This is a genomic window from Myxococcus sp. CA040A, from assembly GCF_013336725.1.
Taxonomy (GTDB): domain Bacteria; phylum Myxococcota; class Myxococcia; order Myxococcales; family Myxococcaceae; genus Myxococcus; species Myxococcus llanfairpwllgwyngyllgogerychwyrndrobwllllantysiliogogogochensis.
Window position 1 is genome coordinate 513538 of the sequence record NZ_JABUMR010000006.1, and the last position, 56623, is coordinate 570160.

Below are 56623 nucleotides of genomic sequence, written 5' to 3' on the forward strand. Positions count from 1 at the left end.
GCGGACACGCCGGAGATGTTCAGCTCGTCGAGCACCGAGTTTTCCGGGTCGTCGCTCTCGTACTTGCCGCCGTTGTACATGACGAAGCCAGAGGCCCCGAGCCGGCCGTTGCGGAAGTCGATGTTGTGATTGAAGTGCGCACCCGCCCAGAAGACGCTGCCGGTGGGCCGGTTGATGTTGAAGCGCGCGGTGCCGGTGAAGCCGGGCAGGCCCGAGGACGACGGGCCACTCTTCACCAGGCCCTCGAAGGCGTACGCATCACCCTTGGTGTCGTCGTTCAGGTACCAGAACGACGCGCCCACGTTGGTGTTGGGGCGCACCGGGTAGACGTAGTCCGCCATCGCCAGCCAGATGTACTTCAGGCGCGGGTCGTTCTTCGTGGCGCGGTCCGACTGCGCGGTGCCCAGCGGCATCAGGCTGACGCGCGCGTTGCCCTTGATTCCGCTGAAGATGGAGAGGCCCGTCGCGTCGCTGCCGAGGAAGGCCAGCTTGTAACCCGTGCGCGTGAGGTCCGACAGCGGCGTGCGCGTCGGGTCATGGGCGTTGTCGTAGACGGGCTGCGTGCCGACGAGCAGCGTGAGCTGGCTGGGATTGCGCGTCGGGTAGATGGCGACGTTGACGTTCTTCGTCTGGATGTTCACCTGGTCGGCGTTGAAGCCGCCGCCCTCGTTCTGGCCAATGGTGTTGGCCGAGCGACCCCAGAGGAAGTCCACCTCGAACTGCGCGCGGAAGGACGCCAGCCCGTCGACGAAGAAGGGGCTGTACTCGATGACGGGAATCCAGCGCTGCTCGATGAAGTACGCGGAGCGGCCCGACTCGGTGCTCACCGCGCTGCCCACCGGCGAGCCGATGGGCCCCAGCGACACGCCGCGCAGGCCCGCCGGGTCACCGACCTGGTTCGTCATGGAGACGCGGGTGAAGAAGTAGTTGATGAGCGTGAGCTCGCGAGGCTCGGCGTCCTCCTCGCGGTCCTTCGCCTCCAGCCACTCGGCATACAACCCTGGCACGGGGGTGCTCTGCGCGGCGGCCGGCGTCGCCAGTCCCACGAGCCCCAGCGCCGCGAGCACCCTCGCGCCTCGGCGCAGCGTCTCGCGTGCTTCAAACCCACTTCCCGTCATATCCACCTCGGCCCCGCGCGCGGGGCACTCCCGGTGCACCGGGCTCGGATGTCACCACTGTCGCTGGCGCTGCGTACCGCCGTGCTCCTCGGACGGGGCAACGGTGCCCGCGTCCAGTCCTTCGTCCAGGGAGAGGGCGGGAGCGCGCCCTCCCTCCGGCGCGAGGTGAGGCGGGCTACCGGACGGCGTACGTCTGCACGGCGTTGCCCGTGAAGGCAGTGCCGTTGAGCGTCACGGAGCTCGACGTGCCCACCGCGCCATTGGCGCAGCGGCTGCCCGTCGACTGGTTCTTGAAGAAGAGCTCCAGCTTGAGCGTCTTCTGGTCGGTGGTGAAGCCACCGCGACCTTCCTGCACCAGTCCACCCGGGAAGGTGAACGTCACGTCGAAGCAGCTTCCGTCCGCCGCCACGTTCTCGATGAGAACGGTGGTGGAGGTGAAGGAGAGCGGGTTCTTCGGCGCGTCATGGTTGCAGGCGCCATCGGCGATGGTGCCCGGGACGCTGTCGACCTTGAAGTTGCCGCCAGCCACCGACATGGTGACCTTCTGGTAACACTGGGACACCGCGCCATAGTCGACATCTTCGTTGTAGCCGTTGGGGTGGCTGGGGATGTTGGCCCCTTCCATCAGCAGCGTCTTGCCCTCGAGGAACGCGAGGATGTTGGCGGAGCTGTTCAGCTTGGGCGCCTCGACGGGCGGGTCCTTGTCGTCATCATCTCCGCAGCCTACGAGGCCCAGCGCGCAAACCATGACCGCGGACAGCAGCTTCTTCTTCATGTGAGTGCTCCTCTTCCCTCCGGCGTCACCGCCGGGATGTGACGACAGTCGTCAATGCGAAGGGCCTGACTCCAGGGCCCTCCGTGAATGGCTCAGCGCGGCGCGTCGGACACGGAGGGTGTCATTGGCCCTCCGCATCGGCGGCGATGGCCGCCTCGCGCAGCTCGCGCTTGAGAATCTTTCCCGCCGCGGAGATGGGCAGGCGCTCCACCAATTCCACCCGCTTGGGCACCTTGAAGCGCGCGAGCCTCCCGCGCAGGTGCTCCATCAACACCTCCGTGGAGCAGGCCTCGCCGGGTTTGAGCACCACGAAGGCCCGGCCGACCTCGCCCCACTTCGCATCGGGCATGCCGATGACCGAGCACTGCTGCACAGCGGGGTGCTCGTAGAGGACCGACTCCAGCTCCAGCGGGTACACGTTCTCTCCGCCGGAGATGAACATGTCCTTCTTGCGACCCGCGATGGTGAAGAAGCCGTCCGCGTCCTTGCGAGCCAGGTCGCCGGTGTGGAACCAGCCATCCGGGTCGATGGCCTCGCGCGTGGCGGCCTCGTCCTCGAAGTAGCCCGAGCACATGGAGGGGCCCTTGAGGAGCAGCTCACCCACGTCGCCCGTGGGCACCTCGCGGCCGTCGTCGTCCACCAGCTTCGCGGCGATGAAGTAGTTGGGGCGGCCGATGGAGCCCGCCTTCGACACCGCGAACTCGGGCCCCATGCTGAAGATTCCCGGGCCGAACTCCGTCATCCCGAAGCCCTGCTTGAAGGGCACCGCGTGCACGGCCTGCCACGCTTGAATCAGCGGCACGGGCAGCGCCGCGCCGCCGCTGGTCATGAAGCGCACGGTGGAGAAGTCCGTCGTGGCGAAGCGCGGCGAGTCGAGCAGTTGCTGGTATTGAGTGGGCACCGCGAAGAAGAGCGACACCTTCTCGCGCGGGATGAGCGTGAGCAGCGCCTCCGGGTCCCACCTGCGCATGATGACGATGGTGCCGCCCGCGGTGAGCAACGGCACCGAGTACACGAGCAGCCCGCCCGTGTGGAACATGGGCGTGTGCGTCACCGTGACGTCGCCGGGGCGCAGCTCATGCACCAGCGTGTTGAGCGTGTTCCACGCCACCATGCGGTAGCTGATGCACGCGCCCTTCGAGCGGCCCGTGGTGCCGCCAGTGAAGAGCAGACACAGGGTGTCCTCCTCGGACACCGTGTCGTTCTTCACGGGCTCGGCGGAGCGGTGCGCGAGGACGTCCGTGTACGCGGCTGCGCCCGGCAGCCCTTGCGACTCCAGGGACACGAGACTGAGCGAGCCCCCGACGCTCTTGCGCACCTGGGCCACGGCGTCGCGGAAGTCGTCGCCGAAGAGGAGCACGCGCGGGCGGATGGCGCGGACCAGGTCCGTCAGCTCGGTCGCGTGCAGGCGCCAGTTGTAGGGGACGAAGATGGCGCCCAGCTTGCCGCAGGCGTAGAGCGCATCCAGGTACTCGACGCCGTTGTGGGCGACGATGCCCACGCGGTCGCCGCGCTTCACGCCGGCCACGTCGCGCAGCCAGCCGCCGAGCGCCTCGGCGCGCGTGTTCAGGGCACGGTAGGTGAAGCGGCCGGCGTCACCCTTGGCCGTGTCCACCACCGCGACGTGCTCGGGCCAGTACAGGGCGCCCCGCCCCATCCAGTCGCCGATGAACATGCGCGCCTCCAAGACTCAGGCCGTCCAGCGGTAGAGAGCGGAGGCCATGGCGAGACCACCGCCGCTGGCACAGAAGGCCACCAGGTCGCCCCGTCGCACCTTGCCCTGGACGACGGCGTCATCGAGCGTCATCGGGATGCAGGCCGAGCCGGTGTAACCCCACTTGTCCATCGTGTAGTGCGCCTTGGCCATGGGCTGGCCGAGCACCTTCATGGTGGCCTCGATGGTGCGCAGGTTGAGCTGGGTGAAGACGAAGAGCTTCACGTCGTCCAGCGTCTGCGACTGCTTCTTGAGGAGCTGGTCCAACAGCATGGGCCAGCGCTCGGTGTTGAACGTGGCGGGGAACTTGCGGACGAACTGGACGGCGGGCTTGCCACCGGTGAGGGGCAGCGTCTCCGCGGTGGCGGGACGGTGGGTGCCGCCGGTGTAGATGCCGAGCGCGTCGTGGTACTCGCCATTGGCCAGGAGCCGCGCGCCCATGAAGCCGGGCTTGTCTCCCGCGCCGAGCACCACCGCGCCCGCGCCATCCGCGAACAGGGTGCAGGTCTTCTTGTCCTTCCAGTTCACGTAGCGCGTCATGCCGTACGCGCCGACCACGAGGATGCGGTGGTAGCCGTCATCCGCGGCGAGGGTCTTCGAGCCCACGTCCAGCGCCGTCACCCACCCCGCGCACGCGCAGTTGAGGTCATAGGTGCCGGCGTTGGCGGCGCCCAGCTTGGCCTGCACCACGGAGGAGGTGGCGGGGCTCAGGTAGTCGGGCGTGTCGGTGGCGACGATGATGAGGTCCAGTTCCTCGGGCTTCGTCCCGGAGCGCTCCAGGGCCTGACGGGCGGCGGCGACACAGAGGTCACTGGTGGCCTCGGTGTCGGCCATGACGTGGCGCTCCTTGATGCCCACGTTCTGCTGGAGCCACTCGTCCACTGGCTCGCCGAGGATCTTCTCGACGTCCGCGTTGGTGAGGACCTTCTCGGGGACGTAACGGCCAGTGGCGAGGATCTGCGCGTATCGCATGTGCGGTCTTCTCAGCTCCGGGCGCTCCGCGCCGGGCGGCGCGCGGGACGCAGGGTGTTCTTCTTCTTGGCGGGGGCGGCCTTCGCGGGGCTCGCCTTGGAGGGGGTGGACTTGACGCTGTTGCGCGCGGGAGCGGCCGAGCGGGCATCCAATCCGTGGCGGATGAGGCCCATGGCGGTGTCGAGCACGCGCTCCAGGCCCGGGTCTTCTTCCCAGAGGACCCAGCGCATGCCGAGGAAGTCGGCGATGCCCATCAGGCAGTAGGCGAGCGCCTCCGGGTCCATGCGGCGCACTTCGCCCGCGTCCATGGCGATGGACAGGCCGTTGACGTAGCCCTTGGCGAAGCGGTCGTAGTAGCGGCGGTAGCAGTCGGCGTCGACGAACTCGGCCTGGCGCACGACGCGGTAGAGGTTGGGGTGCTGGCGGACGAACTGGAAGAAGGTGCGAAGGCCCTCGCGCTCCACGTCCATGCGGCTGTCGCACGCGGCGGTGGACTCACCGATGAGGCGGCGCAGGCGGGTGCCCAGGTCGTCGACGACCTCGACGAAGATGGACTGCTTGTCCGGGAAGTAGACGTAGAACGTGCCGAGCGCCACGCCGCCCTTGCGGGTGATGTCCGCGATGGAGGCGCGCTCGTAGCCCTTCTCTCCGAAGACCGACTCGGCGGCCTTCAGCAGCTTCGCACGCGTCCGCTGTCCTCGCGGCGTGACGGGTCCGGAGCGGTCTGGAGAAGTTGAAGGCCGATTCATGTTTCACCTAGCGGTAGCACCCGCTCGACGGGGTTGTCAAAGCGCGGAGAATGGCTCCGCGCGTCATGGACTGTGGGCGACGCAGGGCGTCACCTGGAGACCTCATGTCTCCACTCGGCGGAGCGTACCCCGAATGGCGCGGGGGTCAGTGGGGTGCTCACCGCCCTGTAAGAACATCCGTTCTGGCGAGGTGGCGCGACGCGCAACGTCCTCGTGGTGGAAATGGGTTCCTCGTAGCGTCGGAGGTCCTCGCCGCTGAAGGGAGACGCATGGTGCTCCGTCGGGCTGGTGCCTTCCTGCTCGCTTTGATGACTGCCTGTGGGACGGCGCGTGTCCCGCATACGGTCTCCAGCGAAGACGCGGTGGACGCCTGGTACTCGCAGCGGGTCGTCCCACTCGGCGGCGCCGACACGGAGCCCGTGGAGGTGGACAAGGAGGCGTTCACCCGGGCTGTTGCGCGATTGGCCCGAGAGGTCCGTCCCGGACGAATCTCTCCCGAGGCCGTACGGCAACTCCTCGAGCGGGTACCGGACTCCGAGCCCGCAACAAGCTCCGTGGGCGGTGGCCGCGTCTACCGGATGGCCCCGTTGGAGGTGCGCCCGGAGACGGCGGGGGAGGCGGAGCTGAAGCGGGAGTACCTGCGCTGGTGTCAGCGCGCACAGGGTGGCGGGGACTGCCTGCGCTTGCTGGTGGACGGACCGGTGCTGGGCAGCGAGGACCGGTACGCGGTGGCGCTCGCGCTCGCGATGGGCTCGGTGTTGGAGGAGACGCGGCATTCGCTCCGGGACATGGCGGACCCCGCGGCGGTGCTGTCGCTCGTGTTGTGGTCCGCCACGCTCTACTTCGTGCTCTGGGCACTACCCGAGCCGATTTCGAAGGGCGTGGGGGCGGTGCTGACGGTGGGCCTGCTGGCGTGGCTGGGCGTCGACACCGTCTGGGGGTTGATGCAGGGCTGGACGAGGCTGATGAAGGAGGCGGAGCAGGCCAAGACCTTCGGGGAGCTGGAGGAGGCCGGGGAGACCTACGGCCGGGTGATGGGGGAGAACACCGCGCGCGTGCTGGTGATGCTCGTCACAGCGGCCGTTGGCGTTGGCGCGGGGAAGCTCTCCAAGAAGATGCCCGGGATACCCGGCTACACCCAGGCCGCCGCGCAGGCCGAGGCCCAGGGAGGTGCGAGGCTCGCGACAGTGGCCGAAGTGGAGTCGGTAGCGGCGACCTCCGAGGGTGCCTTCTCCATCCTGGCGCGAAGGCCCGGCGCGCAAGCCTCTGCGCCTCCTGCGACGACGGGCTCGACGGCGCGAGTCCTCGTCCAACATCAGGGAGGAAATCAGCAGGTGGTCGTCAACGGGCAGCGCTGGCATGTGCCCGCTGGCAAGCCCGCCCACGCCATCCCCAAGAGCGACCCGGTCGGGGACCAGCTTCAGGCCGCCGCACTGCGGGCCGCGGAGAAGTGGAGGCCACAACTTCTGAGTGAAAAGGAGGCGCGCGCCATTCGCGCGGCTCTCGCGAAAGGAGAGCACTGGCTGGCACGCCTCCTCGAGAGACAGGCCCGAGGACGGTTCGTGGAGGACCAGTTGAAAGCCCAATTCCGACAGTTACGCTGGAGCAACCGAGGCGTCGACGCGATTGATCCTTCCACGGGCTACAGGTACGAGATTCTCTCGGGAACAGATTCCAACCTCGCGCTTCACGGGCAGCGGATGGCGGGCTTCCTCTTCCGGATGATTGGCTTCTAACCAAAGAGAGCACGGATGGCTCAGCTCAATATCGAGGGCAAGGTGATAGAGAACGAGCGGATTGTCCTCGGTCGTGAGGACATCGCCTTCCTCGGCCCGAACCTGACCCTTCGCGCCTGCACCGTGACGGTGAAGGTCACGGCCCGGAACCTGATTCTCATCCAGCCTCGGCTCATCGACTGCGTCATCGAGGTCAAGCAGGAGCTCAAGAACCTCCGCTGGTGCAAGGCGTTCCTGAAGGGCTGCCGCTTCACCGGCGTGATGAGCGGAAACGACTTCGGCCGATGGCCCTTCGACGAGGAGGCGGAGAAGAAGCTGGGAGGCATCGAGGACTGCGACTTCTCCGGAGCACGGCTCGACGCCTGCCGCTTCCTCGATTGTGACGTCGATACACTGAAGCTCCCATCCTGGCCCTGCTTCACCTTCCTGGACCCTACTCGCAGGCGGCAGGAACTGCTCGCCGCGCCCTGGCCCGGCACCAGCCGCATCGTCGTGGAATCCCTGGTGGAGGCACCTCCAGAGACCGTGGCCGCGACCTATTCGGCTCCCGCTGTCGCCAGGTACAGCGACACCACCGAGGAGGCGCTCCTCGCCGTCCTGCAAACACTCGACGGCGTGAGGCTCTGACGGGCAAGCACCCCCGTGGATACACTCAACCCCGAGGGGCCATGTCGGCGGAACCCACTCCTACCCGTTCGAGGTTCCTCCAGATGAAGCGACTCAGTCTCTGCGTGCTCGCGCTCTCGCTGGGGGGCTGCCATCTCTCGCGCGCACGCCCTCAAGCACCCCTCGCGCCTCCCGAGGTCGCGGACCGCATCCAGTTCCCCTCCTGGGCCAAGGACGCCTCCATCATCGTGGAAGGACACCAGCTCAAGGCGCTCCAAATCGCCCTGGAGGACTACCTGCATCCGGGAACGTCCCCGCCCAAGGACGCCGATGCCATGACCCGGTGCCTGCACTCGCTCGACACCTATGACGCCTGGTTGGTGCGTGGAGAACGGATGACGTTCGTCCACTTCATGCCCAACGAAGCAGAGCGCTGCGGCCTCAAGCCCGAGGTCATGGACCCCGGCGCGAGCTACGCCATCAGCGACGACGGCGTCATCTTGAAGCGGGACTGACCCGAGGCATCACACCTCGACGCGGCAGGTGCCCGAATGGTTCGATGCGTGGACCATCCTGGGGGAGCCCACTCCATGAAGCGCCCGTCGTCCCTGCCGCTCTCGCTGCTCCTCGTCGCCCTGCTCGGCGCGGGCTGTGCCTCCACGCCCGCCGCGAAGAAGTACACCCCGGTCGACACGGGCAACGCCTTCCTGTGGGAAGTGAAGGACCCGCGCGGCGGCACCGCGTACCTCGTCGGCTCCATCCACATGGGCAAGGCCGGCGCCCTCACCCTGCCCTCCTCCATGGAGTCCGCCTTCACCAAGGCCCACGTCCTCGCTGTCGAGGTGGACACCACCCGGACGGACGAGGCCGCCATGCAGAAGCTCGTGCGCGAGCTGGGCACCTTCCCCGAAGGACAGAGCCTCTCCCAACGCCTGGACCCCAGCACCCGCGACCTCTTGAGCCGCGCCGCCACGCGCCTGGGCGTGCAACCCCAGGGACTGGAGCGCCTGCGCCCCTGGCTCGCCGGCATCGTCCTCAACAACCTGGAGTTCAAGGCCGCAGGCTACGAGCAGGGCCACGGCGTGGACCGAGCCTTCCTCGACCGCGCCCACGCCGCCCACAAGCAGGTGCTGGAGCTGGAGACCGCCGAAGCTCAGTTCCGCATGCTCTCCGGCACCCCCGACAACCTCCAGGACCTCATGCTCCGAGACCAGCTCCGCCGCGAACAGGGCCCCGGTGAAATCGTCGAGGCGCTCACCTCCGCCTGGAAGGCCGGCGACGCGGACGGCATGGCGGGCCTCCTCCTCGAAGGCGCCAAGGACACCACCTACCGCCCCGTCTACGAGCGCGTCTTCTTCGAGCGCAACGTGCAGATGGCCTCACGCCTGGAAGCCCTGCTCACCGAGCCTCGCGTGCACCTGGTCGTCGTGGGCGCCGGCCACGTCGTCGGCCCCGAGGGCATCGTCGCCCTCCTCCAGAAGAAGGGCCACTCGGTGCGCCAGCTCCCCCGCGAAACACCCATCGACTGACTCCGTGAAGAGCATCTCAAGTGATTCGGTCATTCGTTTCGAATGACTCTCTTCGGGCCAGTGCACCGCGCCGCTCGGCCCTCCGCGTCCGCACGGCGTCCCAGCGCCCCTCTGCCCAGTCCTGTCCCCTCCAGATAAGCTAACCCTGTGTTTCGAGCATTCCGCGCGAAACCATGGAGGTAGTCATGCGAGCAATCTGGATGGTGGTCCTGGCCTTCAGTCTGTCGGCGTGTGGTGGAATCGAAGCGGGCGACGGGGCGCTCTCGGAAGGCGCCGAGAACAGCGTGCAGACCGAGCAGGTGTCCTCCGAGCTCGCCGGCGTCTGCGAGTCCCTCGTCGGCACCTTCTGTCGCCCTGGCGCGGTCACCAACTGCACCTGGAACGACGGCGCGGAAGGCGAGTGCGAGTGTCAGCGCACGCCGTTCAACAAGTGGCTCTGCAGCTACAACGGCTGACCGCGGTCCAGGGGCTCCTCCTCAAGGGAAGGGCCCCGCCGCACCTGTGACGCCCGCCTCCGGGTCCGCCCGTCGAGGCCGCGCTCCACGCATCACCCGCGAGGCGAATGCCCGCACCAGACCCCGCGTGCAGACAACCCCCTGCGCCCCTGACTCCCCGTGAGCAATCTGCCCTCCGAGCGACCTCCCACGTCATTCGGACTTGCGATTTCGCCCCACTTGCTTATTTTGCATGCCAAATTTAATTTAGCTGTCGAAACCTCAAGGCACTTATAAAAATAAGGTCCATCCCGCCCATGCCCTTGGATGAGCTCGACTTCCGCCTGGTGGACCTGCTGCAGCGCGACGGCCGCGCGACGCAGTTGGAGCTCTCCCGAGCGGTGGGGCTGTCCCAGCCAGCGGTGGCCGAGCGCATCCGCAAGCTGGAGGAGCGGGGCGTCATCACCGGCTACGCGGCGCGCGTCGACGCGACGAAGCTGGGCAAGGACATCACCGCCTTCATCGGGGTGAGCATCGAGCATCCGAAGTACTTCGAGGGCTTCGCCAAGAAGGTCCTCGCGCTGCCGGACGTGTTGGAGTGCCACCGCGTCGCCGGGCAGGACTCGTACCTCGTGAAGGTCAAGACGGCGAACACGCGGACGCTCGACTCGCTCCTCGTGGAGACGCTGCGCACCATCGCGGGCGTCACCCGTACCCAGACAACCATCGTCCTGTCTTCCATCAAGGAGGACACGCATGTCCGCGTGCCTCCCGAGCTCGCCAAGGAGAGTGAAAGATGAGCGCCGACGCCATGAGCGCACCCCTTCCCCCGCCACCGGTCTGGCGACTCGCCCAACGCATGTCGCGCATCAAGACGTCCGCGGTGCGCGAAATCCTCAAGGTGGCCGAGCGCCCGGACATCCTCTCCTTCGCCGGCGGTCTGCCCGCCCCGGAGCTCTTCCCCCTGGAGGCCATCGCCGAGGCGCACGCCCAGGTCATGGCCCAGGAAGGCCGCGCCGCGCTCCAGTACAGCACCACGGAGGGCTACGCCCCGCTGCGCGAGTGGATCTGCACGCACCTGGCTCGCGCCGGACGCGTGTGTGACGCGGACCAGATTCTCATCACCAACGGCTCGCAGCAGGGCATCGACCTGGTGGCCAAGGTGCTCCTGGACCCGGGTGACCTGGTCATCGTGGAGAACCCCAGCTACCTCGCGGCGCTGCAGACGTTCGGCGGCTACGAGGCGAAGTTCGCCACCGTCGAGAGCGACGACGACGGCATGCGCATCGACGACCTGGAGCGCGTGCTGGCCACGCACAAGCCCAAGATGCTGTACGTCGTCGCCAACTTCCAGAACCCCAAGGGCACCACGCTGGCGCTGGAGCGCCGCAAGGCCCTGGTGCGGCTGGCGCAGCAGCACCGCTTCCTCATCCTCGAGGACGACCCGTACGGCGAGCTGCGCTTCCGGGGCGAGCACCTGCCGTCGCTGGCCGCCTTCGACGACCAGGGCGTCGTCGTGTCGCTGGGCACCTTCTCCAAGACGCTGGCCCCGGGCCTGCGCATCGGCTGGGTGGCCGGCCCGCGCGACTTCGTGCGCAGCCTCACCATCGCCAAGCAGTCCACCGACCTGCACACCGCCACCGTCGCCCAGCGCGCCGTGGTGAAGCTGTTGCAGAACTTCGACTACTACAAGCACCTGGACTCGCTGCGCCCGGTCTACGGGGAGCGCGCCAACACCATGCTGGACGCGCTCAAGGCGCACATGCCCGAGGGCATGAGCTGGACGCACCCCGACGGCGGCATGTTCCTGTGGGCGAAGCTGCCCCCCGGCATCAGCGGCGACACCCTGCTGCCCCGAGCCGTCGAGCAGAAGGTCGCCTTCGTCCCGGGCAGCCCCTTCTTCGCCATGAACCCGCGCTCGGAGTTCATCCGCCTCAACTACTCCAACCGGCCGCCCGACCTGATTGTCGAGGGCATGCGCCGGCTGGGCGCCGTCATCTCCGGCGCCCTGTAGCCCCGCGCTGACACACCAAGGCCGTGCCGCGCCGCGTCGGAGTTCCCGACGCGGCGTTTTCATTCCCGCCTGAGTTGAATACCGATTCAGGTTTCAACTCCTTCGGCGCTGGCCAGGGAGGGCCGGGTTGCGTAGCCTGCGCGGCGGGTTTCAACGGCGGCACGGCCCCCCCAGGGTTCCCCAGCCGCTCCCAACACACCGGAGAGACAGACACATGCAGCTCAAGGACCTGAAGGTGGTGGTGACGGGTGGTGCCCAGGGCATGGGCGCGCACTTCGCGCAGCGGCTGGTGGAGGCGGGCGCGCAGGTGGCCGTGGGCGACGTCAACGAGGAGAAGCTTGCGGCGCTGCCCGCGGGCATCCACCGCCGCAAGCTGGATGTGTCCTCGGAGGACGACATCGTCTCCTTCGTGAGCTGGGCGCACGGCGCGATGGGCGGGCTCAACGGCCTCATCAACAACGCGGGCATCCTGCGCGACGCGCTGCTGGTGAAGAAGGACCGGACCACGGGCCAGGTGAAGAAGCTGTCCACCGCCGACTGGAACACCGTCATCGGCGTCAACCTCACGGGCGCCACGCTGATGGTGCGCGAGGTGGTGGCGAAGATGGTGGAGACGGACCAGGGCAACGGCGTCGTCGTCAACATGTCGTCCATCGCCCGGCACGGCAACCGCGGTCAGTCCAACTACGTGTCCGCCAAGGCGGCGCTCGCGGCGAACACGGTGACGTGGTCGCGCGAGTTCGGCCCCTTCGGCATCCGCGTGGGCGCGGTGGCCCCGGGCATGATTGAGACGCCGATGACGCAGGGCATGAACCAGAAGGCTCGCGACGCGCTGGTGGCCTCGATTCCCGTGGGCCGCATCGGCCTGCCCGAGGATATCTGGCTGGCCGTGAAGTTCATCCTTGAGTGCGACTACTTCAACGGCCGCACCATCGACGTGGACGGCGGCCTCAACTTCTAGGCCGCTCCGGGCCGTGTCCCCAGCGGGCGTGGGGACGCGGCTCGCACGGGTCGCCCGACGCACGCGTCGTGCTCCATACGGAGCAGACGCTTCGCGCTCGGGCTGGGCTCGACCAGACGGGCACCTCGCGACGTCGCGGCTCCTTCGCCGGAGCCGACGAGCCGGGCACCTCGCGACGTCGCGGCTCCTTCGCCGGAGCCGACGAGCCGGGCACCTCGCGACGTCGCGGCTCCTTCGCCAGGACTGGCGGAGCACGCGCCCGCGACATGCGGACGCGACAGGCCCTCGCCCTCTACCTTCGGCTGACGTCGCCCACGCGCGTCTGGTGCAGCAGCACGGGCTCGCCCTTGTAGAGCAACTTGTAGGCGCCGTAGCTGCCGAGCACGTGCTTCACGTACTCGCGCGTCTCGTCGAAGGCGATGTGCTCCACCCATTCGTCCAGCTCGGCTTGCGGCAGCGCGTGACGCCAGCGGTCCACCGCGCCGGGCCCCGCGTTATAGGCGGCCACCGCGTACGCCATGTTCCCGCCGAAGCGGTTGAGCAACTGCCCCAGATAGGCCGAGCCCAGTCGGACGTTCTGCGAGGGCTGGAGCAGCGCCGCCTCTCCCACCTCGCCCAGCTTCAGCGAGCTGGCCACCTGCCTCGCCGTCGCGGGCATGAGCTGCGCGAGCCCCAGCGCCCCCGTGGCCGAGCGCGCCTGCGGACGGAAACGGCTCTCCTCGCGGATGAGGCCCTGCATCAGGTCCGGGTCCACCTTGGAGGCGCGAGCGTAGCGCTGGATGACATTCCTGAACGCCAGCGGCCACGTCGCCTCCCACACGGGACGCGACGCCGCGCTCAGTGGGCCCTGCACTTCCTGGCGCAGTGACTCGCGAGCCACCTGCCGCGCGGCCCGCTTGCGCCCCGTGCGCAGCACCGTCTGGTAGAGCAGGCGCGCGGGCGCCTCGGCCAGCCCCCGCGAGTTCACCGCGAGCAACTCCTCCGCCGCCCCCGGCTGTCCCAGACGAATCAGCTCCACCCCCGCCGCGAAGCGCGCGTCATGGCGCAGCGGCCCGGGAGGTAGCGGCCACACCTCGTCCGGCGGCGGCACGTCACCACCGGCCCCGGGAGGCGGCGCCAGGCGTGTCAGTCGCTCCGGCGCCAGCAACGCCAGCCGCGAGCGCGCCAGCATCCCGTACCAGGTCGCGGGTCGCTCGGTGGCCAGTTGCTCGTAGTCGTCGAGCGCCGTCGCGTTCGTCAGGGGCACGGGCTCCCGCACACGCGCGCGCCAGTAGCGGGAGCGCCACAGCGCCTCGTCCGTGCGCGACGCCGCGGGCAGCTTCTCGACGGCCTCCAGCGCGGCCAGCGCCTCGGCGGGAGCCTCGCGCCGGGAGTGCAGCCAGAAGGCCCGGAAGAGCGCCTCCGACGCGAAGTTGCCTCCCGGGTAGCGCCGCGCCGTCTCCTCATAGCGTGCCAAGGCGTTGTCGAGCTGGCCCGTACGTTGGAGGAGCCACGCCTCGAAGAACAGGGCGTCATCGGCATAGCCGTGCTCAGGGTAGTCACGCGCGAGCGTCGCATAGGTGCTGATGGCGGCCTTGGGGTCCACCACCGACTGCGAGTAGCCCAGCACGTAGAGGGCCTGGGGCCGCTGCTCGGCGGACATGCACTTCTCCGCCACGGGCGAGAGGAGCTGGATGGCGCGGCGGTGTTGCCGGTCCTTGCGCAACGCGCGCCCGTAGGCGAGGTGCGCACGACAGGACAGCTCGTCGGGCAGGTCCACCGAGGACATCACGCCCCACAGCATGTCCATCGCGGCGGCGTGGCGGTGCAGCTCCACCAGCGCCTCACCCCGGCGCACCTTCCACTTGGTGGGCAACGGCAGGCCCTGCAGCCGCTGCCGGGCACGCTGCGCCTCGCGCGACAGGGGATTGGTGGCCCACACCTCCAGGAGCGCGCGGTGCTCGACGTTGTAGAGCCCCTGGACGCGCGCCAAATCACAGATGGCCAGCAGCGCCTTCATCCGCAGCGCATCCGGCCCACGCGCCTGTCGGCTGTCGATGAGTTCTTGAAGCGCCTGCAGCGCGCCAGGGATGTCCTTCCGACGCTGCAGGACGCGCGACAGACTGAAGCGCGCCTCCGCGTAGAGCGGCGAGCCCGAGCTCACCTCGCGGTACTGCGACGCCGCCAACTCCAGCCGACGCAGCTTCTCATTCGCCTGCGCCGCCCACAGCAGGCAGTGGTCCTTCAGCGGGACGTAGTCGACAGCCAGCGCGGCGAACTCGTCCGCGGCGGTGGCGTAGTCCCGAGCGAACATCGAGCTCTGCGCGCGCAGGAAGCGGACCGGCAGCGTGGGCTCCTCGTCCTCGAGCAGCGCACGCGCGCGAGCATGGCGCCCCCGGCGCAGCTCGGCCCGCGCCTTGGCGAGCACGCCTTCCGCGAAGTAGGGCGCGAGCTGCTCGGGCCCAAAGGACACCACCGACAGCTCCGCGCCCGACGGCTGCTCCGCCGGCGTGTCGAGCAGCTGCTCCAACTGCTCCTCCGACAGCACCTCACCCGGCCCGTCATCCTCGGGCGACTGCGCCCGAGCGGAACCCGCGCCGCCCACCAGGCCCGCGAAGGCCACGCACATCGCCATGGCACCTACGCGCAGCCGACGTCGTCCATCCATGCATGCCCTCTTCCGCGAATCGGGCCACTGAGGATTTGCACGCCGGGCGGACTTGGGACCGGGTGACACGCGCGTCGAGCGCGCACGCGTCGTCCAGGCGATACACGCGCGCGCTGTGTCCACGCGTCACTGCACGAAACACGACGGAGCACGGCGCCACGCGTGGGCGCGTCCGCGCGGGAGTGGGGCGGAAGACCACCCGCGGAGCCTCACGCACCGGGCGACACGACGGAGCCGCTCACGTCACCTCTTGAGGAGCGCGCCGCCTTGGACGCGGACGAACGCGCTCAGGCCGACGTGGACACGGAGGGGTTCGCCAGCTCCGCCTTCACCCGCTCCGCCAGCGCGCGGTTCAGCGCCTCATAGGAGGACTGGAGCGTCTTCAGCATGCGCCCCGCCACCCACGTCACCACGCCGCTGAAGTCCTCACCGTGGACCAGCCGCGTCCCCGTGCCCTCGGCGGACAACAGGAAGAAGTGTCGCCCATGCATCACGCCCGGAATGCCGCCCGTCCACTCGAGCGCCCCCGGCCGCTCCACGCGCGTCATCGTCGCCGTGAAGCCATACACCTGCCCCAGTCCCCCCGGCGGGCGGACCTTCATCTTCACGTGCGCCCCGCGCTCCACCCGCCCTCGCGCCTCCACCATCAACGGGTTCCACGTGGGATAGCGGGCGAAGTCTCCCAGCACCGCCCACACCGCCTCGGGCGGCGCATCGATGAAGGCCTCGGTCCTCAGTCGAAACATCTTTCTCCCCGCGCCCCTCGCCACTGGCGACTGGAAGCCACCCCCAGCCCGGCCGTTGTCCTCTTTCGACTGCCCCACGACGCCCACATGCCCCGCGGGGCGATTGCGGGATGACATGAGAATCGCGACTTTCTACGTTAATCAGGAAGAAGCGGAGAGCCCGTGCGTTTCCCGGAAAGGAGGCGACGACGTCCCCTCCCCTTCTCCCGCGCGAGCAGCCCACGGGCATCGCGCATGGTGGGACAAACCACCGCGGGCCGCCCTCCGCAGCATCGGATGGGGAGCCCAGACCAGGGGTGCACGGCGAGGGGCACCCACCGCTAGTAGAGGTCGACGGGCATCATCGCGCCCGCCTCGAACTCCGGAGCACGCCGCAGCTGGTCCAGCACGCGCGGCGCGCAGCGCAGGTGGAGCATGGGCAACGAGCCCGGCTCGCTCACCGAACGCACGGAGCCCAGGAGGTGGTGCGCCTCGAGCCAGCGCATGAAGCTCTCGTGGAAGCGAGCGCTCTCCGCCAGCCCGGCCCGTTGGACCTCCGCCCGTGACAAGGGCGGAGGACGGACAGGGGTGTGCCCTCGAGGCGCCTTGGGCTCCTCGCGAGGCATCACCGTGATGTCTATCCACTCCGGCTGCGTCCTCGCCCCGGCCATGCCGGGCAGCGGACGGACCGCCGAGGAGACGCGGGGCATGCCCGCAGCGAAGCCGTCCCCCGGCTCGCCAATCTTTCTGCTCATGGCCTCATCCTCCCCCGGGCCCGGCGCTCCACTGGCGCCGACCCCGGCTTCAACCCACCGCCGTCACCTGAATACAGCCAGGCCCTTGCCTGTCCGGTGTCCGCTTGAGCGAGGAAGTTTGACCGCATTGGCCAAAATCAAATCCCGCACCTCGAGCGCCGTCAAGTCAGGGGCACGACACCGATAGAGCGCCGCGATACCCGCTACATAAGGCGCCGCCATGCTCGTGCCACTCATTCGCTCGTAGAACGCCTGATTGTTGCAGCGCCTTTCAGTGCTGGAATACACGTTGACTCCGTAACCCATGATGTCGGGCACGACGCGGCGCTCCACGACACCGCTGGCGGAGAAATGAGCCACGTTGCGCTCGAAGTCGACTGCACCAACGGCCAGGGACTCATCAAAGGCGGCTGGATAACCAACCGTGTCGGGTCCACTGTTGCCTGCCGCGACAACAGGCAGGACGTTGCTGTCGAGCAGTCGACGAATCATCGTCTGGAGCGCGCGCTGGTTGAGCTTGTAGTCCGCCTCGGAGATGCCCGGCGGCGGCTTGAGCGGGAAGCCCAGCGAGAGATTGACGACGGCGGGACGGGTGACGTTCTGCGGGCTGCTGAACTGGTGCAGCAGCCACTCCATGCCGGCGGCCACGCGGCCCAGGCTGGTGCGGATGGTCTCCGATTCGATGACGGACGCGACGTAGAGGTCGACCTCCGGAGCAACGCCGTGGTGAGTGCCCGCGGCGATGCCACACACGTGCGTGCCGTGGCCATCCGGGTCGAAGCCGCGGATGTCGCGTGCCGGATTGTGCGGCGAGTTGGGGAACAGCGACACATAGCGGAACTGGATGACCTTGGCGGCGTGCTCGGGGTGGTCGGCGTCCACGCCGGTGTCGAGCACGCCAAGCAACACTCCGGCGCCGCGGATGCCCTGGGCGTGGGCCAGGGGCACACCGCTCTCCTCGGGCCACTCGCGTTCGGCCAGCGAGCTCATGCCCCGGTTGCGCGGACCGGACTGTCCCGCCGACACGGGGCCGGGGAAGGACAGGGGCACAACGTCGGGGATGAACTCGAAGTCCGCGGACAGCTCGCCGCGCGCTTCGGCCTCCGTGGCCTCCGAGTAGAAGTGGGCCATGGTGGCGCCGATGAGCGGCATGAAGCGGAAGCTGCCCGCCTCGCTGCCGGTCTGCTCCGTCACGGGCGAGCCCGGCAGCGGCGTCGTCGAGGCGTCGGCGCCGCGCGTGGTGGGGCGCTTGATTTTGGACCCCTTCGCCACGCGCTTGCGCTCTTCCTGGCCGCTGACGGCCGGACGCGGGCCGGGCAGCGTGGCCGAGCGCAGGCCCAGCGACGACAGGGTGTCCGGTGCGCGGTTGGCGACCGCGAAGCGAAGTGCCGTGGTGCGCGGCAGCACGCGCTCGCCTTGCTGCGTACCGCGAGGCCCGACGCGGGCCTGCGTTTCGATGGACTCCTTGGGAACCAACAGGTAGGACTTCATGGGTTGTCTACTCCTTGAACGACCGTGCAACGCTGGCGGCGTGAGGCAAGGGCCACCGGCACCCAAGCTGCGTCCGCCGCGCCCGGAGCCTCGCGAGCCCGGCGGATGTGGATGGCGCGCGCTGAGCGGCGCCGAACAGCCGGGTCCTCCACCCCGGCGCATGAGACCTCCTCGCTGCGTGGGGCAGCCCTCCGGCCCCCGACTCCCCAGGACTTCAAGGACGCCACCGCGCCCTCGCGTGCGAGCCCACGCACACCCCGGCCCGTCGCCGTCACTGGCGCCCGACCTGCGGTGGCTGGGGTTCGCCCTTCCATGGCTTCGCGCTCTCCTCCAGGAATCCCTGAACCCATTGTGAGATTGGACAGGACGGGCCTGACAATTAAACCAGGGATTCCATGCTGTAGACGCACGAGCCCCCCTGAATCGGTCCTAACGGGACTTTCCGGAGCGTCGGGAAGTATGAAGGAGGCCCCCCTGACTGCTCGGAGCGTCACACGAGCGGTGTCCGCCAGCCGACCTGGGGTGTCGGAGGAGGCGGGGAGGGAGGGGGAAGTTCGCGCCCCCACAATTGTTCGCCTACGTCCCCCACGACGGATTAAGTGGGTGGGACGGTACGCCCCCTGGAGCCATCGACGTGATTCCCTACTGGCATGCCCCTTCGCTGAAGCTGGGGCCCCTCACCATCGAGCCCTTCGGCATCTTCGTCGCCGTGGGCATCCTGCTGGCCGCGCGGTTGCTCGGTCGCCAGGCGCAGCGCCAAGGGTTGGACCCGACGCCGCTCGCCGACTACGCCCCCTGGGGCGTGGGCGTGGGCGTGCTGGTGGGCCACTGGGTGCACCTGTTCTTCTACCACCCGGAGGAGCTGGCCAAGGGGCCGCTCCAGATTCTGAAGGTGTGGGACGGGCTGTCGTCCTTCGGCGGCCTGGTGGGCGGCATCATCGCGGCCATCTTCTTCTTCCGACACCGGAAGCTGCGCTTCAACGACTACGCGGATGCGTTCGCCCTGGGCGTGGCGCCGGGCTGGGCGGTGGCGCGGCTGGGCTGCTTCGCGGTGCATGACCACCCGGGCGTGCGCACCGACTTCTTCCTCGCGGTGGCGTTCCCCAACGGGGCCCGGCACGACCTGGGCATGTACGACGCCATTGCCCTCTTCCTCATCTCCGGCCTGCTGTACGCGCTGCGCGACGTGGAGAAGATGAAGGGACGGCTGCTGCCGCTGCTCTCGCTGCTGTACGCCGCGTGCCGGTTCAGCTTCGACTTCCTGCGCGCCACGGACATGAACTACGTGGACGCGCGCTACTTCGGCCTGACGCCCGCGCAGTACGGCTGCTTCGCGCTGGTGGCCTATGGCGTGTGGGGGCTGTTGCGCCGCCGCGAGTCGCGCGCGCCTTCAGCGCCACCCGGGAACACGCTGGGCGCGGCGCGGTAGGCAGGACGTCGTTCCCCGAGGCCCTCGCGGTGGTTCGCGAGGGCCTTCCGCTGTCCGGACCGCGTGACGTCGCCGCGCCCGGGTGCTCCGCTCGACTCACGCGGGCGTGGGCATGCGCACGGCGGAGAGCTTGCGCTGGGTGAGCACCGAGTGGATGTGCGCGATGCGGCCGTCCGCGCCCAGCTCCACTCGCACCACCGCGCGCGTGGCGAGCAGCGGGTCCTTTCCGGGCGGGTACACCAGCACCAGCGCGGGCAGGCCATTGAGCCACTGGAGCTCCACCGCGAGGGGAGTCCCGCGCTGCTCCATCAGCCGCGTCAGGAACGTCAACACGCGCTTGGGGCCCACCAGGGGCACGTGGGCCGCGCGCACCTCGCCCCTCCCGTCCGTCAGGGTCAGCACGTCGTGGGCGAGCAGCGCCTCGGCCGCCTCCACGTCTCCGGCCAATAGCGCGCCGAGGAAGCCTTCGAGCGCCGCGCGGGTGCGTTGTTGGAGGTCTTTCGTCGGCAGGCAGCGCGCGCCGTCATAGGCCGCCATGGCCGCTCGGGCGCGGTGATGCACGACCTTCACGTTGGACTCGGTCATGCCCAGCGCCTCGGCCACCTCGTGCACGGTGGAGTCGAACACGTCGCGCAGGAGCAGCACGGCGCGCTGCTTGGGTGTGAGGGCCTCCAGCGACAGCAGGAACGCGAACGAGACGCTCTCCAGCAGTTCGTAGCGGCCCTCCGTCGAGCCGCCGCCCGGCAGCCGCGCCTCCACCGCGGGCGGCACCTCCTCGTCACCGGTCTCCAGCGGCGAGGGCAGCCAGGGACCGATGTAGCCCTCGCGTCGTCGGCGGCGCAGGGCGTCTCGCGAGAGGTTCACCGCCACGCGCGTCAGCCAGGGGCGCAGCTCCTCGTGACGCTCTGGAGGGGAGGTCAGCGCGCGGGCGAAGGTCTCCTGCACCAGCTCGTCCGCGTCCGCGGCCACGCCGGTCATGCGGTAGCACAGCCCCCAGAGGTAGCGCTCGTGCTCCCGTGCCGCCCGTGCCAACGCGCCGTGCTCCTGGTCCGCCATGTCTCAGGCTCCCACCGCGAGGCGCGGCTCCTCGTGGCGCTGGCGCAGCAGCGCGCGCTCCACCGACTCCGCGCTGGCGAAGGATGCGTCGACCAGCAGGCCCTCGTCGCCCACCCAGTCTCCCACGCGGTAGAGGCCGCGCACGTGAGGCACCTCCGACGGCGGGCGGCCCGCGAGTCCTCCCGACTTCGCCGTGGGAATCCGGTGGCTCACCACCAGCGAGGGTCGGAAGCGCCGGGCGACGAGGTGCGCGCGCCAGCCGGGTTGCAGCACGTCCATCACCGCCTCCAGCTCGGCTTCAGTCGCCTCGGTGTCGGGCGTCGCGAGGTACTTCATGACGTGCACCATGGCGCCTCCCTCCGGCCCCAACTTCGCGACGGCCGAGTGCACGGAGACGTACCATGGACCATCGATGCCGAGCGCGAACAGCGCCTCGGGCCTGGGCAGGCGCGACAGGCCGAGTTCCAGCGTGGCGGCCTTCACCGGCGTCGACTCGGCGGCCTCTCGCGCGAGCACGGTGTCTTCGGGCAGGAGGCTGGACACGTCGCCCGGGCTGCCGGCCAGCACCACCGCGTCCGCGGCGCGCACCGTGCCGTCGCCCATTCGCAGGCCCTGGACCTGGCCCGACTCGAGGACGACACCGTCGACTCGCGCGGAGAGTTCCAGCGTGACTCCGGCTTCACGGGCGACGGACTCCACCGACGACACGAGCGCGGCCCAGCCGTCGTCGAGGTAGAGCACGTTCGCCTCGAGCGCGAGCTGGAGCTGCGTCACCGCGACCTGCGCGCTCAACGCGTCCAGGTCTCCGCAGTAGGTGGCCACGCGAGCCAGTGTGGCGATGACGGCGCGCACGTCATCGCGAGACAGGCGCGTGTTCAGCCACTCGCGCAGGGACACGTGCGCCAGGGTGTCCGGGTCGATTCGAGGGAGGCTCGCGAGGAGCCGGGCCATCTCCAGTTTGCCGGGCAGGCTCAGCACATCCGTGGTCATCAGCGACACGGGGCCACGAGGCAGGGTGTGCAGCCGGCCCGCGCGCAGGGCGTAGGCCGCGCCCGACTGGCCAGGGATTCCGCCCTGGGGCTTCACCCCGAGGCGGCCAAGCACCCGCAGGCCGGCTCCCGCGCGGTAGAGGGCGTGTGGCCCCAGGTTGAAGCGGAAGCCCTCCACGTCCGATGTCTGCGCGCGTCCTCCCAGGTGTTTGGAGCGCTCGTACAGCGTCACCGCGCAGCCGCCGCGCGCCAGCAGGGCCGCCGCCGTCAGTCCCCCCAGCCCGCCGCCCACCACCGCCACCTTCTTCGCTTCCATGTCCGCCCTCCGTCGAGTCATGCCCGGGAAAATCCCGAGCACTCGACGACTCCACGAAAATGGGGGGCGAAAGGTTACACAGGCTCGACGAACACCTCCGGGGCCCGGGGCTCACACCTGGGTGACGAGGGGCTTCAACAGCCCTGCCCGGTCCAGTTGCTCGCGCACCGCCTCGGCCAACGCCATGTGCTCCGGATTGCTGACCGTGAAGCGCTCGGGCGTGAGGATGATGAGGGTGCCTTTATCCCCGACAGGTTCGACACGCACGGTGGCGGGAAGCGGCGGCACCGTGCCTCGATGTTGGGACAGGTAGGTCATCCATCCCACGAACGTGCCCGGCGTCGCGAACTCCGACACCAGGTCCCGATGCGCGATGGACGTGGCCACGCCCCATCCGGGCTCCCACGCCTCAACCGTCGCGCGAAGCGTCTGTGAGAGCACGGGCGTTGTGACAACACGCGCCCTGGCATCGTCCGTGGTCGGGAGGTCCATCACGCAAAGGTCCGGCAAGAGTTCCGAAGTGGAACCGCAGGAGAACCTCAGACTCGTGCTCGCCCCGTCCGGCTCACCATTCCAGGCAGAGAAGGAGACCCCTGTCGCGTCACGCCGATATTTCGTCGTGAAGAGGCTCAGCAAGGACTCCTCATTCGTCGCGACTGGATGCATGAGGGACTCCGCCCGAAAGCCCGCCTTTTCAAACCATGGGCTGAAAGTCGGCTCGGTGGCGGCGAGCAGCCGCAGGAAGGTCGCGGCACGTCGAGCGTACGCATCGACGGGCTCGACTCGACCGGGCCAATAGGCCCCCAGGTAGTACTTCTCCTTCATTTGCGTTCACCTACGACGGCCTCTTTGCTTGATCGATCACTTCATCGGCCCCGAGCACCCCTCGGCCATATCGAGTGCCTTCCGCGAAGGAATCTCTCCGGGGATGCAGTAGTGTCCATGCCAAGTGACCGGGTCGTATTAGAGCCATCCATTCCCAGAGGCGGGTTGCTCAGTGGTCGCATTGGCTCGGTGAAGGATGATGGCAGCAGCTCCAAGCCCCGGTGTTCACACATCCGTGAGCGACAGCCCCGTCGCCCCAACACGCATCAGTGCATCTCGAAGGTCCTCGGAGATGATGAGGGCTCCGGGCCAGCCTTCCGGCCGAAAGACCCGGGTCTCGCCCACTTTCGAGGCATCGATTCGAAGACCACGCACAGAGGCATACTGGCCCACCTTCTCGGGCACTCCGTCCTCGGGCAGCCAGCGCTGAATCCTCGATGCCTTCTCGTCGATGCAGCGGATGAGGCGGGTGGCCACCAGGATGAGATACGCATCCTCATGCTTGTCGATGTCCACTGGGATGAGCTGAACGTCGTCGGGCGCCTGCTCGGTGAAGACCGTCGCGACCTTGACGTGCACCACCGGGATTCGCACTCCCGCCTCGGTGAAGTCCAGGGGGCGGCCCGGCTCTTCGATGGGCAGTCGCAAGCGACCTTCCACGGGGACGGGCGCGCCCAACCGGAAGCACTCGGGCTCCTTCACGGCACGACCCCAAACGTCGACGGGCATCCCCAGATGCCAACGCCTGGGAGCCTGGACATCATCATGCAGTTCGAAGAAGCGCCGGGACATGGAGAGAACCTACGGTGTTGCTCCGCGAGTGACGAGCAGGTTCAACTCCGTCCCCGGAGTAGCGACCTCCCGTGCGAGTCGCCGTAAGGCGCCTTGCAGGGCAGCTCGGCAGGACAGCACCGTTCGACAGGTCAGCGTCGCCGCATCCAGCTCCTCGAAGACCAGCTCGTGGTAACGCTGCGGGTGCGGCCCCCGATGCCCCTTAAGGGGCACGATGTTCTCGGGGTCCTTCAGCTCCATCCCTGCCTTCTGGAAGATGTGCCGGAACCTGGGAGTCCAGGGTCCTCCTCGGACCGAAGAGATGCCGTTCTTGTCCGTGGCGAGATGATGTTGATGCGGACGTGAGCCACCTCGCGGCGCACGCGCCGACATGGCCACCGCTGTCGGAACCAGCACCACCGTGAGTCCCGTGGTGGTCGCCGCGACAGACTGAACCCCACCCAGTGCGGCATACGAGAAGCCGGCCTGCGCCTCCACGGCGAGCGCCGCCTGCGCGGAACCCGGCAACCCCACTGACTTCGCCGCCAACCCCGCCGTACTCCCGATGGCTGCGGTCGCCAGCATGACGAAGACACGAGCGGCGTTCTCTCCCAGCACCTCGCCGTACTCTCCCGCCGCTTCACTGAGCTGCGCGAACGTCCTGGATGAATCCACCTTCCGCACCAACAATACCCAGCCGTCAATGAGGCGGAGCACCGTGTCTACGCCCAGATAGGCGATGGCGGCAGCAGTCAAGGTCGCCGCGAGGCCTTTAGAAATGGGTTCGGGCAACGACCACAAGAGCATGTACATCGTGACGGAAGCCAGGACGGTAGCTTGAAGGACGTCAGGGTCCACCATGCCCTCCAAGGCCTCGGCCGTCTCGGTCCACACCCCATCCATGGCGATAGCCATGGCCAGCGTGTACTTGCCGTCACTCCCCAACAAGGGGCCTTCATCCAGGAGGCGCAGGCAATCCCCTGCCGTCCGTCGGCGAGCACACCACTCGCCGTAAGCACGAGTGAGTTCCTCGTCCGCATAGGTCTCCAGGAGTCGGGGTCCATCCACATCTTGCCGCTGTGGAATGAGGCGCTGCCCACGGGGCTCGAACTGGAAGGTCCCACTCCGGGAGGGAACGCCGAAGAGTGCTCGCGCCTCTTGCATGGGATGCCGAAAGGGCCGCACATCTCGCGCGAGCTCCGCGATGGCTTGCTCGAAATCATCAGCCCCCAGCTCCGCCGCCTTCAACTCCGCGCCTGGTTCCTCGCGGGGTGTGACGATGAAAGAGTCCAGGCCCGTCTCGAGGCGGACGACACGTCCCGAGGAGCACCCCACCATCAGGAACAGCGGGACCACGCAACACAGGCGCATGAGCAGCCTCCTCGAACCACACTGAGCGCCGTGCCCCATCCGCACCAGGACGCGGCGCGTCGTGCCGGGCAACGCACCGTACGGGCAGCCTGGATGCGCAAATTCCGCGAGCCAGGTGTCATCCCCTTGCGAGCCCTTTCCCCCGCGAATTCATCGCGAGTCGCCTGCACGGAAATCCCGGTTATGGTGCGGGCACTCAGGGCCGGTTGGAGTCACGCATGCGCCACGTCACCATCGCCGTTGTCGCGAGTCTGCTTCTCACGGGCTGCAGCAACTATTGGTGGGTTGCCCCACTGCTCCCCATCGACCGCTTCGACCACCCGAGCACCCGGTCCAACACCCAGCCCGTCTACAGGGAGCCGCCCCCCGCCCCCTCCAGCGAGCCCGTGTACGGACCTGCCCCTTCCTCGGATGCACCGGACGCTGAAAAAGAAGAGTCCAAGTCCACCGACGAAGCCTCCTGAAACCTCCCGGAAGGGTCGCACGTACCAGGGTTCGTCACATGGCGCGCACGCTCGCGCCACCCCAGGACGTGCCCCATGCCTCAGCTCGCCGCCCCGCCGCAGCCGCTCCGCGCTCCGTCATTCTTCCTGCTGGACCCCGCCCACGACGTCGAGCGCCCCCTGCTCCGTCACGGCCGCCCCACCCTCATCACCTTCCTGCGCGGCACCTGGTGCTCGTCCTGTCAGGCCTTCCTGGAGCGCCTCTCCCCACTGCACACCACCCTGCAGGCGCGCGGCGTGGACCTCGTCGGCGTCGTCTGCCAGGGCCGCCACTGGGTGAAGAGCTGGCTTGCCCTCAACGCCCTCCCCTTCCCCCTCCTCGTCGACGAACAACGCACCGTCGCCAAGGCCTATGACGTCTACAAGGCGCTCGGCCTCGACGGCATCCACATCGCCCGGCCCGCCACCTTCCTCGTCGATGCCCAGGGCCACATCGTCTGGCGCTACCTCGGCGACGACCGCGCGGACCGCCCCGCCGACGCGAGCCTCCTCGACGCCCTCCAACTCCTGCGCTGAGACATGTCTGATACTTGATTTCGCTCGGACGGAAACCTTCCGCCCCGGTTGATGACAGACACGGCTTCCGGGTCTGGTTCACCTCGTCCCTGAGTGGATACGACCCCAGACGTCATGCCAGAGGAGGCAATGTCAGAGGTAGTCGTAGAATGATGGACGTCACGGCGGATTTCCCGCCGGCTCTGAACAAGGCACGCACCCATGAAGATGCTCCTCGCCGCCCTGCTCACGCTGCCCCTTCTCGCCTGTGGCCCCGCCTCCGAGCCCGCGCCTTCCGAGACCCCTTCGCAAGTCGAAGCCCAGTCAGAGCAGTCCAGCGAGCTGTCCTCCTCCGCGCCCCGCGAGCGCTCCATCCGACTGCGCACCGGCGTCACGCTGCGCTACGTGGAGCAGGGCTCGCGCCACGGCCCCGCCGTGGTCTTCCTTCATGGCTACACGGACTCGCACCACACCTGGGACTTGAACCTGTCCCTCTTCTCCCGTGACTTCCACATCTACGCGCTGGACCAGCGCGGACACGGGGACTCCTCGCGCCCGGTGTGTTGCTACACGCAGCAGTTCTTCGCCGCGGACGTGGCGGCCTTCCTCGACGCCGTCGGCGAGCGCCGCGCCATCCTCGTCGGCCACTCCATGGGCAGCTTCATCGCGCAGCAGGTGGCGCTGGACTTCCCGCGCCGCGTGGAGGCCCTGGTGCTGGTCGGCTCGGCGCCCACCGTCGCCGGCAACGAGGTGGCGCTGTTCCTCAAGTCCGTCGTCGACGAGCAGGTGGGCACCGTGGACCCGGACTTCGTCCGCGAGTTCCAGTCGAGCACCTTCGTACGCCCCGTCCCCGCCTCGTACCTGGACACGCTCATCTCGGAGAGCCTGAAGGTCCCCGCGCGCGTGTGGCAGGACACGCTGGACGGCATGCTCGCGGAGGACCACTCCTCGCGCCTGCGCCACATCCGCGTGCCCGTGCTCGTGGTGGGCGGAGACCAGGACGGCTTCTTCCCCGTCGCGCAGCAGCAGGCGCTCGTCAACGCGCTGCCCGATGCGCGATTCATCCTCTACCCGAACACCGGCCACGCGCCCCACGCGGAGCTTCCCCAGACGTTCGTGCGCGACGTGAGCCAGTTCCTGCGGCGCGTGTCCCGGTAACGCTCGGCGCGGGCTACGCGGGCCCCTCGGCCGTCGCGTCCTCGGGGGGCTTCAGGTTCGCCCCCGGCGTGTCCGAGCGGGCCAGCAGCACGGCGGCGGTGAGGATGAGCGCGCCGCCAAACACCTGACGCAGACTGAGCCGCTCATCGAGGAAGAGCGCGCTCAGCACCACCGCCGTCAGCGGCTCCATGTTGGACACCAGCGAGGTGTTCACCGGGCCGATGCGCGCCATGCCGAGGAAGAAGAGGAAGACGGCGGCCACGGTGGAGATGAGCGACAGCCCCACCACCGCGCCCCAGCCCAGGCCCGTGGTGGGAAAGGACGGCCCCTTCACCAGCATGGCCAGGCCGAAGACGAGGCCCGCGGACGAGAGGATGACGGTGCTGGAGACCAGCGGCCCCGCCTTGCCCGCCACCCGCGCGCTGGTGACGACGTACACCGCGTAGAGCAGCGCGGACAGCAGGCCCAGGAAGACGCCCGTCGGCGTCACCGCGCCCTGCCGCAGGTCCGCTGTCAGCCCCGTGCCACACAGGGCCAGCACCACCGCCACCCACTTGAGCCGGCCCAGGCGCTCGCGGAACACCAGGACTTGAAGAAGCGCCACCAGCGCGGGGAACGAATACAGCAGCAGGGCCACCAGCCCCGCGGGAGCGAACTGGAGCGCGGCGAAGTACACGCCCGCCTCGCTCACGTAGCCCACCGCGCCCAGCAGGATGAGCCCCACCAGCAGGCGGCCCTTCGGCAACGGCTGGCGCATGGCCACCATGAAGGCGGCCAGCACCGCTCCGGCGAACGTGAAGCGCAGGAAGAGCAGCGTGAAGACGTCCGCGCCCGCCGCATAGGCGAGGCGGCCGAAGAGTCCGAGCGCGCCGAAGCACGCTCCGGACAGGGCCACGATGAGGAAACCAGCGGTGCGATTCATGACGGGAGCGGCGGCACGCTGCTCCAAGCCGCGCCCCATGTCACGCGCCACGCGTCCGGCCCCTCCAGCCCGGACAGAGGGTTACCAGTTGTTCACGGACCGCAGGTCGAACACGTCCGGGAAACCATTGGCGCGCAAAATTTGTGAGGCCACCGCGCTGCGACCACCGGCGGCGCAATACACCACCACGGGGGTGCCGGGCGGGCCCACCTCGGCGACACGCTGGGGCAGCTCCTGCACGGGGATGTTGCGCGCGGCGTCGGGGTGGCCCTGCTGAAACTCCTGGGGGGTGCGCACGTCCAGCAGCACCGCGCCATCCGCGACGAGCTGCCGGGCCTTCTGGGACAGTTCCTGGGGCGTCATGCGCGGCAGCATGCCTGATTCAGGCAACAGTGGCGCGCGCTTCACACGAGCCCGTGTTGCCTTCACGGCGAAACGCGACACTCACGCCTCCGCCCCTCCCGCGTGGAGGTCCACCGTCTCCGAGAAGTCCTCCTCCGACTGAACAACGAGCGTCTGGAGGCTGGGGAAGCGCGGCTTCACCAGGGCGACGAGCCCATCCAGCCTGTCGCGGGCGTCATCCTCCCGCGTGTACTCGAGGGTGAGCTCCGTCACGCTGTCCGAGCGCACGTCCTCCAGCTTCATCCCTCCGTCCATCTCCAACGTGAGGCTGCGCAACCGGGGAAGGAACTCCACCAGCAGGCTCATGGCGAACTGCCGGGCGCCGAGCCTCAGCGTCTCCGTGGTGTCGACATGCACACGCCTGCGCCGCCAGGTGAAGGCGGGCATGAGGACGATGCGGGAGTGCGCGTGGCCATTCCACTCCGGCTCGAAGCCGTGCTTGCGCAGGGTCTCCACGATGACGCGGCCCACCTCCTCCGCCTGCGCGGACACCTTCGCGTCCTCTTCCTCCGACAGCTTGCCTTCCCTGTCGTCATCCTCCACGTCGTTCACCAGGCCGTAGGCCAGGTGCAGCGGATGCCCCTCCAGCGCGGAGTCCGTGTCCTGCTCGTGGAAGAACACCGTGCCCCGAATCTTCTCCCCCTTCGCCCGGCGCTCATCCGCCACGCCCCGGGACACCTCCCACCCGCCGCTCAGCGTGGTGGAGGCCGACACCTCCGCGACGAAGCCCTCGCGCCGCAGCTCCTGGAAGGCCGCCTCCAACCGGTCGGAGGCAATGACCTCCGGCCACGTCTTCTCCTCCTCCGCCCGCGCCCGGATGAACGCGAGGAATTGCTCCATCACCCTCCGCTGGACCCGCACATCCACCACGTCGTCCCAGTCGGAGCTGCCCGTGTAGTCGAAGACCTGGTCCAGCGGGTGATGGCCGTATTCGAAGACCCGAATCACGCCCTCCACCACGCCGGGCACCAGGGCCACCTCGTCCTCGGGCAGCACCTCCTCGGGCACGAAGCCCAGCGCCCCCAGTCGCTTCGCCAGCGCCTCCGCCTGCGACTCCAACCCCAAGCGCCGCGCCAGCCCCAGCATCGGCACGTCACCGTGTGTCGTGGCGAGCGCCTCGAAGCGGAAGCTCCAGTCCTCCTCGTCGAACGTCTCGATTCCCACCGCGAGGTGCCCGTCATCGAGCCACTCCGTCGCCGCGTCCTGCCCCGCGGGCTCGAGCAGTTCCTGGCCGAGCGCGAGCGCCTCCAGCTCCAGCACGTCGTCGGCCGGGTTCGGCCCGGTGTCCAGGGCCCCCAGCCGCCGCGCCAGCTCCGTCGCCCGCTCGAACAGCCCGCGCTGCCGGGCCCACAGCGGAAACCTCACCTCGCCCCGCGTCGACACGAGGAAACGCGTGATGACGAGTCCCACTCTCTCATCAATCAAGTCGATGCCCACGAACGCGGTGCGGGAGGTCGGATACGTCGCGACATTCACGTTCGCCACACCGGCCATCACCTCGTCGGAGATGGCGCGCACCCGCGCCCTCAGTTCTTCCTCGTTCACACCGGGCTCCTACTTGTTGAGAGCATCGCGAAGACGCGGGCCACATACCGGCAGGAGAACGGGGGGCCCCAGGGGATGTCGCATCGCGCCGGCCTTCACGCACATGCCCGCATCCACGGCCCGCACTCCATCGTACGAGAGGCCAAAAACTGGAGGTGTCACGGAGGGGCGCTACAGTTCTGTGCCATCATGTCACTCGACAAGCAGGCATTGATGCTCCAGCTCGCCGAGCGCCTCCAGCAGAGCGACAGGCTGGCCCACCGGGCCGAGGCCGAGGCCCGCGAGGCGGCCCGCAGTCTGGCCACCGAGTCGGAGAAGCGAGAGGACGGCCGCGCCGCGCTGGAGTTCGGCAGCCTGGCCACGGGACAGGCGAATCGCGCCCGTCGCGTGCAGGAGGAGCTCAAGGCGCTCTCCAACTTCGGCCAGGGGCCGGTGCCGCGCTTCCCGCGTCAGGGGCCCGTGGGCCTGGGCGCGCTGGTGGATGTGAGCACCGAGGACGAAGAGGGCTTCGCCGAGCGCACCTTCTTCGTGCTGCCCGTGGGCGCGGGCACGGAGCTCACCGGCCCCGGCGGCGACGGCTTCCTGTCCGTCATCACCCCCGCCTCCCCCGTGGGCCGCGCGCTCATGGGTCGCAAGGCGGGCGACACCATCGAAGTCACCCTGGCGGGCGAGGTGCGCGAGTGGACGGTGCTCGAGGTCGCCTGAGCCCGGGTGTCCCACCCCTGTCGTCCGGGGTGTCCTGCCCCCGACGAAACGTCAGCGAGCACTAGAACCCATGGGCCCTGACACGCGTGAATCCAGGAAGATGTTCCCACTTCCCGCACCGCGTTCACTCCAGGCGCCCTCCAACTCGACGCTGCTGCCGCTCACGTGGCCCGCCGCCCTCATCGGCCTGCTGTTCGGCGTGCTGATGACGTATGTGCCGTACGAGTTCCGCGTGGCCGCCTTCCGGCCGCTCTACCCGTACGTTCGCCTGCTGGGACTCACCTACCTCACCGGCAGCATCTGCTTGATGGGCGCGCTCTTGTATCCGCGCGCCCCGCGCTGGCTGGACGTGGGCGGACGCGTGCTGCTCGGCGCGGCCATCGGCCTGTACTGGTGGGTGCTGAATGTCATGCCCGGCAGCCTCACGGGCATCGTGCTGTATCCGCTGTTCTTCATCGGGCTGCTGCTGGAGGCGTGGCCGTCCATGCGCCAGCGGCCCACCCTGCGCATGCTGGCGGCCCTCACCGGCACCGCCTTCGGCGTGGCGCTGCTCACCGCGCCCGAGCGCTTCCCCTTGTCCGTCTACGCGCACCTGTCCCCGTTGCGCCCGGTGGTGGGGCTGCTGTTCACCGTGGGCGGCGTGGGGCTGCTGCTGCCCACGCGCTGGCTGCACCCGCGCATGCCCGCGCTGCTGATGGGCGCGCTGGCGGTGCCCTACGGGCTTCTGGCCTACGCGCTGGCCCGGGGCTCCGCGTGGCTGGGCGCGAGCGTGTACACCGTGCTGGCCCTCGCGTGCGTGGCCCAGGCGATGAACTGGCGACCGCGCGCGCCGCGCACCGTGGGCTGGAAGCTCCTGCGAGGGCTGGCCTTCGCCGGACTGGTGCCGCTGCTCGCGCTGGGCGGGCTCGCCGCGTACATGGCACAGCGGGCCATCGAGAAGCAGGTGCGCGATGACACGCGCTACGCCGCCGCGGGCGAGGCGGACTTCCTGCGGCGCTACCTGGACGACTCGCGCGAGTCGCTGCACCTGCTGCTAGAGTCCCCGGGCTTCCGCGCGGCGCTCGCCAGCGGAGAGCGGGAGCGGTTGGAGCCGTACCTGGCGAACCTCGCCGCGCGCGAGCGCACCTTCCACGCCGCGTTGACCATGGACGAGAACGCCCAGGTGCTGGCCACGTCCGAGGGGCCGGAGGGCTGGGGCTTCAACATCCAGGGGTACTTCCCCGAGCCCCCCGCGCCCGGCGAGCTGCCCCTGTCGCTGCCCTTCATCCGTCCGCACAACCATCCGCTGGTGGCGGTGGCCCTGCCGTTCGAGCTGGAGGGCTCCCGGCGCGGAGTGCTGGTGGGCCTCTTGTCCCTGGAGCGGCTGAGTGAGGCCGCCACGCCCGCGTCCCAGCGCTTCCGCGTGCAGGTGTTGGATAGGCGCGGCCAGAAGGTACTTCGAGACACCGCCGAGGGCGCGCAGCTCTTGGGCGAAGCCCACCTGCCGGAGGCGCTGCGCGAGGAGCTGGAGCGTCCAGGTGGGGGCGTGCTGGAGGCCTTCGACGCGGCGGACCGGCGCGTGCTCGCGGCCGAGGCCCCGGTGGAGGGCTCGCCGTGGAGCGTCGTCGTGACGCAGGAGCTGGGCGTCGCGTACGCGGCGATTACGCGCATGAGCGCGGCGGTGGTGGGCCTGGTGCTGATGGGCGTGTTGATGGCCCTGGGCCTCTCCCAGTTGGTCGCGCGCGACGTCATCCGCCGACTCGACACGCTGCGCGAGGCCACCGCCGCCCTGGCCGCGGGTGACCTGGCCCGACGCGTGGAGGTGGAGGAGGACGACGAGCTGGGGGAGCTGGCGCGCGGCTTCAACGAGATGGCGGACCGCACGGGCGCGGCGCAGCAGGAGCTGAAGGAAGCGGTGCGCACGCGCGAGGAGTTCCTCAGCGTGGCCAGCCACGAGCTGCGCACGCCGCTGACGCCACTCAAGGGCTTCGCCGCGCTCACGCTCCAGCGCCTGGAGAAGAGCGGCGACTTCCCGGAGCGCGAGCGGCTGCTCAAGGCGTTGCGCTCCATGGCCCGGCAGACGGAGCGACTGGCGAGGCTGGTGGATGACCTGCTCGACACCGCGCGCATCCAGGGCGGACGCTTCGAGCTGGAGCGACAGCGCGTGGACCTGACGCCGGTGCTGCGCGAGGTGATGGAGCGCTTCGAGCTGCGCGGCGAGGGCGGCATCACCTTCGAGCTGCGCGTGCCCGAACATCCCGTGGAGGGCGACTGGGACGCGCCCCGGCTGGACCAGGTCATCACCAACCTGGTGAGCAACGCCGTGCGCTACTCGCCCCAGGGCGGCGCGGTGTGCGTGACGCTGGAGGAGGCGGCGGACCACGTCCTCATCCACGTGAAGGACCAGGGCATTGGCATTCCCCCGGAGAGCCTGGCGGGCCTGTTCCGCCCGTTCGCTCGCGCGTCCAACGCCACCGCGCGGCACTACGGCGGCCTGGGCCTGGGCCTCTTCATCTGCCGCGAAATCGTGGACCGCCATGGCGGCACCATCTGGGCGGAGAGCCCGGGGCCGCAGCAGGGCAGCGCCTTCCACGTGCGCCTGCCTCGCCTCGTCGAGCCCCAGGTCACCGACGTGGCGGCCTGAGCGTCCACGGCCCTCGCCTCAAGGCTTGGGTTCGGGCGCGCCCGGCACCGACAGCCACTCCTCCGGGATGTCGCCGCGCGGCAGCTCCAGCACGAAGGTGGAGCCGCGCCCCAGCTCGCTGGTGGCCTTCACCGTGCCGCCGAAGGCCTCGACAATCTGCCGGGTGATGTAGAGCCCCAGGCCCAGGCCGCCGTAGTGCCTGTCGCTCACCGCGCGCTCGAAGCGCTCGAAGATGCGCGGCAAGTCCCGCGCGGAGATGCCGATGCCCCCGTCCTCCACGATGAGGCGCGCGGTGCGCCCGTCCGCCTCCACGAGCAGGCGCACGGGCTGGCCGGCGCCGTACTTCAGCGCATTGGAGAGCAGGTTGGTCACCACCTGCTCCAGCCGCAGCCGGTCCCACCGGCCCAGCACCGGCACCGGCGCGTGCATCTCCAGCGAGCAGTGCAACTGCGCCGCGGAGGGCGCGAAGCGGTAGAGGATTTCCGCCGCGACGCTCGCCAGGTCCATCTCCTCCAGCTCCAGCTTCAAGCGGCCGGCGGTGATGCGCGACACGTCCAGCAGGTTGTCCACCAGGCTCGTCAGCTTGCGCACCTGACGCTGCACCACGTCCAGCGTCTCGGAGACGCGCTCCGCGGACACGGGCTTGCCATTCGCCGCCAGCAGGTCCACCTGCTTCTGGAGCAACTGCACCTTGAGGTGCAGCGGCGTCAGCGGCGTCTTCAGCTCGTGACTCGCGATGCCCAGGAACTCGTCGCGCAGGCGCACCGCCTCGCGCGCTTCACGCAAGAGCCGCGCGTTGTCCAGCGACAGCGCCGTGCGCCGCGAGAGTTCCTCCGCCAGTCGCTCGTCCTCGTCGCCGAAGGCCGGCGCCCCGTCCGTGCGGAACAGCGCCAGCGCGCCGATGATGCGCCCGCGCGCCACCAGCGGCACGCCCAGGTAGCTGCTCAGCCCCAGCGAGAGCAGGAGCCGCGCGTGCTCCACGTCCCGCGTGAGGGCCACCTGATGCTCCTCTGTCAGCTCCGCCGTCCGCTCCGTCCGGCCCGTGAGGAACAAGGAGGGCAGGCCCCGGGGGTCCAGCGTGTCCGGCGGATACCGGCACAACATCTCCACGAGCAGCACGTGCCGCTCGGGTTCCGCGTGCACCGCGGCGACGGCGCGCACCGACTCGCCCGACGAGCCCAGGAAGAGCACGCCCGCGTCCGCCAGCGTGGGCACCAGCAGCCGCAGCAGCGGCTCCATCTGCGCCTCGGTCTCCAGTTCGGCGCCCAGCAGCGCGCCCGCCTCCGCCAGAAGCCTCGCGGCCCGCGTCGCGTCCAGGCGGGGCAGCAGCTCCTCCCGCGCACGCAGGAGGACCCCCGACGGAGCCTCCTCCGTGCTCCCGGCGGGCGATATCGGGAACACGCTGCCTCGGAGCACCACCACCGTGCCATCCGGCCGGCGCAGTCCCCAGCGCTCCTCGCGAACCCCTTCTCCCGCGAGCGCACGCGTCAGCGGAGAAACTTCCAGTGGCACGGACGCGTTCTCCGGGCGCACCCAGTCGCACCCAGGCAGGCAGCCATGCTCCAGCCGCTCCGGAACGGGGATGCGGAACTGGTGTCCCGCCTCGGCGTTGAAGGCCAGGACATGGCCCGCGGCATCCATCAGCAGGAGCGCTTCGCCCGTCTGCTCGATGAGCAGACGAAGGGCCGCGTCGCTCAGCCGGGCTTCCGCCCGTTCCACGAGCACCTGACGAATCTTCGAAAGCTGGGCGCGGCCAGAGGACATGAGTTCAGGGGATTTCTGCTCGTGGCATGGTGGCATCCCGACCCGCCCGAAGGAAGACAGCTCCCCGCCCTCGCTCAACACCTGAGAGGGCGCGGTCTGAATCCCAACCTTCCTGGGGTCAGGTCAGCCCCCTTGCCTGTACTGCAGGAAATCCTGAATCGTTGGATAGTTGTACATCGCCCGGACTCCTCGTTCGTGCGACGCGTCCACTTCCTCGAGCCTCAACATGCAGACGCCGCCCGCCAGGCCTGATTGGACTCCCCACGAGCGCCGGTACCGGCTCGTCATCGACAGCCTGAAGGAGGTCGTCTTCCAGACGGACGCGCAGGGTGCGTGGACGTTCCTCAACCCGGCGTGGACGGAAATCACGGGCCACACGGTGGAGGACTCGCTGGGCAAGCCCTTCTCGGAGTTCGTCTACGAGGAGGACCAGCGGCGCAGCCTGGAGGGCTTGCGGCGGCTGGTGACGAAGGAGCTGGAGTACGTGCGCACGGAGGTGCGCTATGTGAATCGCGGCGGCGGCTTCCGGTGGGTGGAGGTCTACGGGCGACTGATGGTGGGCGAGGACGGCGCGGTGCTGGGCACGTCCGGGACGCTCAACGACATCACCGAGCGCAAGGCCTCCGACGGCGCGCTGGCGCGGCGTGAGCGCTACCTCACCGCGCTGGTGGAGATGCAGCAGCGGCTGCTGGCGGTGCGTGATGGCGGAGACTTGTACGGGCCGGTGCTGGAGCCCCTGGGCCAGTCGTCGGGCGCCAGTCGTGTGTACGTCTTCGAGCTGCACCCGGGCCCCGCGGGAGAGCGCTGGTGCAGTCAACGCGCGGAGTGGTGCGCGCCCGGCGTGCGCGCGGAGATAGACAACCCGGAGCTCCAGAACCTGCCGATGGAGCCGAACCTGGAGCGGTGGGCGAAGACGCTGTCGCGCGGGGACGTCATCGAAGGGCTGGTCGAGACCTTCCCCCCCGTGGAGCGCGAGCTGTTGGAGCCGCAGGGCATCCTCTCCATCCTGGTGCTGCCGCTGCGCGTGCAGGGCGTGCTGACGGGCTTCGTGGGCTTCGACAACTGCGCGGAGGCGCGGCGCTGGGACCGGCTGGAGGTGGACCTGTTGTCCGCGGCGGCGGGCGCCATCTCCGTGGCGCTGGAGCGCAAGGAGTCCGAGCGCGCGCTGCGCGAGCGGGAGCGGCGCTTCCGGCAGCTCGCGGAGAACGCGTCGGACGTGCTGTACCTGTACCGCTGCGAGGCGCCCAGGGGCTTCGTCTACGTCAGCCGGGTGGCGCACGCGAAGCTGGGCTACGGGCCGGTGGCACACTATGGCGACGCGGACCTGTGGTACCGGCGCGTGCATCCAGAGGACCGGGACGCGCTGGAGCGACTGCTGGAGGCCCCGCGCGCCTCGGCCGGTGCGCCGGTGACGGTGCGCTACCTGCATCCGGATGGGCGCACGCTGTGGCTGGAGCACGTCGTCGTCCCGGTGACGGACCCGATGGGGCGCATGGTGGCGGTGGAGGGCCTTGCGCGCGACATCACCGAGCGACGTCAGGCCGAGGAAGCGCTGCGCCTGTCCGAGGCCAGCTTCCGCGCGCTGCTGGAGGGCGTGCCGGACGCGGCGGCGATTGAGCGGGACGGGCACATCGTCTACGCGAACGCGGCGCTGGTGGGCACGCTGGGCTTCGAGCGCGCGGAGCAACTGGTGGGCCGTCAGTTGTCTGAGTTCGTGAAGGACATGCGCGGCACGGAGGCGGTGAGGGCGGGCGCGCTCACAGGTGAGCGGCGACTGGTGCGGCGCGACGGACGCACGCGTGTGGCGGAGGTCGTGTCCCTGCCCCTGCGCTTCGACGGCCAGCCCGCGGTGGTGTCCATCGCGCGCGACGTGACGGAGCAGCGGCAGCTCCAGGCGAGGCTGACGCTGGCGGACCGGCTGGCGTCGGTGGGCACGCTGGCCGCGGGCATCGCGCACGAAATCAACAACCCGTTGGCCTTCGTGCTGTCCAACCTGAGCTTCATGTCGGACGAGTTCCGCCGCAACCTGCCGCCGGGCGACGGTGCGACGGCGCTCCAGGCCCGGCTGCGGGGCGAGCCTGATTTGGGCGAATGGGTGGAGGTGCTGCACGAGGCCTGCGAGGGCGCGGAGCGGGTGCGGCAGATTGTCCGTCAGCTCAAGACGTTCTCCCGACCCGACGAGGAGAATGTGTCGCCGCTGGACGTGCACGGGGTGCTGGAGTCGGTGGCGATGATGGCGGCGAACGAGATTCGCCACCGCGCGCAGCTGCGGCGCGAGTACGGCGACATTCCCTCGGTGATGGCCAACGAGGGGAAGCTGAGTCAGGTGTTCCTGAACCTCGTGGTGAACGCGGCGCAGGCGATTCCGGAGGGCTCCGCGCACCGGCATGAAATCCGGCTGGCGACGCGGCGTGACGGACGCTCGCGGGTGGTGGTGGAGGTGCAGGACACGGGCGTGGGGATTCCGCGCGAGGTCATCGACCGCATCTTCGACCCGTTCTTCACCACGAAGCCGGTGGGCGTGGGCACGGGCCTGGGCCTGTCCATCTGTCACAGCATCATCCACGGGCTGGGCGGTGACATCACCGTGGAGAGCGAGCCGGGCAAGGGCACCCTCTTCCGCGTCAGCCTGCCCACCATGGAGCAGGACGCGCGCGCGGTGGCGGCGGCGCTCGACGTGACGCCCCGGCCCCTGGTCCAGCCCCGAGGACGCGTGCTGGTGGTGGACGACGAGCCCGCGGTGGGACGCGTGTTGCAGCGCATCCTCCGGGGCCACGAGGTGGAGGTCGCCTGCAGCGGACGCCAGGCGCTGGAGCTGCTGGAGCAGGGCATGGAGCCGGACGCGGTGCTGTGTGACGTGATGATGCCGGACCTGACCGGCCGCGACGTCTACGAGTCCGTGCGGCGCGAGCACGCGGGCCTGGAGGGGCGCTTCGTCTTCGTGTCGGGCGGGGCCTTCACCACGGGCGCCCGGGAGTTCCTCGCCAGCATCCCGAACCTCCTGCTGGAGAAACCCTTCGACGAGGGCCGCGTGCGGCGCGTGGTGGAAGACCTGGTCCGGCTGCGACGTCCCACCGCGGAGGCGTGAGGTTCCCATGTGGAATGACGTGGAGCTGAGAGACCTTCCGGCGTGCGCGGCGCGACTGCTGGACGAGGTGCGACGCGCGGACGGGTTCGCCTTCGTTCGCGAACAGGCGGCCGAGGCCGAGGCCGTGGACGAAGGGCTCGTCACCGAGATGACGGCGGGGCTGGTGAAGAGCTTCGGGATGTACCGCCAGCCTCGCTACCTGCGTCCGGAGGCATATGCCTGGGAGGAGCGGGACGGCGTGCGCACCGCGCGCATCCGGCCGCTGTCCGCCCTGCTCCTCTACTGGGCGGGCGGGGACGTGAGCCCCTACGTGCCGCAGGTGGTGTGGGGCACGGGACTCGTCGGCCACCACTACGAGGAGACGGCGTCGGAGAACGTGCTGGAGTTCGGCGCGACGAACTTCGACTCCTCTGGCGGCTTCGACCTGGGCTCGCCCGGAGCGACGCTGGTGGAGCTGGCCGAGGACGAAGCGCTGCACGAACTGGACGTGTTCGTCCCGCTCAAGAAGCTGCTGCTGGTGCGCACGCTCCAGTGCGCGCACGCGGCCGTGCGCAAGGCCGTGAAGTCAGAGGCCTTCCGCGAGCTGCCTCGCGAGGAGTCGTTCCGATTCTTCGCCACGCCAGGACACGACGAGCCGTCCTTCGTGCTGCCACACGAGCCCTGAGCGCGTCCTACTTCACGCCGTCCAGCGGCAGCGGCCCGCTGTCCAGGACTTGCTGGCGGGTCACCACCTGGCCGTACTCGGCTGTCCGGTACGCGGTGCCTCCGGACTCCGTCGCCCCGTGCAGGCGCACGTCGTCCGCGGCGGGGAGGTAGCCCACGCGCAGACGCAGCTCGCGCACGGCGGACAGCTCGCGCGTCACCTCGGGGCCCGTGGCATAGGGCATCGACGTGCGCAGCGGCAGGGGCACGAGCAGGCGGCGGGACGCGGTGGTGCCGGGCTCCACGCGACTCAGGGCGGGGACCTCGGGGGCCTCCACGTCCAGGTTCTCCGGCACGGGCACGAGTTGACGCAGCAGCACCGCGCCATCACCGGAGAGGTCCACATAGGCGCGCTCGGGCGCGAGGCCCACGTAGCCCGTGGGGCCCCACTCCGGCAGCCCGTCCACCAGCAGCAACGCGAGGGAAGAGGCGTTGCGCACCGCGTACGCGACGGCGAGCCCCTCGGGCCCGCTCGTCACCGACTCCACCTTCAGCTCCACTTCCGCATGGGCCACGCGTCCTCCCGGATGCGCGGGCTGATTCGAAGCCCGCGTGCAGCCCACGATTATCGCCAGCGCCATGCAGCAGGCGCCAGCTTGGAGCAGGGCTCTCATGCGAGAGGGCTGTTAGTAGTGCGGCCGGGTGGGCAGGTTCAGGTCGTCGCGGAGGACGTTCTCACCGGGGCGGCCACCCTGCACCACGTCCGGCGTGGCCGGGTTCTGGTCCAGGTCGACGGGCAGACCCACCGCGGACGTCTCCAGGTTGCGCGTGCCGTCCTTCGAGCCGTTCGCCAGCGTGCCGTTGTTCATGTCGGACGCGTGCACCAGCTCGTGGAACAGGCCGACAATCGGAGGACGGTTCATCCACTCGTCAGCGCCCAGGGAGATGCGCGAGGTGTTGTAGTTCACCGTCGCGTCCGTGCCCTTGCCCGGCGTGCCGTCCTTGTTGAAGAAGCCGTCGTTGAAGGCCGTGCCGGACGCCGTGTTGCCACCCGACGTCTCCGAGATGGTCGTCGTCTTTCCGCTGGCATCCAGCGAGCGCAGCAGGTCCTGGCCCGACGGCAGCGAGCGCATCGCGTCCAGGTCCGACTGCACGCGCGCCTGGAACTCCGGCGTGCCCTTCACCGACACGGAGCTGCCCCGCTTGTCCGCGTCCGTCATGTCGACGATGGTCCGCGTGTCTCCGGCCGAGTCGGCGCTCTCCTCGCCCTCCTCGACGTAGAGCTTGTCCGTCCCGCCGTTGCCGTTGACCGTGTCCTTGCCCGCGCCACCCGCCACCGCGTCGTTGCCCTCGCCACCGCTCAGCGAGTCATCGCCCCGGCCGCCGATGACCTGGTCGTCACCCGCGCCACCCGTGGCGGTGTCGTCACCCGCGCCCGCGTCGATGTAGTCGCGGCCCTCGCCGCCGTTCACCAGGTCATTGCCGTCCAGGCCGTAGAGCACGTCGCGACCCGCGCCACCGTTCACCAGGTCGTCGCCCGCGCCACCCTCGACGTAGTCGTCGCCGTCGTCACCCGACACGGTGTCGGTGCCCGCGCCACCCAGCACCGCGTCGTTGCCCGCGCCGCCGATGAGCGTGTCGCTGCCCGCGCCGCCCGTCAGCTTGTCGTTGCCGGCGCCGCCGTCCACCGTGACGTCCTGCGTGACGCTCGCGTCCAGGGTGATGCTGTCGTTTCCGTCGCCGCCCTGGATGATGGCGCCCTTGGCCTGCTCCGCCGTCAGCGTCACCGAGTCCTTGCCCGACGTGACGGTCAGCGACCCATCCTTGCCCTGCGACACCGTCGCGGTGTTGTTCCCCGTTCCCAGGTCCACCACCGTCTGGCCACTGGCGTTGGTGCTCACCTGGGGACCCGCGGCAGCAGCCGCGTCCTTGATCTTCTCGCCGACCTTGGCCACGGCCTTGCCCACGGCCGACCCCGGACCCACCGGCGCACCCTCGCCACGAATCTCCGAGAGCACCGGACGGGACGCCGAACCCGTGCGCGGGGCCGCCTCGAAGCCGTCCTGCATCCGCTGCGCGACGGCCGTCTTCACCGCGTCGGGACGCTGGGCCTGGGCGGGCTGCTTCACCGGCTCCGGCTTCGGCTCGGGCTTCACGGACGTGGTGGGACGCGAACCGGACTTGCCAATCGTGGTCATGACGACTTCTCCCTGAGAACGAGGCACCCGGTACAGTCCCAGCGGCCAATGCCGGGGCGGACGAACGCCGACCTCCCCGATTATCGGGGTCCCCAGGTCGGAGTTGCTTCGTTTCTTGAATCCTGGGAGCGAATCGGTGGACCCGCGTGGCCAAGGCCGGCGCAAGCCCCCCGCGCAAGGACAGACGTCTGGGTTTACTTCCACCCTCCAGCGCCCGCCACCGCAACGCCTGACATCGCTCCATCGGTCATCGGGGGGACCCTCCTCCCGGTGACCGATGCGGCCCGGGAGCGGACGGGAGACTGTGCCGTCCACGTCAGCCCTCACACCCCGAGGAACCGCATGAACCGCACCCTGCTGCTGCTGTCCGCCGCTGGATTGCTCGCCCTGGGCGCGCTCTCGCTGGGCAGGCCTCCGCCTCCCCCTCCGCCGCCCGTCACCGACACCAGCCACACCGTGGCCCAGCCGGATGAGCAGCCGGCCACCGCCGTGCTGCCGCTCATCGTCGCCCAGCCCTCCGATGGCGCCCTTACCCTCTCCGGAAAGCTGTCCGGCGCCTATGTCCAGCCGGGCGCCAGCGAGGCCTTCGCGTGGATGGAAATCAAGGCCCGCCCCATCGAGAGCGGACGCCGCGTCCCGGTGAACATGGCCCTGGTGGTGGACCGCTCCGGCTCCATGGAGGGGCAGAAGCTCACGGACGCCAAGCGCGCCGCCGCCGAGCTGGTGAGCCGCCTCACCCCCGAGGACCGTCTGGCGTTGATCCACTACGGCACCGACACGAAGGTCATCGCCAGCCGGCTCGTCACGGACGCCTTCCGCGAGGAGCTGCTCGCCGCCATCAGCGCCATCCGCGCGGATGGCTCCACCAACATCAGCGGCGGACTCTCCGATGCGGCCACCGCGCTGCGCGGCCACCTCGCCCAGTACCGCGTCAGCCGCGCCATCCTGCTGAGTGACGGCCAGCCGACGACGGGCTTCGTGACGGAGCCGGAGCTCTTCAACCTCACGCGCAGCCTGCGCGACGAGGGCATCACCGTCAGCGCGCTCGGCGTGGGCGAGGACTTCCAGGCCAGCCTCATGCGCGGCATGGCCGAGCAGGGCGGCGGGTTCTCCGGCTTCATCGACAACTCCGCCCGGCTGGCGGAGGTCTTCTCCCGAGAGCTGGACCAGGCCACCAGCACCGTCGCCCGCCGCGTGGAGCTGCGGCTGACCCTGCCCCCGGGCGTTCGCGACGTGGAGGTCATGGGCCTGCCCACCACCCGCGAGGGCAACGTCGTGAAGGTGCCGCTGTACGACCTGGCCAGCGCGCAGTCCGTGCGTGTCGTCGTGAAGCTGACGCTGCGCGCGACAGCCTCCACCGAGCCCGTGCGGCTGCTCGACGCCACCGTGCGCTACCTGGACGTGGCCCGCGACGCGACGGCGGAGGCGACGCTGCCCCTGTCGGCCCAGGTCACCGAGGACGCCGCCCTGGTGCGCGCCCACCTGGACCGGGACGTGCGCGTGCACGCGGTGCGAGCGTTGGGTACCCAGCAGATGCGCGCCGCCGTGGAGGAGATGAAGCGGGGCAACCGGAAGGCCGCCGTCGGTCTGCTGGGCAACGCCAAGAAGCTTTTTGGCTCGTCCCCCTCCGCGCTGTCGGGGGAGCTTGCGGAGCTGGACCAGACAGAGGCAGCCTATGGGCGGGCGTCGAATGACGGTGACGTTCGCCGCGAGTCGCTGAACCTCTACAAGAAGACGATGAAGAACTTCGGCGAGAACAACGCCTATTAGTCAGGACGGTGCAGCCCCCATGGCCCTCTCCCTGCAGTTCCTCCACCGCGAGGAGTTTGAATCCCGCACCTTTCGCGCACTGGGGGGAGGAGCCTGCATGGGCATCTTCGCGGCGCTCGCGCTGCGCGTCTGGGAGCCCTTCACGCCCATCGTCCGGCTGACGCTGGAGCCGGGCTACTTCGCGGTGGTGGCCGCCGCGCTCGCCGCCGCGAGGCCCCTGAAGGGCTACGGGCTGGGCCTGCGCGCGGCGCTCACCGTGCTGCCCGTCTTCCCCTTCCTCTTCTCCGCGCCCCACCCGCTGCCCCAGAGCCTGGCGGCCTGCATCGCCGCGGCGCTGGTGACGTGGCTCGGCAACGGCCGTGACGCCGCGGGAAGCTCCACCGCCGTCGCCGCGAGCGCCGCCGCCGCCGGCATCCTCGCCCCGGTGGGCCTGTACGTGCAGCAGGTGCTGGATGCCCGCTTCCTGGGCGACATGAACCTGGTGTCCCTGGTGGTCGGCTTCGCCTGCGTGGCCCTCTTCTGGAGCATCGGCACGCTGCCCTCGCACTTGGTGCTGCACACCGACACGGTGGAGGCCCGGGGCCTGGCGCTCGGCGACACGCTCAAGGGCGAGGCGCAGGAGCTGGCCGCGCGCGCGCTCGGGCTGTACCAGCAGTGCAAGACGGCGGTGCTGCGCATGCCCGCGAGCACCGGGCGGCAGGAGCTGGTGGGCGTGCTGGAGAAGATGGCGTCGGAGAGCTTCTCGCTCGCGGAGGCCCACGCGGCGCTCACCGCGCAGCTGGACTCCGTCGTCGCCCATGACGTGGACGCGCAGGTGAAGGAGCTGCGAGCGCGCGCCGCCGCCATCCAGGACACCATCGCCCGGCGCCAGCTGGAGCTCGCCGCGTCCTCATTGGGCGAGGAGCTCAACCACCTGGACGCCCTGAGCCGCAAGCGCGAGCGGCTGTTCGCCCAGCTCCACGCGCAGGTGGCGCTGCTGGAGCGCGCCCGCGTGTCCTTCATCGGCGTGCAGGGCCATGAGCTGGGCTCCAAGGGCGAGCAGGCCGCGCAGCTCGCGCGACGACTCAAGGGCCTGGGTGACGACTCCACCCAGCCTCCCGCCCCCGAGGACGCGCAGGACACGCCGCGTCCCACCTCCGAGGCCACGCGCCTGCGGAGCTGACACCGCGCCCCTAGTTCTTCTTGGCCTTGCTCCGCGTCTTGCGCACGGCGACGCGGGCCGGCTGCTTGCGCTGGGTCTTCGCCCGGAAGCTGCCGGGGGGCGCGTGCAGCTCGTCGGCGATTCTCCGCTCGATGGCTTCTCGCGTGTCTCGCGCGACGATGAGCGCCGCCTCGATTTCCTCGCGCACCCGCGCCGCCTGCTCCTCCGCCGCGGCTCGGTACTCCGAGGTGGTCCGACGTAGGGCCAGTGTCCCTCGGTCCGCCGGCTCCACGCTCCGCGCCACCGCTGCCTGCCCCCGGGCCCTGCTCCCTCGCGACTTGTCTTCCCCTGCCTTTTCCGCCATGGGAGCCTCCACGCGCTGATCCCTTCCGTCGAAAGTGGGCCGTGGTCTCCTGTCGGGGAAGTCCGCCGCTCAACTCGGCCCCCATCCAGGCGGGAGGGCAGGCACCCAGCCGGCGGACCGGCAAGCAGCGGTGCTTCTCTTGCATCGCAGAAAAACGTAAAAGCAGGCCGGATGATTGTGGCGCAAGGGTGCCGGGCCCCTGCTACTCACAGCGACGCCGCATGGGCGGGCAGCGTCCAATTGCGAGGGATACCGTGGCGGTCAGCGAACCCTTTTCATTTCTGAAGCACCGGAAGCACAACCTGGACCGGATGACGCTGGGCGACCTCGTCTACTCGTTCTTCACGTACTACGCGGTCCTGGCCTACATCACCGTGGGCATCGTCAGCCTCGTGTACGCGGTGAAGTGGTTCGACAACCCGGTGCGCATGCTGCTGGCCATGCTGGCCGCGAGCGTGGTGTTCCCGTTCGGCTGGTACCTGGTCCACAAGAACATCCTGCACAGCCGCTTCCTCTACAAGACGCCCTTCACCGCGGCGACGTGGAAGCGCATCCACTTCGACCACCACCAGGACCCCAATGACTTGCGCGTGCTCTTCGGCGCGCTGGCCAACGTGCTGCCGACGGTGGGCGGCGTCATCGCGCCCATCGGCTATCTCATCGGCGGGAAGTCAGGAGCGGCGGCGGCGCTGGGCTGGGCGATGGTGGTTACGTGTTTCTATGAGTTCTGCCACTGCATCCAGCACCTGAACTACACGCCGAAGCTGGGCTTCCTGAAGGAAATCAAGCGCCTGCACCTGTCTCACCACTACCACAACGAGCAGGGCAACTACGGCATCACCAACTACTTCTGGGACCGCCTCTTCGGGACCTTCTATTCGAAGGCCGGTGAGAAGCCCAAGAGCCCCACCGTCTTCAACCTGGGCTACACCGCCGAGGAGGCCAAGCGCTACCCGTGGGTGGACAAGCTCTCCAACGGCACGCGCGGTGATGACCACCCGCGCCGCTTCTGGCAGGGCAAGGAAGGCCAGGGCACGCAGCCGGAAGACGCTTCGGCGCGAGTGGGCGGCGAGCCGTAGACGAAGGGAAGCGGCGAGCCTCCTGAAGAGGCTCGCCGGAAGAGCTCACCCGCCCGACGCGGCTAGTACTTCACCGAGCCGTTGGGCAGCATCAGCGTCGAGTTGGACTTCTGCAGCGCCACCATGGAGCGCGCCATGTCCAGCACGAGCACCGCGCGGCCACGCACGGACAAGTCCCTCACGCGAGCCTCGAACGTCACCGGCGCCACCCGCGCGTCCAGCTCCGACGCCTGAGCGCCATTCCGGGCGAAGTCACCCAGCGCGTTGAAGTGCACGGTGATTTTGACCTTGTCGACGCCCGGCGGCACCGTGAAGCGCGCGGCCAGCGGCGAGTGGCCCGGCGTCGCCAGCTCCAGCATGTTCGACATCACCTGCACCGGCACGGGCTTGCCCTCGGCGGTGGTGATGAGCACGTCGGAGACGGGCACCTTCAGCGAGGTGTAGTCCGTCAGGCCCTCGCCCCTCACCCGCAGCTCGAAGCTCTGCGTGGAGGGAGTGCCGGGGCCATCCCCGCCGCCGGGGACGGGGCCGGGGTTTTCACCGCCGGGAACAGGGCCCGGGTCCTGACCACCCGGAGCGGGGTCTTCACCACCAGGCACGGGCGTCTCCACACCCGGGTCGTCGCCCGGGAACGGGACGGAGTCTTCACCGCTGCAGGCGGCGAGCACGAGGGCCGAGGCCCCCAGCGTGGACAGCAGGAACTTCTTCATGACGTGTCTCCTCGAAAGCTTTTGAGTGAATCGATGTCTGGAAGGTGTGTGTGGAACGGGGCTCAGGGAATGCAGATGAGGCCCGTGGGAATGGTGAAGTCGACGGCGAGCGCCTGGGCGGCCTGGGGCGTCGCGGGGCCCGGGTCGAAGCCACCGGGGAACGCACCGGCGTCACAGGAGTTGTTGTACGCGTCCAACTGCGTGTTGAGGGTTTCGAGCGTGGTGCAGTCGACGGAGCCCAGCGCGGTCAGCACGAGCGCCAGCAGGTTGGGCGGGACGGTGAGGCCGCCGAACAGGCGCTGGTTGCAGGTGGCCACCAGCATCTGACGGGCGACCAGGAAGCGGATGCGGTCCAGTTGGCTGCGCGGCAGGCCGGTGATGGGATACTTCGCCGGGTCACCCCACAGGAGGCCCTCCGCGCCCGGCAGCGTGGCGACGATGCCGATGCTGCCCAGGGGAATGGGGCCGCCAGCCAGGCACTGCTGCACCGCGGAGATGTGGCTCTTGTAGAAGCCCAGCGTCCGCGTCGCGGTGCACACCTCCGGCGGCGGCTGCACGCAGGTGATGCGCGCGGTGCACAGCGAGGAGCCCAGGTCGAACCCGGAGGTGAACACGTTGTCGATGTGGTCGTCCACCAGCCCATCGAGCAGCGCCAGCGTCCGGCAGTCGTCGTAGCTGTTGAGCGTCAGCGCGAAGTTGGACGTCACCGACTGGCCCACCGGAATCACCACCGGCGGCGGCGGGAGGAAGGAGAAGCCCTCCAACACCAGCAGCGGGTCCGCGGCCGTCAACAGAATGGACGGCAACGTCGGGTGGACGTTGTTGACCTGGAAGCTGAAGTTCGCAGTGAAGGGATACGTCGAGACCTCCACGGAGGCCTGCCCGTTCACCAGCTTCGAACACGTCAAATCATGCGCTTCCGCCACACCCGCCAGCCCCACCACGGCGGCACACGCCGCACCCATCCAACCGCTCAACGCCTTCATTTTCTTGCCCCGTCCTGCTTCGTCTTCTCGAGCCTGGATGACTCGTGTCGGGGGGACCTTTTTCACCGGATGTGCCACGCGAGGGACGTGTCAGGTCGCCTCCACGCCGACGAACCCACCTCCCTGGAGGCCGAGCAGGCGCGACGCGAGGGCCCCTTGCGTGGAACTCGCGTTCCCCTCGGTGGGAACGACGCTTCCGACTCGAAAAGGCGATGACTTCTCCTCCTGGGAAAATCCCGGGAGCAGGCAGGCACGGAAGTGAGGCCTCTCGTTCCCAGGCTGAGGACTGGCCCGCACTTCCCGAGCGAATCCGACGTCACGGGGAGCATCTACGAAGACCTTCGTTGACATCTACGAACCCATTCGTATGATGAGTTCGTGGATGCTGGATGCGAGGAAGCCATGAGCGAGTCGAAGCTGCCGCGCCCCACGGATGGCGAGCTGGCCATCCTGAGGGTGCTGTGGGAGCGCGGTGACAGCACGGTGCGAGAGGTGCACGAGGCGCTTCACCGGCGAGAGCCGGCGGAGGCCACGGGCTACACGACGGTGCTGAAGCTGATGCAAATCATGACGGACAAGGGCCTGGTGGCGCGCGACGAGTCCCAGCGCGCGCACGTGTACCGGGCCCATGCGACGGAGCAGCGCACGCAGCGGCAGCTGGTGACGGACCTGGTGGAGCGCGCCTTCGGCGGCTCTCCGGCCCGGCTGGCCATGCAGGCGTTGTCCTCGCGCAAGACGAGCCCGGAGGAGCTGGCCCAGTTGCGCCAGCTGCTCGATTCCATGGAAGGAGCGGACGAATGAGCAGCCTGGTGATGGAGTCGATGGGATGGGCGCTGGTGCACTCGCTCTGGCAGGGCACGCTGGTGGCGCTGGGGTTGGGCGTCGCGCTGATGACGGTGGGCCGGCGCGCGGCCAACGCGCGGTATGCGCTGGCGTGTGGCGCGCTGGTGCTGACCGTGGTGCTGCCAGTGGCCACGGGGTGGCGGCACGCGACGCAAGCGCGCGCCACGCGGGCGGCCGAGCACGCCGTGTCCACGCGGGACCTCCGCCAGGAGGCGCTCGTCGCTGCGCGGACCCGGGCCATGGCGCGGTGGGACCGCTCCGCTCGCACCGGGGTCTCCGAGCGCGAGCCCGCGCGGGCCGCGACTTCCGACTGGACCCGCATGGAGCCCGCGAGCCTGCTGACGCTGGTGGTGGAGCGGGTGCGCGCGTCCCTGGCGGACCTGTTGCGCTGGGTGGTGCTCGCGTGGGTGGCGGGCGTGGGCCTGAGCTCCGGACGGCTGACGGCGGAGTGGGTGCAGTTGCGCCGGCTCGCGCGCCGTGCCCTGCCCGCGCCCCACGAGTGGCAGGAGCGGCTCGACACGCTGTCGCGTCGCCTGGGCCTTTCGCGCGCGGTGCGGCTGCTCCAGACGACCGAGGTGGACGTGCCCTCGACGGTGGGCTGGCTGTCTCCGGTGGTGCTGCTGCCAGTGTCCGCGCTCTCCGGACTGCCCACCCGTCAGTTGGAGATGGTGCTGGCGCATGAGCTGGCCCACATCCGCCGGCATGACTTCGCGGTGAACCTGGCGCAGGTGGTGGTGGAGACGCTCTTCTTCTACCACCCGGCCGTGCGGTGGATGTCCAACGTCATCCGCGTGGAGCGCGAGCACTGCTGCGACGACGTGGCGGTGAGCGCCAGCGGCAACTCCGTCTCCTACGCTCGGGCCCTCACCGCGCTGGAGTCCCTGCGGGTGCTGCCCTCGTCGGAGCCGAGCCACGCGATGTCCGCGCTGGGCGGCTCGCTGCCCGAGCGCGTGCGTCGCCTGGTCTCTCCGCCCGCGCCGCGCTGCTCCTCCCGCTGGGTCGCAGGGGCGTCGGTGCTGACGCTCATCAGCAGCCTCGCGGTGGCCGCGCCCCTGACGTCGCTGGTGCTGGGCCAGGCCCCCACCTCCGACGTGTCCAAGCCGGGCGTCGCGAACGCCGCCGTCCCCGCGCCGCCCGAGGCTCCCGAGCCCGCCGCGTCGCCGAGCCCGCGCGCCCTCCCCCGCCTTCCCACGGCGCCGAGGCCGCCCGGCGATGTCAAGGTGGCCCTCCCGATGAAGCTGGCCGCTGCGCCCAACGTGAAGGTGTCCACGCGCCAGGACGACGAGGACTCGGACCTCGACGAGCGCACGAAGGTGGGCGCCGGTCAGTCGCTCTCCGTCGACCAGTTGGTGGCGCTGAAGACGGCGGGCGTGACGCCGGAGCGGGTGCGGGAGCTGGAGTCGATGGGCTACGAGCCCACCGTCGCCAACCTCGTCGAGATGGGCCACATGGGCGTCACCTCCGAGTACATGAAGCAGATGACCGCGAGCTTCGGCCGCAAGCTGGAAGCCAACGCGCTGGTGGAGCTGCGCGCCCTGGGTATCACTCCGGAGTACGTGGCGGCGCTCAGGGACGCGGGCTTCGACACGAAGAACCCGGACGACGTGGTGGAGGCGCGCGCGGTGGGAGTGGACCCGGAGTACGTGCGCGGACTGAAGGCCGCGGGCTACTCCGGCATGTCGCTGGAGGACATCTCCGAGCTGCGCGCGGTGGGCGTGGACCCGGCGTACATCGCCGCGCTGGGCAAGATGGGCCTGCCCAAGCTCTCCGTGAATGACCTCCAGGAGCTGCGCGCGGTGGGTGTCACGCCGGAGTGGATGGAGCAGATGCGCTCGGCCGGCGTGGAGACGAAGGACCCGGACGAGCTCACCGAGCTGCGCGCCCTGGGCATCACCCCGGACTTCCTGCGCGAGCTGAACGCCGCGGGCCTGAAGAACCTCTCCCCCGATGAGCTGGTGCGCCTGCGCGCCGGCGGCGTGGACGCCGACTTCATCCGGCGCCTGCGCGACTCCAAGTAACACCGTTACACCGAAACACCTGTCACCGAGTGGCCGGGGAGCAGCGCTCGCTCCCCGGCCCCGTGACACCCCTCCCCTCTCACGCCCTTCCCCACGGACGCGCCCACACGGGCTCGCGCCGGACGGCAGGGCTCCGTCCAGAACCGAAGGAGCCTCACCATGATGCGTCGCGTGTCGTCGCTGTTGACCTGCTGTGCCCTGTTGCTGGTGGCCACCACCGCCTCCGCCGCGAAGGAGCTGCGAGGCACCTGGACGTCCTCCTCCCGGGAGAAGTCCGCGGAGAACTTCCACATCAGCCTCATCCACCCCGACGACGAGGACGGCGGCAACGGGCAGATGGGCTTCTCCGAGCCCCGCGCGGCCTTCCAGGGCCTGCCCACGGCGGACGGCCCGGCCACCTTCACGCTCTCCCGCGAGGCCGGCGTCTTCACCTTCACCGGCACCTTCCAGGCCGGAGACGGCGCGGGCCACTACCGCTTCGCACCGAGCGATACCTACGCGAAGTCCATGGCCGCGCTCGGCTACCCGAAGCTCACCGAGCTTCAACAGTTCCAGCTCGCGGCGACGAACGTCACCACCCAGCGGGTGAAGGAGCTGGGGGCCATGGGCTACAAGGACATCCCGCTGGAGCAGCTGCTCACGGTGGGCATCTTCAACGTGTCACCCGAGTACGTCCGCGAGCTGGCGAAGCTGGGGTACGAGAAGCTGACGCTGGAGCAGCTGGTGCAGGGCCGCATCCACGGCGTCACGTCCCAGCGCGTGAAGGACCTGGGCTCGGCGGGCTTCCCCAAGCTGTCCTGGGAGGACCTGCTCGCCATGTCCATCCACGGCGTCACCGCGGAGTACATCCGCGACGTGCGCGCCATGGGCTACGGCGGCCTGGACGCCGAGAAAATCGTCGCCTTCCGCATCCACGGCATCACCACCGAGTTCGCCCGGGAGATGCGCGGCCTGGGCTTCAAGGACCTGGACGCCGACGAGCTGGTCGCCATGCGCATCCACGGCGTCTCCACGCCCTTCGTGAAGGAGATGCGTGAGCTGGGCTTCAAGGATTTGGACTCGGACGACTTCGTCGCCATGCGCATCCACGGCGTCACCATGCCCTTCGTGAAGGAGATGCGAGAGCTGGGCTTCAAGGAAATCACGCAGGAAGAACTGGTCTCCTTCCGCATCCACGGCGTGACGTCCGACTTCGTGAAGAAGCTGCGCGACGCGGGCTACAAGAACATCACCCCGGACGAGCTGGTGCGCCTGCGCATCCATGGAATCGACGAGACGTTCATGCGTTCCATGTCTCGTGGCGGCAAGGGCGGCGCGAGCGGCAAGTAGCACTCCAGGGCCATTCAGGAAACTCCGCCTACTCACGTTCTTTACCGAGGGAGCCCGGTGTCCCCGCTTCGCGGACACGAGGGAAATGGGTCATGTCATCCGGTATCAGAGGGGCCATCGCGCTCGGAGTGTCGCTGTGGAGTCTGGCGACGAGCGCGGCGGTGGAGGGGCCGGGGAAGGAGCAGTTTCTCCAGGCGGCGCGGGCCACGGGCTCGATTCAGGTGGACGGGAAGCTGAACGAGGACGACTGGGCGCGCGCGCCGGTGTTCGACGGCTTCGTGGAGCGCTATCCGGCGGCGGGCCGGACGCCGTCGGAGAAGACGGAGCTGCGCATCCTCTACGACGGAGACATGCTGTACGTGGGCGTGGTGGCGCGCGACTCGGAGCCTTCGCGCATCGACCGGCGGTTGGGGCGGCGGGACAGCGCGCCTTACTCGGACACGATTCACGTCCTCGTCGACCCGACGCATGACCACCGCACGGCGTACAGCTTCTCCGTCACCGCCGGCGGCGTGCAGAGCGATGGGCTCTACTACGACGACCGCTACTACACGGAGGACTGGAGCGGCATCTGGGCGGGCGCCTCGGACGGCGTGGAGGACGGCTGGGTGGCGGAGTTCGCCATTCCCCTCTCGCTGCTGCGCTTCCCGGAGGCGCCGGTGCAGACGTGGGGCTTCTCGGTGCGGCGGGACATCGCGCGCAAGAACGAGGAGCTGGAGTCGGTGGACAACCCGCGCAACCACAACGCCAACGTGTCGCGGCTGGGACACCTGACGGGCCTGGAGAATCTCCAACCGCGCGGGCGGTGGGAGCTGATGCCGTACCTGGCGGCACGGGGCCTGGCGCGGCCCCAGTTCTCGGACGCGTCACGGCCCGCGCCGCGTCTGCTCAGCCCGTCCATGGACGTGGGCCTGGACGTGCGCGCCGCGCTCACCAGCCAGCTCGCGCTGGCGGCGACGTTCAATCCGGACTTCGGCGAGGTGGAGGCGGATGAGCTGCTGCTCAACCTGAGCACCTTCGAGGCGTACTTCCCGGAGCGGCGCCCCTTCTTCACGCAGGGCATGGAGCTGTTCCAGCCGGTGGGCATGGACGTGGGCGGCGCGCCGCTGGCGCTCTTCTATTCGCGGCGCATCGGCCTGGACACGCCGCTGCTCGGCGCGGCGAAGGTGACGGGCTCGGTGGGCGGCGTGCAGGTGGGCGTGCTGGACGCGCTCGTCACCGGCCCCTGGCAGGCGCGCGACGAGGCGAGCCCGGACCGGAACCTGCGCTTCGACTGGCGCAGGCCGCTGCACCTGGGCGCGGGGCTGGAGCTGCCGGACGAGCCCTCCGCGACGACGCACTACCTGGTGGCGGTGGCACGAGGGAAGGTGGGCGCGGGCTCGCGCGTGGGCGGCGCGGTGGCCATGGCCAACCCGCTGTCGGGCACCTGCACCGCCGAGGACGCGGCCCTGGAGGACTCACAGCAACCGGCGTCGTGTCGGGGACGCGGCGGGCTCGCGGGCGCGCTCGACTTCGACCTGAAGACGGCGGACAGCACCTGGGGCGTGTACGGGATGATGGTGGCCTCACGCGTGGATGGCGGCCCGCCGGAGCGCGTGCTCGCGGATGGCACCCGGTTGCAAACCGGGGACTCGGGCGTGGGCGGCTACCTGCGCGCGGGACGCTTCGGTGGCGAGGGCCTGCGTCCGGAGGTCGGCGTGGATGTCGCCACGCCGAAGCTGTCGCTGGTGGCCACGGGGTTCCAGCGCTCGCAGAACGAGGTGGCCCCCCGAGCCTCGCTGCGCTACGCGCGGCCCAATGGCCTGGGCCCGTTCAAGGCGCTGTTCGCCAATGCCCACGCCGGTGGAAAGTGGACGGCGGATGACCGGAGCGAGCACCGGGTCACCTGGTTCAACCTCTACGCGAGCGCCACCCTGCCCAGCTTCGACACGCTGAGCGTGGAGACGGGCCTGGACCTCAACGGCTACGACGTGCGGGAGCTGGCGAACACAGGCATCCCGCTGGAGCGACCGGACCGGATGTTCGTGAGCCTCAGCGGCGAGACGAACCCCAACCGCAAGGTGTCGGTGGAGGGGTACGTCGCGCTCGGCCACCGCTTCCAGGGCGGACCGAGCGCTCCGGCCTGGGACTGGGGCGGGGAGGTCACCTTGTCCGCGAGGCCGCACCCGTCGCTCCAGACGGAGCTCTCCGTGGGCAACGACAAGACGGACCATGGGCCGCGCTACGTGGAGACGCTGGACGATGGCCGCTTCCTGCTGGGCTCGCTGGACTCGCGCTTCCTGTCGCTCACGCTGAGACAGCAGTGGGTGCTGACGCCCCGGCTCACCTTGCAGGGTTACGCGCAGCTCTTCACCGCGCACGGCACCTACGGCCCCTTCTTCACGGCGACGTCCGACGCGCGGCGGTCGCGCATCCGGCTCGACTCGCTGACCGCCGTCGCGCACGACGACGACAGCAGCTTCTACGACACCGCGCTGAACGTGAATGTCGTCGCGCGGTGGGAGTACCAACTGGGCTCCACGCTCTTCCTCATCTACTCACGCTCGCAGCAGGGGCTGCCGGAGCCCGAAGGTGAGCGGCCCTCCGCGACGCTGCGTCCGCGACAGTTGCTGGCGGGTCCGGCCAACGACGCGGTGATGCTCAAATGGAGCTACTACTGGGGCGCGTGAGGTGACGGGGCCTCACGGCAGGGCGCACAGGCGCGAGACGGCGGAGCGCGCCTCGTTCACCACGCCCTCATGCGTGGCCAGCGAGAGGCCGGGCCCCACGTGCCCGTCATCCGACTCGGCGGGCTCCAGCGCCGGCCGCGCACGCGCACGAGCATGGTGCGCATAGGCGCGCGCGAGGACATCCAGGTCCGCGCCGTAGCGCCGCACGGCCTCGCGCAGCTCGGCGTCACGAACCTCCAGGGACTTCACCCGCGAGGACAGCTCCTCGAGCTGGCTCGCGTTCAAGGCCAGCGAGTGGGAGTCGTGCTGCCTGTCTCGAAAGCCATCCGTCACGCGCAGCTCCTCCAGCACCAGGGCCTGCACGGAGGCACAGGTCTCCTTCTTGCGCGTCTGGCACGCGGACAGGCCCACGAGCCCCGCCGCCAGCCCCCACACGAGCACACGGCGTCCCGGCCCCGAGAGCCGAGGCCACCTGGCGCGACATGGGCGTGGAGACAGGCGCACGCACCCACGCTCGGCGTGCCACCCCGGGCTGTCAATTCCAGCCGGGAGCCGGTGTCGCGGGGCGAAAAGCCCGGGCGCGCGGGACGGCGCTTCGGAGGGTCGCGCCGCGCAAATGCGCGGTACTGAAAAGACGCGCGCACGGCGGTCCTAGAGGCACGGGCAGGCGGGGGCCCGCCGCGAGGGCTTGGGAGCGTCGGCTGGCGAACGACTCGGGCAGACGAGTGCGTGCACGCGAGAAAGGCAGGTCCCAGTTTCGCCGCGGGTGGCGTGGAGGAGGAGGGTGCAATGGTTTCGCTTCGAATCGCCTGTCTCGGGCTGCTGATGGCACTGTCGGCGTGTGCCTCGTCGAATCCGGCCGTGGTGAGGGCCCCCCGCGAGGAGGCGCCTCCGGTGGTGGGCCTCCAGGAGGAGGGCGGCACCTACGGCTACCGCGCGGAGGACCCGGTGCGCGTGGGCTGGGGCAACCCGGGCGTCATGGCCTTCTTCGAGCTGCTGCGCGGCCCCCAGGGTCAGCGCGTGGCGTGGAAGCGGCTGGGCCCGTGTTGTGACACCGGCCCCACGCCCTCGCTCGAGTACGCGGGGCTGGAGGTGTTCGAGGTGGGCTACGAGGGGCTGGAGCTCCCCGTGCGCCTGTTCATCGACCCGAACCACGGGGCCGCCATCCGCGCGCCCCGGGGCTTCACCATCGAGGGCTTGACCTCCCGCGAGACGCCGACGACTCCGTCGGACGTCATCGAGCTGTAGCCAGGCGCGCGAGCGGGGTGCTCACTCCAGCGACGGTGACTCATCGTTGGGGATGAGCACCTTGCGCGCGAGCGACACGGGCAGGCCCAGTTGCAGGAAGCGGTCGTGGAAGTCCTTCAGGACGAACTTCTTCCCGCTCGCCTCCAGGTGCTTCCGGTAGTCCTCGCGCAGCTTCAGAATCTGCATGCGGCCGGCCGCGTAGTACAGGTACGTGGGGTTGGACGTGCCGCGCTCCACCTCGCGCATCGCGGGGAAGGGCTCGAAGTACGCAATCTCCGCGTAGCGCTTCGCCACCGCGTCCACCGGCTCGTTGTACACGTGCAGCGCCAGCGCCGCGTACCACCGCGCGTGCCGCTGGAGCGCGCGCCGCAGCTGGCCCAGGCGCACCGACGGGTCACCCTGGCCCAGGCCCTCGTCCACCATCATCTGCTCGGCGTAGTGGGCCCAGCCCTCCACCACGGAGGCGGGGGTGAAGACCTTGCGCACGTCCGTGGGAATCTTGGCCCCGTAGAGCAGCTGCACGAAGTGGCCCGGCATGGCCTCATGCACGGTGATGCCCAACAGGCCCGCGCGGTTGAAGTACGTCAGGTGCTGCGACTTCTCCTCGGTGGACCACTCCGCCTCCACGTTGGTGATGTTGTAGTACGCCTCCTTGGCCTTGCTCTCGAAGGGGCCCGGCGTGTCCATGGACGCGAAGCCCAGCCGCTCGTACGGCGGCGTCTCGCGCACGGACGGCAGCGCGTCCGAGGGCAGCGTGAGGATGTCCTTCTCGCGCACGAAGCGCTGCAGCTCCACCAGCTGGGTGCGCGCCAGGGGAATCAGCTCCTCGGAGGTGGGGTGGTCCTTCACCAGGACCGCCATCACCTGCTCCGGCGTCTTCGACGGGTCCACCTTCGCCGTCTCGCGCGCCACCCACGCCTTGTACTCACGGATGGCCCGCTCGTTGATGTCGCGCAGCTGGTCCGCGCTCAGCGAGATGTGCTCCTCCAGCGCCAGCTTCTTCTCGAACAGCTCGCGGCCCAGCCGGAAGTCGCCGTTGGCCTGGGGCAGCAGCTCCTCCTCCAGCCACTCGGTGAAGCCCTCCATCTGCCGCAGGGCGTCCGCGCGCGCGGCGTGGAAGGCCTCGCGCTCCGCCGGAGGCACCTTGTCCAGGCCCTGCGCCTCCAGGGCGCGCGGCAGGTCCACGCGCAGGTACACCTGCGTGCCGCGCGCGTCGCGGATGGCCTGCTCCGCCCACAGCCGGGGCACACCCGTCAGGTTCTCCTTCGCCGCCTCCAGGACGTGAGGGATGCGCGCCATGCGAGAGCGCATGTCCCGCATCCGCTCGTTCAGCGGCGCGAAGTCGCGCGAGGACAAACTCGACAGCCCCCCGGAGACGAGGCCCACGTAGGCGCCGGGGTTCTTCTCCCAGATGCGCTCCTCCTCCAGCTCCAGCAGC

At 69.6% G+C, this 56623-nt stretch carries 49 protein-coding genes (2 of these 49 running past the window's edge); 24 read left to right on the forward strand and 25 right to left on the reverse strand.

All coding sequences use genetic code 11. The features are described from left to right. From HUA75_RS28285 to HUA75_RS28305, 5 genes are all read right to left on the reverse strand, one after another. A protein-coding gene (locus tag HUA75_RS28285; protein ID WP_174488120.1) for a hypothetical protein crosses the window boundary here: on the reverse strand, nucleotides 1–1118 show its 5' portion. The gene continues 541 nt to the left of window position 1, outside the view; 1118 of the gene's 1659 nt are visible here — the first part of the coding sequence; the start codon lies at nucleotides 1116–1118; the stop codon falls past the left edge of the window. Nucleotides 1119–1293: 175 nt separating this feature from the next. Beyond that, nucleotides 1294–1893 (reverse strand): hypothetical protein, encoded by a 600-nt coding sequence (locus HUA75_RS28290; RefSeq protein WP_141646401.1) that lies wholly within the window; start codon nucleotides 1891–1893, stop codon nucleotides 1294–1296. Between the two features lie 121 nt (nucleotides 1894–2014). Next, complete coding sequence (locus HUA75_RS28295; RefSeq protein ID WP_174488121.1) at nucleotides 2015–3568, reverse strand: long-chain fatty acid--CoA ligase; 1554 nt, start codon at nucleotides 3566–3568, stop codon at nucleotides 2015–2017. A 15-nt stretch (nucleotides 3569–3583) separates the two neighbouring features. Beyond that, nucleotides 3584–4579: a 3-oxoacyl-ACP synthase III family protein gene (locus HUA75_RS28300; protein WP_141646403.1), complete on the reverse strand. Its 996-nt coding sequence runs from the start codon at nucleotides 4577–4579 to the stop codon at nucleotides 3584–3586. Between the two features lie 11 nt (nucleotides 4580–4590). Further along, nucleotides 4591–5328: a TetR/AcrR family transcriptional regulator gene (locus HUA75_RS28305; protein ID WP_141646404.1), complete on the reverse strand. Its 738-nt coding sequence runs from the start codon at nucleotides 5326–5328 to the stop codon at nucleotides 4591–4593. A 269-nt stretch (nucleotides 5329–5597) separates the two neighbouring features. Here HUA75_RS28305 and HUA75_RS46995 point away from each other — a divergent pair, with 269 nt between their 5' ends. The 8 genes from HUA75_RS46995 to HUA75_RS28345 all read left to right on the forward strand — a co-directional run bounded on the left by HUA75_RS46995 (nucleotide 5598) and on the right by HUA75_RS28345 (nucleotide 12608). Next, complete coding sequence (locus HUA75_RS46995) at nucleotides 5598–7064, forward strand: hypothetical protein (protein ID WP_254627798.1); 1467 nt, start codon at nucleotides 5598–5600, stop codon at nucleotides 7062–7064. Nucleotides 7065–7079: 15 nt separating this feature from the next. Beyond that, nucleotides 7080–7691 (forward strand): hypothetical protein, encoded by a 612-nt coding sequence (locus tag HUA75_RS28315; protein ID WP_174488123.1) that lies wholly within the window; start codon nucleotides 7080–7082, stop codon nucleotides 7689–7691. An 83-nt stretch (nucleotides 7692–7774) separates the two neighbouring features. Continuing rightward, nucleotides 7775–8185, forward strand: a complete 411-nt coding sequence (locus HUA75_RS28320) for a hypothetical protein (protein WP_174488124.1) — start codon at nucleotides 7775–7777, stop codon at nucleotides 8183–8185. A gap of 75 nt (nucleotides 8186–8260) precedes the next feature. Then, nucleotides 8261–9199 carry a TraB/GumN family protein gene (locus HUA75_RS28325; protein ID WP_246137560.1) on the forward strand — a complete coding sequence of 313 codons (939 nt, stop codon included), beginning with the start codon at nucleotides 8261–8263 and terminating at the stop codon, nucleotides 9197–9199. A 185-nt stretch (nucleotides 9200–9384) separates the two neighbouring features. Then, a complete protein-coding gene (locus tag HUA75_RS28330) occupies nucleotides 9385–9654 on the forward strand; it encodes a hypothetical protein (protein ID WP_174488125.1) in 270 nt (89 codons plus the stop codon). 296 nt (nucleotides 9655–9950) lie between these two features. Continuing rightward, the gene (locus HUA75_RS28335; RefSeq protein WP_141646410.1) at nucleotides 9951–10433 is read left to right on the forward strand and encodes an Lrp/AsnC family transcriptional regulator; all 483 of its coding nucleotides are present in this window, start codon (nucleotides 9951–9953) and stop codon (nucleotides 10431–10433) included. Beyond that, on the forward strand, nucleotides 10430–11647 hold the full coding sequence (locus HUA75_RS28340) for a PLP-dependent aminotransferase family protein (protein WP_141646411.1): 1218 nt from the start codon (nucleotides 10430–10432) through the stop codon (nucleotides 11645–11647). The genes HUA75_RS28335 and HUA75_RS28340 overlap by 4 nt, the downstream gene beginning before the upstream one ends. 214 nt (nucleotides 11648–11861) lie before the next feature. Continuing rightward, the gene (locus HUA75_RS28345) at nucleotides 11862–12608 is read left to right on the forward strand and encodes an SDR family oxidoreductase (protein WP_141646412.1); all 747 of its coding nucleotides are present in this window, start codon (nucleotides 11862–11864) and stop codon (nucleotides 12606–12608) included. 292 nt (nucleotides 12609–12900) lie between these two features. Here the strand turns inward: HUA75_RS28345 and HUA75_RS28350 are convergent, their stop codons facing one another. The 4 genes from HUA75_RS28350 to HUA75_RS28365 all read right to left on the reverse strand — a co-directional run bounded on the left by HUA75_RS28350 (nucleotide 12901) and on the right by HUA75_RS28365 (nucleotide 18226). Continuing rightward, nucleotides 12901–15255, reverse strand: a complete 2355-nt coding sequence (locus HUA75_RS28350) for a transglycosylase SLT domain-containing protein (protein WP_174488126.1) — start codon at nucleotides 15253–15255, stop codon at nucleotides 12901–12903. 287 nt (nucleotides 15256–15542) lie between these two features. Further along, nucleotides 15543–16001: an SRPBCC domain-containing protein gene (locus HUA75_RS28355; RefSeq protein ID WP_174488127.1), complete on the reverse strand. Its 459-nt coding sequence runs from the start codon at nucleotides 15999–16001 to the stop codon at nucleotides 15543–15545. Nucleotides 16002–16321: 320 nt separating this feature from the next. Then, the gene (locus tag HUA75_RS28360) at nucleotides 16322–16735 is read right to left on the reverse strand and encodes a hypothetical protein (RefSeq protein WP_141646415.1); all 414 of its coding nucleotides are present in this window, start codon (nucleotides 16733–16735) and stop codon (nucleotides 16322–16324) included. A gap of 63 nt (nucleotides 16736–16798) precedes the next feature. Then, on the reverse strand, nucleotides 16799–18226 hold the full coding sequence (locus HUA75_RS28365; RefSeq protein ID WP_141646416.1) for a S8 family serine peptidase: 1428 nt from the start codon (nucleotides 18224–18226) through the stop codon (nucleotides 16799–16801). A 634-nt stretch (nucleotides 18227–18860) separates the two neighbouring features. Between HUA75_RS28365 and HUA75_RS28370 the strand changes: the two genes are divergently transcribed. Beyond that, a complete protein-coding gene (locus HUA75_RS28370; RefSeq protein ID WP_174455904.1) occupies nucleotides 18861–19655 on the forward strand; it encodes a prolipoprotein diacylglyceryl transferase family protein in 795 nt (264 codons plus the stop codon). 96 nt (nucleotides 19656–19751) lie between these two features. On the opposite strand, the gene HUA75_RS28375 is transcribed toward HUA75_RS28370, so the two are convergent. From HUA75_RS28375 to HUA75_RS28395, 5 genes are all read right to left on the reverse strand, one after another. Then, entirely contained in the window at nucleotides 19752–20711 is a 960-nt protein-coding gene (locus HUA75_RS28375; protein WP_174488128.1) for a sigma-70 family RNA polymerase sigma factor, read from the reverse strand. 3 nt (nucleotides 20712–20714) lie between these two features. Beyond that, on the reverse strand, nucleotides 20715–22016 hold the full coding sequence (locus HUA75_RS28380; RefSeq protein ID WP_174488129.1) for an NAD(P)/FAD-dependent oxidoreductase: 1302 nt from the start codon (nucleotides 22014–22016) through the stop codon (nucleotides 20715–20717). Between the two features lie 111 nt (nucleotides 22017–22127). Then, entirely contained in the window at nucleotides 22128–22841 is a 714-nt protein-coding gene (locus tag HUA75_RS47990) for an immunity 52 family protein (protein ID WP_371746211.1), read from the reverse strand. A 225-nt stretch (nucleotides 22842–23066) separates the two neighbouring features. Continuing rightward, nucleotides 23067–23633: an imm11 family protein gene (locus tag HUA75_RS28390; RefSeq protein WP_174488130.1), complete on the reverse strand. Its 567-nt coding sequence runs from the start codon at nucleotides 23631–23633 to the stop codon at nucleotides 23067–23069. 9 nt (nucleotides 23634–23642) lie between these two features. After that, the gene (locus HUA75_RS28395; protein WP_174488131.1) at nucleotides 23643–24983 is read right to left on the reverse strand and encodes an AHH domain-containing protein; all 1341 of its coding nucleotides are present in this window, start codon (nucleotides 24981–24983) and stop codon (nucleotides 23643–23645) included. Between the two features lie 218 nt (nucleotides 24984–25201). Between HUA75_RS28395 and HUA75_RS28400 the strand changes: the two genes are divergently transcribed. From HUA75_RS28400 to HUA75_RS28410, 3 genes are all read left to right on the forward strand, one after another. Continuing rightward, on the forward strand, nucleotides 25202–25447 hold the full coding sequence (locus HUA75_RS28400; protein WP_174488132.1) for a hypothetical protein: 246 nt from the start codon (nucleotides 25202–25204) through the stop codon (nucleotides 25445–25447). Nucleotides 25448–25522: 75 nt separating this feature from the next. Beyond that, nucleotides 25523–26002 carry a peroxiredoxin gene (locus tag HUA75_RS28405; protein ID WP_141641675.1) on the forward strand — a complete coding sequence of 160 codons (480 nt, stop codon included), beginning with the start codon at nucleotides 25523–25525 and terminating at the stop codon, nucleotides 26000–26002. Between the two features lie 201 nt (nucleotides 26003–26203). Then, nucleotides 26204–27139 (forward strand): alpha/beta fold hydrolase, encoded by a 936-nt coding sequence (locus HUA75_RS28410; protein ID WP_174488133.1) that lies wholly within the window; start codon nucleotides 26204–26206, stop codon nucleotides 27137–27139. A 13-nt stretch (nucleotides 27140–27152) separates the two neighbouring features. Here HUA75_RS28410 and HUA75_RS28415 read toward each other — a convergent pair whose 3' ends face one another. The 3 genes from HUA75_RS28415 to HUA75_RS28425 all read right to left on the reverse strand — a co-directional run bounded on the left by HUA75_RS28415 (nucleotide 27153) and on the right by HUA75_RS28425 (nucleotide 30008). Continuing rightward, a complete protein-coding gene (locus HUA75_RS28415; RefSeq protein ID WP_371746212.1) occupies nucleotides 27153–28112 on the reverse strand; it encodes a DMT family transporter in 960 nt (319 codons plus the stop codon). Between the two features lie 30 nt (nucleotides 28113–28142). After that, the gene (locus tag HUA75_RS28420; protein WP_174488135.1) at nucleotides 28143–28424 is read right to left on the reverse strand and encodes a rhodanese-like domain-containing protein; all 282 of its coding nucleotides are present in this window, start codon (nucleotides 28422–28424) and stop codon (nucleotides 28143–28145) included. Between the two features lie 81 nt (nucleotides 28425–28505). Then, entirely contained in the window at nucleotides 28506–30008 is a 1503-nt protein-coding gene (locus HUA75_RS28425; protein WP_174488136.1) for a hypothetical protein, read from the reverse strand. Between the two features lie 189 nt (nucleotides 30009–30197). Between HUA75_RS28425 and HUA75_RS28430 the strand changes: the two genes are divergently transcribed. Next, nucleotides 30198–30713: a GreA/GreB family elongation factor gene (locus HUA75_RS28430; protein WP_141641679.1), complete on the forward strand. Its 516-nt coding sequence runs from the start codon at nucleotides 30198–30200 to the stop codon at nucleotides 30711–30713. Nucleotides 30714–30813: 100 nt separating this feature from the next. Beyond that, the gene (locus HUA75_RS28435) at nucleotides 30814–33336 is read left to right on the forward strand and encodes a sensor histidine kinase (protein WP_246137059.1); all 2523 of its coding nucleotides are present in this window, start codon (nucleotides 30814–30816) and stop codon (nucleotides 33334–33336) included. A gap of 18 nt (nucleotides 33337–33354) precedes the next feature. On the opposite strand, the gene HUA75_RS28440 is transcribed toward HUA75_RS28435, so the two are convergent. Then, entirely contained in the window at nucleotides 33355–35100 is a 1746-nt protein-coding gene (locus tag HUA75_RS28440) for an ATP-binding protein (RefSeq protein ID WP_174488137.1), read from the reverse strand. A gap of 226 nt (nucleotides 35101–35326) precedes the next feature. Here HUA75_RS28440 and HUA75_RS28445 point away from each other — a divergent pair, with 226 nt between their 5' ends. Continuing rightward, nucleotides 35327–38188 (forward strand): PAS domain S-box protein, encoded by a 2862-nt coding sequence (locus tag HUA75_RS28445; RefSeq protein WP_141641681.1) that lies wholly within the window; start codon nucleotides 35327–35329, stop codon nucleotides 38186–38188. Between the two features lie 7 nt (nucleotides 38189–38195). Further along, entirely contained in the window at nucleotides 38196–38852 is a 657-nt protein-coding gene (locus tag HUA75_RS28450; RefSeq protein ID WP_174488138.1) for a hypothetical protein, read from the forward strand. A 7-nt stretch (nucleotides 38853–38859) separates the two neighbouring features. Here HUA75_RS28450 and HUA75_RS28455 read toward each other — a convergent pair whose 3' ends face one another. Beyond that, complete coding sequence (locus HUA75_RS28455; RefSeq protein ID WP_254627799.1) at nucleotides 38860–39471, reverse strand: hypothetical protein; 612 nt, start codon at nucleotides 39469–39471, stop codon at nucleotides 38860–38862. A 45-nt stretch (nucleotides 39472–39516) separates the two neighbouring features. Next, nucleotides 39517–41028, reverse strand: a complete 1512-nt coding sequence (locus HUA75_RS28460) for a M91 family zinc metallopeptidase (protein WP_174488140.1) — start codon at nucleotides 41026–41028, stop codon at nucleotides 39517–39519. 342 nt (nucleotides 41029–41370) lie between these two features. Between HUA75_RS28460 and HUA75_RS28465 the strand changes: the two genes are divergently transcribed. Together HUA75_RS28465 and HUA75_RS28470 are read left to right on the forward strand one after the other, a co-directional pair. Then, the gene (locus HUA75_RS28465; protein ID WP_141641685.1) at nucleotides 41371–42798 is read left to right on the forward strand and encodes a VWA domain-containing protein; all 1428 of its coding nucleotides are present in this window, start codon (nucleotides 41371–41373) and stop codon (nucleotides 42796–42798) included. Nucleotides 42799–42817: 19 nt separating this feature from the next. Continuing rightward, nucleotides 42818–43960 carry a hypothetical protein gene (locus tag HUA75_RS28470; protein ID WP_174488141.1) on the forward strand — a complete coding sequence of 381 codons (1143 nt, stop codon included), beginning with the start codon at nucleotides 42818–42820 and terminating at the stop codon, nucleotides 43958–43960. A 10-nt stretch (nucleotides 43961–43970) separates the two neighbouring features. On the opposite strand, the gene HUA75_RS28475 is transcribed toward HUA75_RS28470, so the two are convergent. Then, a complete protein-coding gene (locus HUA75_RS28475; protein WP_246137061.1) occupies nucleotides 43971–44303 on the reverse strand; it encodes a hypothetical protein in 333 nt (110 codons plus the stop codon). A 254-nt stretch (nucleotides 44304–44557) separates the two neighbouring features. On the opposite strand from HUA75_RS28475, the gene HUA75_RS28480 reads away from it, so the two are divergent. Further along, on the forward strand, nucleotides 44558–45382 hold the full coding sequence (locus tag HUA75_RS28480; protein ID WP_141641687.1) for a sterol desaturase family protein: 825 nt from the start codon (nucleotides 44558–44560) through the stop codon (nucleotides 45380–45382). A 62-nt stretch (nucleotides 45383–45444) separates the two neighbouring features. Here the strand turns inward: HUA75_RS28480 and HUA75_RS28485 are convergent, their stop codons facing one another. Next, nucleotides 45445–46092, reverse strand: a complete 648-nt coding sequence (locus tag HUA75_RS28485; RefSeq protein ID WP_141641688.1) for a hypothetical protein — start codon at nucleotides 46090–46092, stop codon at nucleotides 45445–45447. A 62-nt stretch (nucleotides 46093–46154) separates the two neighbouring features. After that, nucleotides 46155–47078 (reverse strand): hypothetical protein, encoded by a 924-nt coding sequence (locus tag HUA75_RS28490; RefSeq protein WP_141641689.1) that lies wholly within the window; start codon nucleotides 47076–47078, stop codon nucleotides 46155–46157. 402 nt (nucleotides 47079–47480) lie between these two features. Between HUA75_RS28490 and HUA75_RS28495 the strand changes: the two genes are divergently transcribed. The 4 genes from HUA75_RS28495 (at nucleotide 47481) to HUA75_RS28510 (ending at nucleotide 53937) form a co-directional block, all read left to right on the forward strand. Then, nucleotides 47481–47879 carry a BlaI/MecI/CopY family transcriptional regulator gene (locus tag HUA75_RS28495; protein WP_141641690.1) on the forward strand — a complete coding sequence of 133 codons (399 nt, stop codon included), beginning with the start codon at nucleotides 47481–47483 and terminating at the stop codon, nucleotides 47877–47879. After that, nucleotides 47876–49939, forward strand: coding sequence for a M56 family metallopeptidase (locus HUA75_RS28500; protein ID WP_174488142.1), 2064 nt, complete (start codon nucleotides 47876–47878; stop codon nucleotides 49937–49939). Before HUA75_RS28495 ends, HUA75_RS28500 begins: the two co-directional genes overlap by 4 nt. Nucleotides 49940–50098: 159 nt before the next feature. After that, entirely contained in the window at nucleotides 50099–51268 is a 1170-nt protein-coding gene (locus HUA75_RS28505; RefSeq protein ID WP_254627800.1) for a 4-hydroxy-3-methylbut-2-enyl diphosphate reductase, read from the forward strand. 92 nt (nucleotides 51269–51360) lie between these two features. Continuing rightward, on the forward strand, nucleotides 51361–53937 hold the full coding sequence (locus HUA75_RS28510) for a DUF5916 domain-containing protein (protein ID WP_174488143.1): 2577 nt from the start codon (nucleotides 51361–51363) through the stop codon (nucleotides 53935–53937). 12 nt (nucleotides 53938–53949) lie between these two features. Here the strand turns inward: HUA75_RS28510 and HUA75_RS28515 are convergent, their stop codons facing one another. Further along, entirely contained in the window at nucleotides 53950–54378 is a 429-nt protein-coding gene (locus HUA75_RS28515; protein WP_174488144.1) for a hypothetical protein, read from the reverse strand. Nucleotides 54379–54726: 348 nt separating this feature from the next. Here HUA75_RS28515 and HUA75_RS28520 point away from each other — a divergent pair, with 348 nt between their 5' ends. Beyond that, nucleotides 54727–55185: a fibril protein gene (locus HUA75_RS28520; RefSeq protein ID WP_254613991.1), complete on the forward strand. Its 459-nt coding sequence runs from the start codon at nucleotides 54727–54729 to the stop codon at nucleotides 55183–55185. A 21-nt stretch (nucleotides 55186–55206) separates the two neighbouring features. Here the strand turns inward: HUA75_RS28520 and HUA75_RS28525 are convergent, their stop codons facing one another. Then, nucleotides 55207–56623 carry the 3' portion of a DUF885 domain-containing protein gene (locus HUA75_RS28525; RefSeq protein WP_254627801.1) on the reverse strand. It continues 272 nt past the right edge of the window, so only the last 1417 of its 1689 coding nucleotides appear in the window; the start codon falls outside the window, past its right edge; its stop codon occupies nucleotides 55207–55209.

Bases quoted from the DNA above. Each gene is read 5' to 3' on its own strand.
- HUA75_RS28290 (WP_141646401.1), bottom strand. From the start codon at position 1,893: ATGAAGAAGAAGCTGCTGTCCGCGGTCATGGTTTGCGCGCTGGGCCTC.
- HUA75_RS28295 (WP_174488121.1), bottom strand. From the start codon at position 3,568: ATGTTCATCGGCGACTGGATGGGGCGGGGCGCCCTGTACTGGCCCGAG.
- HUA75_RS28300 (WP_141646403.1), bottom strand. From the start codon at position 4,579: ATGCGATACGCGCAGATCCTCGCCACTGGCCGTTACGTCCCCGAGAAG.
- HUA75_RS28305 (WP_141646404.1), bottom strand. From the start codon at position 5,328: ATGAATCGGCCTTCAACTTCTCCAGACCGCTCCGGACCCGTCACGCCG.
- HUA75_RS46995 (WP_254627798.1), top strand. From the start codon at position 5,598: ATGGTGCTCCGTCGGGCTGGTGCCTTCCTGCTCGCTTTGATGACTGCC.
- HUA75_RS28315 (WP_174488123.1), top strand. From the start codon at position 7,080: ATGGCTCAGCTCAATATCGAGGGCAAGGTGATAGAGAACGAGCGGATT.
- HUA75_RS28320 (WP_174488124.1), top strand. From the start codon at position 7,775: ATGAAGCGACTCAGTCTCTGCGTGCTCGCGCTCTCGCTGGGGGGCTGC.
- HUA75_RS28325 (WP_246137560.1), top strand. From the start codon at position 8,261: ATGAAGCGCCCGTCGTCCCTGCCGCTCTCGCTGCTCCTCGTCGCCCTG.
- HUA75_RS28330 (WP_174488125.1), top strand. From the start codon at position 9,385: ATGCGAGCAATCTGGATGGTGGTCCTGGCCTTCAGTCTGTCGGCGTGT.
- HUA75_RS28335 (WP_141646410.1), top strand. From the start codon at position 9,951: ATGCCCTTGGATGAGCTCGACTTCCGCCTGGTGGACCTGCTGCAGCGC.
- HUA75_RS28340 (WP_141646411.1), top strand. From the start codon at position 10,430: ATGAGCGCCGACGCCATGAGCGCACCCCTTCCCCCGCCACCGGTCTGG.
- HUA75_RS28345 (WP_141646412.1), top strand. From the start codon at position 11,862: ATGCAGCTCAAGGACCTGAAGGTGGTGGTGACGGGTGGTGCCCAGGGC.
- HUA75_RS28350 (WP_174488126.1), bottom strand. From the start codon at position 15,255: ATGGATGGACGACGTCGGCTGCGCGTAGGTGCCATGGCGATGTGCGTG.
- HUA75_RS28355 (WP_174488127.1), bottom strand. From the start codon at position 16,001: ATGTTTCGACTGAGGACCGAGGCCTTCATCGATGCGCCGCCCGAGGCG.
- HUA75_RS28360 (WP_141646415.1), bottom strand. From the start codon at position 16,735: ATGAGCAGAAAGATTGGCGAGCCGGGGGACGGCTTCGCTGCGGGCATG.
- HUA75_RS28365 (WP_141646416.1), bottom strand. From the start codon at position 18,226: ATGAAGTCCTACCTGTTGGTTCCCAAGGAGTCCATCGAAACGCAGGCC.
- HUA75_RS28375 (WP_174488128.1), bottom strand. From the start codon at position 20,711: ATGGCGGACCAGGAGCACGGCGCGTTGGCACGGGCGGCACGGGAGCAC.
- HUA75_RS28380 (WP_174488129.1), bottom strand. From the start codon at position 22,016: ATGGAAGCGAAGAAGGTGGCGGTGGTGGGCGGCGGGCTGGGGGGACTG.
- HUA75_RS47990 (WP_371746211.1), bottom strand. From the start codon at position 22,841: ATGAAGGAGAAGTACTACCTGGGGGCCTATTGGCCCGGTCGAGTCGAG.
- HUA75_RS28390 (WP_174488130.1), bottom strand. From the start codon at position 23,633: ATGTCCCGGCGCTTCTTCGAACTGCATGATGATGTCCAGGCTCCCAGG.
- HUA75_RS28395 (WP_174488131.1), bottom strand. From the start codon at position 24,983: ATGCGCCTGTGTTGCGTGGTCCCGCTGTTCCTGATGGTGGGGTGCTCC.
- HUA75_RS28400 (WP_174488132.1), top strand. From the start codon at position 25,202: ATGCGCCACGTCACCATCGCCGTTGTCGCGAGTCTGCTTCTCACGGGC.
- HUA75_RS28405 (WP_141641675.1), top strand. From the start codon at position 25,523: ATGCCTCAGCTCGCCGCCCCGCCGCAGCCGCTCCGCGCTCCGTCATTC.
- HUA75_RS28410 (WP_174488133.1), top strand. From the start codon at position 26,204: ATGAAGATGCTCCTCGCCGCCCTGCTCACGCTGCCCCTTCTCGCCTGT.
- HUA75_RS28420 (WP_174488135.1), bottom strand. From the start codon at position 28,424: ATGACGCCCCAGGAACTGTCCCAGAAGGCCCGGCAGCTCGTCGCGGAT.
- HUA75_RS28430 (WP_141641679.1), top strand. From the start codon at position 30,198: ATGTCACTCGACAAGCAGGCATTGATGCTCCAGCTCGCCGAGCGCCTC.
- HUA75_RS28435 (WP_246137059.1), top strand. From the start codon at position 30,814: ATGTTCCCACTTCCCGCACCGCGTTCACTCCAGGCGCCCTCCAACTCG.
- HUA75_RS28440 (WP_174488137.1), bottom strand. From the start codon at position 35,100: ATGTCCTCTGGCCGCGCCCAGCTTTCGAAGATTCGTCAGGTGCTCGTG.
- HUA75_RS28445 (WP_141641681.1), top strand. From the start codon at position 35,327: ATGCAGACGCCGCCCGCCAGGCCTGATTGGACTCCCCACGAGCGCCGG.
- HUA75_RS28450 (WP_174488138.1), top strand. From the start codon at position 38,196: ATGTGGAATGACGTGGAGCTGAGAGACCTTCCGGCGTGCGCGGCGCGA.
- HUA75_RS28455 (WP_254627799.1), bottom strand. From the start codon at position 39,471: ATGGCGCTGGCGATAATCGTGGGCTGCACGCGGGCTTCGAATCAGCCC.
- HUA75_RS28460 (WP_174488140.1), bottom strand. From the start codon at position 41,028: ATGACCACGATTGGCAAGTCCGGTTCGCGTCCCACCACGTCCGTGAAG.
- HUA75_RS28465 (WP_141641685.1), top strand. From the start codon at position 41,371: ATGAACCGCACCCTGCTGCTGCTGTCCGCCGCTGGATTGCTCGCCCTG.
- HUA75_RS28470 (WP_174488141.1), top strand. From the start codon at position 42,818: ATGGCCCTCTCCCTGCAGTTCCTCCACCGCGAGGAGTTTGAATCCCGC.
- HUA75_RS28475 (WP_246137061.1), bottom strand. From the start codon at position 44,303: ATGGCGGAAAAGGCAGGGGAAGACAAGTCGCGAGGGAGCAGGGCCCGG.
- HUA75_RS28485 (WP_141641688.1), bottom strand. From the start codon at position 46,092: ATGAAGAAGTTCCTGCTGTCCACGCTGGGGGCCTCGGCCCTCGTGCTC.
- HUA75_RS28490 (WP_141641689.1), bottom strand. From the start codon at position 47,078: ATGAAGGCGTTGAGCGGTTGGATGGGTGCGGCGTGTGCCGCCGTGGTG.
- HUA75_RS28495 (WP_141641690.1), top strand. From the start codon at position 47,481: ATGAGCGAGTCGAAGCTGCCGCGCCCCACGGATGGCGAGCTGGCCATC.
- HUA75_RS28500 (WP_174488142.1), top strand. From the start codon at position 47,876: ATGAGCAGCCTGGTGATGGAGTCGATGGGATGGGCGCTGGTGCACTCG.
- HUA75_RS28505 (WP_254627800.1), top strand. From the start codon at position 50,099: ATGATGCGTCGCGTGTCGTCGCTGTTGACCTGCTGTGCCCTGTTGCTG.
- HUA75_RS28510 (WP_174488143.1), top strand. From the start codon at position 51,361: ATGTCATCCGGTATCAGAGGGGCCATCGCGCTCGGAGTGTCGCTGTGG.
- HUA75_RS28520 (WP_254613991.1), top strand. From the start codon at position 54,727: ATGGTTTCGCTTCGAATCGCCTGTCTCGGGCTGCTGATGGCACTGTCG.